Origin of the sequence: Castellaniella sp. FW104-7C03 (assembly GCF_040276085.1) — a bacterium.
In the GTDB taxonomy this organism is placed as follows: Bacteria; Pseudomonadota; Gammaproteobacteria; order Burkholderiales; family Burkholderiaceae_B; genus Castellaniella.
Genome location: NZ_JBELOK010000001.1, coordinates 286,314 through 342,760, shown reverse-complemented (window position 1 = coordinate 342,760; position 56,447 = coordinate 286,314). Strand labels below are relative to the sequence as shown.

Below are 56,447 nucleotides of genomic sequence, written 5' to 3'. Positions count from 1 at the left end.
GGCCGCCTGCCCTGGCTGCGCCCCGATGCCAAATCCCAGGTCACTTTCCGCTATCTGGATGGCAAGCCGGCCGAGGTCGATACCGTGGTGCTGTCTACGCAGCATCATCCCGACATTTCCCAGGCAGACATCCGCGATGCCGCCATCGAACACATCATCCGTCCGGTGTTTGCAGACGGCCTGCTCACGGACAAAACCAAATTCCTGATCAATCCTACGGGCAAATTCGTGATTGGCGGCCCGCAAGGTGATTGCGGCCTCACCGGCCGCAAGATCATCGTTGATACTTACGGTGGTGCTTGCCCGCACGGCGGTGGTGCGTTCTCCGGCAAAGATCCCTCCAAGGTCGACCGCTCGGCCGCCTATGCCGCGCGCTATGTGGCCAAAAACATCGTGGCTGCGGGCCTGGCGCGTCAGTGCCAGGTGCAGGTCAGCTACGCCATCGGTGTGGCCGAACCCATCAATATCACTGTGTACACCGAAGGCACGGGCGTCATCCCCGACGACCAGATCGCCCGCCTGGTGCGCGAGCACTTCGATCTGCGCCCCAAGGGCATCATCAATATGCTCGATCTGCTGCGCCCCATCTACGCAAAATCGGCCGCCTATGGCCATTTTGGCCGCAGCGAGCCCGAGTTCAGCTGGGAGGCTACCGACAAGGTGCAAACGCTTAAGGCTGCTGCCTAAGTCGGGTTTTGCCGTACAACGGGTGGGGGCTTTCTGCCCCCGCCCTTTTCAGTAATATTGGGTTTTCAATGCGTTATCTTCTTGCGATCATTCTGCCGCCAGTGGCCGTTCTGCTTTGCGGCAAGCCGGTGCAATTTCTCCTGAACATTCTTCTGACGTGTCTGTTTTGGATTCCCGGCGTGATTCATGCCATTTTGGTTGTCAACAGCCATTTGGCCGACGAGCGTACCGCGCGCCTGGAAAAAGCGATCCGCGAAAGCCGGGTGGGTGGCTAAGCCAATATGGCCTGACGCTTTTCCAGACTGTATCGGCAAGGTTATCCTCTCGTTATAATCACCACTTTCTCCTGAGGGGCGCTGCACCGGCCCGCCAGCCGACAGGCTGATATCGCGGGCCGCCAGGCTCAGGAACCTTCATTACAAACGGCGTCCATCGTTGCCCTGCGCGGGCAAGGGTGGGCAGTTCCGCCTCTCGGTTTGCGCAGGCTTAGGACAACCATGAGCACTGCACAAGACTACGTTATTGCCGACATCGCACTGGCCGATTGGGGCCGCCGCGAACTTTCCATTGCTGAAACCGAAATGCCGGGCCTGATGGCCACGCGCGAAGAATTCGCCGCATCTCAGCCGCTTAAGGGTGCGCGCATTGCAGGCAGCCTGCACATGACGATCCAGACGGCTGTCCTGATCGAAACCCTGAAGGCACTGGGGGCGGAAGTCCGCTGGGCGTCGTGCAATATTTTCTCTACCCAGGATCACGCTGCCGCTGCCATCGCTGCCGGCGGGACGCCCGTGTTTGCCGTCAAGGGAGAATCCCTCGAAGACTACTGGCAATACACGCACCGTATTTTTGATTGGCCTGGCGAGCAAGCCAACATGATTCTGGATGACGGCGGCGATGCCACGTTGCTGCTGCACCTAGGAGCACGGGCCGAGTCGGACGCTTCGGTGATTGCCAACCCCGAGAACGAAGAAGAACGTGTGCTGTATGCAGCCATCAAGGCCCGCCTGGCACAAGACGCCACCTGGTATTCCACCCGTCTGGCGCAGATTCAGGGCGTTACCGAAGAAACCACCACTGGCGTGCACCGTCTCTATCAGATGTCGCAACGTGGCGAGCTCAAGATCCCCGCCATCAACGTCAATGATTCCGTCACCAAGTCCAAGTTCGACAACCTGTACGGTTGCCGCGAATCCCTGGTGGATGGCATCAAGCGTGCCACCGATGTGATGGTCGCGGGCAAGGTCGCCATCGTGTGTGGTTTTGGCGATGTGGGCAAGGGCTGCGCACAGGCACTGGCTGCCTTGCGGGCTCAGGTATGGGTTACCGAGGTAGACCCCATCTGCGCGCTGCAGGCCTCGATGGAAGGCTATCGTGTGGTGGATCTCAACCATCCGGATGTGGTCGAGCAAGCGGATATTTTCGTAACCGCCACCGGCAACTATCACGTCATCGATCGCGAGCACCTGTATCGCATGAAAGACCAGGCCATTGTGTGCAACATTGGCCACTTCGACAGCGAAATCAATGTGGCGTCGGTAGAAGACCTGCCCTGGGAAGAAATCAAGCCCCAGGTGGATCACATCATTTTCCCGGATGGCAAGCGGGTCATCCTGCTGGCCAAGGGGCGTCTGGTCAACCTGGGCTGCGCCACGGGGCATCCTTCGTTTGTGATGTCAGCCTCGTTTACCAACCAGACCATTGCCCAGATCGAGCTCTTTACCCGTGGTGACCACTATGCCACTGGTCAAGTGTATGTGCTGCCCAAGCATCTTGATGAAAAGGTGGCCCGCCTGCACCTCAAGAAACTCGGTGTGCAGCTCAGCACCCTGTCGCAAAAACAGGCCGACTACATCAGCGTGCCTGTCCAGGGTCCCTTCAAGCCGGATCATTACCGCTACTAACCCTTTGTTTGTCCAAGGAGATCTCTTATGTTTATGCTCTTGCTCGTCTGGATCTTGAATGCCGTGGCGTTGCTGGTAGTGGCGTATCTGCTGCCGGGGATCTCCGTGGCATCCTTTGGGTCGGCTCTGATTGCTGCACTGGTGCTGGGCTTGCTCAATACCTTGGTCAAGCCCTTGCTGGTTCTGCTGACCTTGCCTCTTACGGTGGTCACGCTGGGCCTGTTTCTGCTGGTGCTCAATGCACTGGTTTTCTGGTGGGCCGGTTCCATCCTCAAGGGGTTTCAGGTAGACGGCTTTTGGTGGGCCGTCATCGGCGCCATTGTGTATAGCCTGGTCTCGGGTCTGTTGGCAGGTTTGCTGCTGCACTAAGCATTTTCAAAAATTTATGCCACTTCTCTCCAATCCGCAGGCGGCGCAGGTCAGCCTCGAGTACTTCCCCCCGCGCGATATCGCGGCCCAAGAGCGTCTGGTTCGTTCGGCCAAGCGGCTGGCGGCGCTTAACCCGTCGTATGTCAGTGTCACCTTCGGAGCAGGGGGATCTACCCGCACAGGCACGGCGGATACCGTGCAGATGCTCAGCAACCTGGGCTGTGATGTTGCGCCCCACCTGTCGTGCATCGGTGCCTCGCGCGATGACCTTCATGCCATCCTCAATGACTACCGCACCCGCGGGATCCATCGTCTGGTGGCCCTGCGCGGTGATCTCCCCTCTGGCATGGGTGGAGACACCGGTGATCTGCACTATGCCAGCGAGCTGGTGCGGTTTGTGCGTCAGCACCATGGCGATGTGTTTCACATCGAGGTTGCGGCATATCCCGAGATGCACCCGCAGGCAGAAAGCGCCGCACGCGACCTCCAGCATTTTGTAGACAAAGTGCAGGCGGGTGCCAATAGCGCCATTACCCAGTATTTTTTCAATCCCGATGCGTATTTCGATTTTGTTGATCAGGCCCGGGCCAAAGGGGTGTCGATTCCCATCACCCCCGGCATCATGCCGATTACCAACTACACGCAGCTGGCGCGGTTTTCATCCATGTGTGGCGCAGAAATCCCGCGATGGATCCGTCTGCGCCTGCAGGATTTTGGCGACGATAAAGCCTCGATCCGGGCCTTTGGCGTAGATGTCATCACGGATTTATGCGCCCGTTTGCTGCAAAACGGTGCGCCCGGCCTGCACTTCTATACGCTCAATCATGCCGATGCCGTGGTGCAGATCTGCGATAACCTCGGGGTGCCCGCCTGATTCTCACAGATTGGGTGCCGCCAGCGCCCAGCCTTTGTCGGTCAGGATGCCGTCCAGGCGCTCGTCATGCGCCGCGGGCCGGTAGGTTTCAGCGCTAAGGTCGCCGCACGCCCAGGCTACGCCGAGGCTTGCCCGGGGGCGATGGCCGGCTGCCTTCAGGGCAGCCATGGTGCGGTCGTAGTAGCCGCCGCCATAGCCAAGGCGGTCGCCCTGCCGTGTGAACCCCAGCGTGGGTACCAGCATCACGTCCGGTGGCGGGGCTTCTGGGCCCTGGGGCTCGAGGATGCCGTAGGCACCCGTTTGCATCGGGGTGTCGGGTGTCCAGAGGCGAAACGCCAGCGCTTGCCCCGGGGCGGTTACCACAGGCAAAGAAAGTGTCAATGAGTCATCCTGTGCCCATTGCCGCAGCAGGGGCTGCAAGGCTGGCTCGTCGGCCATCGACCAAAACGCGGCGATATGGCGTACGTCCGGCATGCCGGCATTTTTTAAGGACGTGCGCTGGCTGGCCAGCCAGGTAAACAGGCGGCCGCGGATCAGCAGGGCACCGCGGTCTTTGTCGGCTGCCGGCTGTGCGCTGCGTTTCTGTTTGAGTCGCGCCCGGAGGGCGACTGCGTTATCCTGTGCGTTCTGATTCATAAGCAGTATGTTGTGCGGGGTGGGCTAGATGAGCTTGGACATTCTAAGGGATACGCAAGCCAGGCGGCAGGATGTTGGTTTCAGTACCAGTGTACGGCCCGGTGTATCTGCGTCGGGGCGCAGGATGATGGGATGGGGGTTGGCCGCCGTGTTTGGCCTTAGCGGTTGTGCGGCGGCTCATGCCCCGGCGCCGCAGCAGGTTGATCAAACACCGCAGGTGGCCGCCTTAAATCCGCAACCGGCAAAAACCGTGCAAAACGCAGCCAAGATTGCTCCTCCGGCCGTCTCGCCGTGGGTGGCGCCAGTGGTGCCGGCGGCTGCGCGTCAGGCCGTCGAAGACGCCTATGATGCGGTAAAAAAACACCGCTGGTCTGATCTCGATCGCCTGGCGCCATTGGCCCAGGCAGATCCTGTCCTGGGTCAGTACCCGCGTTATTGGGCACTTCAGCATCGCTTGCAGGATCGCACCCTGCCAGTACCCAACGAGACCGTGCGGCAGTTTTTGCACGATAGTCCCGATACTTATCTCAACGAACGCATTCGCTCCGACTGGATACTGGCTTCTGTGCGGGCCGAAGACTACATCGGCGCCCTGCGCATCCAGCCGCCCCCCGATCCCTGGCCTTCTGTGCAATGTGCGTTGCTGATGGCACAGCACATGACCGGCAAGCCGGCCCATGCTGCGGCGGTGCTCGATACCTTCAAGCCCAATTCAGATTGCTGGTCCATGCTGGATCAGGTTGCTGCAGATCACGTGCTCAGCCGCAAAGAGCTTAACGGGATGTTGCGAGACACCCTCGAAGTCGGCCGTGCTTCTGATATCACCCGATTGGCCTCTGTGGTGTTTGATGATGCGGCGATGGTTCAGTTTGCGGCGCTCATGAAAGATCCGCAAAAATGGCTGTCCGGGCGTCAGAAGCCAAAGCCAGGCACAGACACCGAGCTTTTCACCATTGCCTTGTCGCGCCTGGCGCGAAGCGACGACCGCATTCAAGCGGCACAGCGTGTCCAGGATCAATGGGCCCACGCGGTGCCCAAGGCTGATATGGAATGGGTGTGGGGCCAGTTTGGGCTCGTGGCCGCGCTCAATGTCGAGCCGGACGCCGCCCGTTGGTACCGGAAGTCGGGCTTTATACCCATGACGGATTATAACCACGCCTGGCAGGTGCGCGCCGAGCTCCGTGCTTCTCCCATTCAGTGGGATCGCGTGGCGGCCGCCATTCGCAAAATGGGTAGCGCCCAGGCAGCCGAGCCCGTGTGGCGCTACTGGTATGGCCGCGCTCTGGCAGCCCAGGGCAACCGTCAGGCCGCTCAGCAATATTTTCAATCCATCACCGATGATCTCGGCTTTTATGGCCAACTGGCCAACGAAGAACTGGGCCGTACCCCTCAGTTGCCGCCGCAGCCTGCACCGCTGGACAGCGGTTGGGTGGCCCAGGCGCAGGCCAACCCGGGTTTACAGCGGGCCGTGGCCCTGTTTGATCTCGGCTGGCGCCGGGAAGCTGTTCCCGAATGGAACTTCGCGTTGCGGGGTATGAGTGATCCTCAGTTGCGCGGCGCTGCCGAATTTGCCCGCTCAGAACAAATCTACGACCGCGTGGTCAACACCTCGCTGCAAACTCGACAGGTACACGATTTCAGCCAGCGCTTTATTGCCCCCTTCGAGGGCCGTGTTGCCGCAAAAGCCCGCGAGATCAATCTTGATCCCGCCTGGGTGTATGGGCTGATTCGGCAAGAGTCACGCTTTATCACGGATGCCCGCTCGCACGTGGGTGCGTCGGGCCTGATGCAATTGATGCCGTCCACAGCACGGTATGTGGCACGCAAAATCGGCCTCAAGGATTTCAGTCTTAGCCAGGTCAACGATTTCGACACCAACACGGTATTGGGTACCCGCTACCTGGATATGGTGTTGCAGCGCCTGGGGGGCTCCGAGCTTCTGGCCACCGCTGGGTATAACGCTGGTCCGGGGCGCCCCAAACGCTGGAAATCGCAGCTGCAAGCGCCGGTCGAAGGCGCCATCTTTGCTGAAACCATCCCGTTTACTGAAACCCGCCTGTACGTTAAAAACGTGATGTCCAATTCGGTTTGGTATGCCATGCTGTTTTCCGGCAAACCGGCTTCTCTCAAGGCCCGCCTGGGGACAGTCAGCCCGCTGGATGGCACTCAAACCGCCCGGCCGTGATGCAGCCCAGGCCCACTGGCCCATCCGCCTCTGATCCCGTCGTGGACGGGCTTGAGGTATACATCGTTGGTGGCGCCGTGCGGGACGACCTGCTGGGTTTGCCTGCGGGCGACCGCGACTGGGTGGTGGTGGGTGCCAGCCCCGAAGCCCTGGCGGCGCGCGGATTTACCCCGGTGGGCGGCGATTTCCCGGTGTTTTTGCATCCACGTACCCACGAAGAATACGCATTGGCCCGAACCGAGCGCAAATCCGGGCGTGGTTATCATGGCTTTGTGTTTCACGCCGGCCTGGATGTCACGCTTGAAGAAGACCTTCAGCGTCGGGATCTTACCGTCAATGCAATTGCCCGGGCACCCGATGGCCGCTTGATCGATCCCCTGAATGGCGCCAATGACATCGCCCATCGGGTGTTGCGCCATGTGGGCCCCGCCTTTGTCGAAGACCCGGTGCGGCTCTTGCGGCTGGCGCGTTTTGCAGCCCGTTTTCATGATTTTTCCATTGCCCCCGAAACCCTGGCGCTCTGTCATGAGCTGGTGCAGGCGGGTGAGGTGGATGCCCTGGTGCCCGAACGCGTCTGGCAGGAGTTTGCCAAGGGGCTGATCACGCAACACCCTCAGCGGATGTTTGCAGTGCTGGCCCAGTGCGGGGCCTTGCCCCGGGTGGCGCCCGGCCTGGTCTGGAACCCTCTGGTGGCAGATGCCTTGGCGCGTGCGGCAGCGTGCAGCCTGGATCTGGCTCAGCGTTATGCTGTCTTGTGCTGCCGCTCTGGTGCAGATCTGCACGCCCAGTTACGGGTGCCCACGGCCTGCCGGGATCTTGCCCGTTTGCTCCCAGGCTTGTTGGCGGGTTTGCAGCCCCTCCTGGGTGCGGATCCCGATCCCGCCGCCTGCCTGGATGTGCTGGAGGCTTGCGATGCCCTGAGGCGCCCCGAGCGCTGCCTGCAGCTGCTGGAAATTGCAGCCTGCCTGGATCCCGCCGTCGACGCGGCTGCCTGGCAGCAACGCTTGCAGGCTGTGCGCCAGATTGATGCCGGGGCGGTTGCCCGTGCCGCCGGCGGTGATCCCGCCCGGATACGGGCGGATCTGCGTGCTGCCCGTATCCAGGCCCTGGCAAAGTGTCCTTTGGCTCCCTGATTCATTCAAAACAATATGGTTGACGATCTTTATCCGGCAGCAGGTGCCGGGCAGTGCGTGCTGGTGTTTGATTCCGGCATCGGCGGGCTGACGGTTTTGCGCGAGGCCCGCTTGTTGATGCCCGAGCGCACGTTTGTCTATGTGGCGGATGATGCCGCGTTTCCATACGGCAGCTGGGCCGAGGACGCATTGCGGGATCATGTGCTGCAGTTGATTGGCGCCTTGCTCGCCCAATGGCGGCCCGCCTTGTGCCTGATTGCCTGCAATACTGCATTTACCGTGGCCGGTACAGCCTTGAGAGCTCGCTATCCCGAGACCCGTTTCGTGGGTACCGTCCCCGCCATCAAGCCTGCAGCCGAGCGCACCCGCTCGGGGCTGGTATCCGTGCTGGCCACTCCGGGTACCGTGCAGCGGGATTACACCCGCGGATTGATCCGTTCATTTGCCTCGCAGTGCCAGGTTCGGCTGGTGGGCTCCACCCGCCTGGCCCAGGCAGCTGAAGCCTATGTACGCGGGCAGCCTGTGGACGATGAGGAAATCGCGGCGGAGATTGCGCCGTGCTTTGTTTGTGATGCGGGTCGGCAAACGGATATTGTGGTGCTGGGGTGCACACATTATCCGTTTCTGGCCAATGTCTTTCGGCGCCTGGCGCCTTGGCCGGTGGATTGGCTGGACCCTGCTGAAGCCATTGCCAGACAGGCACGCAGCCTGTTGCCTTGCCCGGCGAATGCAGAACATTCACCGGCGCCCGATATTGCCCTGTTGACTGCCGGCCTGCCTGATTTTGCGACGCGCCGCTTGTTTAATAGCTTTGGCCTGACGGTTGGTGCGCAGACGCCGCAGTCACAGCCGGTCGCGCCGGTCGCCGCGCAAGAAGCCCGGTAGCGGGCCGTCCAGCCCACGCCCCACCGCCAGCACTTTGAACAACTCACCCATTTCGGCTTCTGACACCAGCGTATTGATGGCCGTGTGCTGCCGGGCGTGATCAGCAGGTTCTTGCGCCAGTGTGCCGATAAGTTCGATCAGGCCGCAGTTCATCAGAAAGCGCGCCTGCGAGGTATAGCCCAACACGTCCAGCCCGCCTGCCATCGCGGCATCCGCCATCGCGGTGAAGTCGATGTGTGCGGTGATGTCCTGCAAACCGGGAAGAACCAGTGGCTGGTCGTGTGCGTGATGGCGAAAATGGCACATCAGGGTGCCCTGCAGTCGCTGGGGGTGGTAGTACTCGGCTTGTGGAAAGCCATAATCAATAAGGATGGCAGCGCCGCATCGCAGCCAGGTGCCCATTTGGCGTATCCAGGCCTCGGCCTGTCCGTTGATTTCTGACTGATAACCAGGCAAAACTGGCAGCCGTGCGGCTACAGTGGTGCGCAGATGGTCATCTGCCGGCTGCGCGGCCCAGGCAAATGGGCTGGCCGTGTTGGCCTGCGGGGCAGCCATCACACCCAAGGTTTCCAGTTGGCCGGTGTCTGTCCAGCGAAACACGGATACCGGCATGGCATCCAATACCTCGTTGGCCAGCACGCAACCGGCAAATGCATCGGGCAGCTGATCCAGCCAATGCACCTGATTGGCCCAGGGGGCCAGCCGCTGTTGCTGGCGCGCCCGAAGATCGGCCGAGAGCTCGATGATCTGATAGCGTACCGTTAAGCCGCGCGCCTGCAAGGCAGGCAGCAACGCGGCCGCCAACGCACCGGAGCCCGCGCCGAACTCCAGCACATCAAGGCTGTGGCTGGCCTGCAGCACCCAGGTCACTTGGCTGGCCAGCGCCTGGCCAAACAGCGGGCTGATTTCCGGTGCAGTGGTGAAATCACCCCCTGCGTGCAGCTTGGTACTGCCGGCGCTGTAGTAGCCCAGCCCCGGCTCGTACAGCGCGGCCTGCATCCAGGCCTCAAATGGCAGATAGCCGCCTGCTGCCTGTATTTTCTCAAGCAACATGGCCTGCACCCGCAGGCTGTGGTCGTGGGCGACGGGGTCTGGGGCAGGCAAGCCCGTGGGCATCTGGACAGAAGGCAGTTCAGTCATAGGCGCAAAGCATAGCAAAATGAGCAGGGCAAAAGAAAAGGCCTGAGTGCAGTGAGGTACTGGACTCAGGCCTTGCTGTATCAGCAGCGGGCTTTAGCAGGCAAACAGCCTGGCCTTAGGCAAAACGTGGGCGGCTGCTGGGCCGTGTGGTTTGCTCTTGGCGTGCCTGGCGTTTAAAGCCGGCCTTGGCGCCTACTTTGTCGCCACGTGGGCCACGGCTGGCGTGATCCGTATGGCCTTCTGCACGACGCGGTGCGTACTCAGGGCGGCTGTCTGCGCGCCGGGGGGCGTGCTCGGGACGGCTGTCGCTGCGGCGTGCGGCGTACTCAGGGCGGCTGTCGCTACGGTGTGCATGTGGTGCACGTGCGGATGATTCGTCGGCTGCCCAGCTGGGTGCGCCTGCGTGACGTGCACGGGGTGCGCGGGCCGGACGCGTGTCGTTGTCGGTTGGCGCGGCATCACGATGCCAGGGCTTGGTGCTTGGGCGACCACCTGGCTTGCCTTGATAACCACCCGGTTTGCCGGCATGGGCGCCTGGTTTTCCCTGGTAACCACCTGGCTTGCCTTGATGTGGGCGACCCTTCCCATTGGCGGGGCGGTCTTTCCAGGTGGGCCGTACGGCCTGCTTGGGTTCCAGGCCCGGGATGGTAGACATAGGAATCGACTGGCCGATGAATTGTTCGATGCGGCGTACTTTATGACGCTCGGAGGACACGGCCAGGGTGATGGCTTCGCCATGACGTCCGGCACGGCCGGTACGGCCAATGCGGTGGACGTAGTCTTCGGCCTGCATGGGCAGATCGTAGTTGACTGCGTGAGTGATGGTCTGGACGTCGATGCCACGGGCGGCGACGTCAGTGGCCACCAGTACGCGGACACGGCCGTTTTGCATCATCCCCAGGGTGCGGGTGCGCTGGCGCTGGTTCATGTCGCCATGCAAGGCTGCAGCCGCGAAACCTTCGCCAGAGAGGTGATCGGCCAGATCGTCGGCGCCGCGTTTGGTGGCGGTAAACACGATGGCCTGATCCAGCGAAGTGTCGCGCAGCAGGTGGTCCAGCAAACGCAGCTTGTGGGCGCGATCGTCGGCGTACAGCAGATGCTGCGTGATGTTGGTGTGTTGTTGTTGGGGTGCCGAGATCTCGATGCGCTGGGCCTCGTGCATCAGATTGGCAGCCAGGTGCGCCACTGTGCCGTCCAACGTGGCTGAGAACAGCAGGGTCTGGCGGTCGTTGGGCGTGGCGGCCACAATGGTTTCGATGTCTTCGATGAAGCCCATGTCCAGCATGCGGTCGGCTTCGTCCAGCACCAATGTCTGAACAGTAGACAGATTGACCCGTCGTGCCTGCAGGTGATCGATCAGGCGGCCCGGTGTGGCCACCAGCACGTCGACGCGTCGCGACAGCGATTTGATCTGTGCGCCATAAGGCATGCCGCCCACAACGGTGGCGATACGCAGGCCGTCCAGATTTTTGGCGTAGGCTCGGGCGGCGTCAGCCACCTGCATGGCGAGTTCTCGGGTAGGGGCCAGCACCAGCACCTGCACGCCACGGCCGCCGGCCGTGCTGCGATGGCTGAGGTGCTCGAGGGCGGGCAACATGAAGGCGGCAGTTTTGCCGCTACCGGTTTGAGAGGACACCATCAAATCGTGGCCACTCAGTGCCTGCGGGATTGCCGCAGCTTGTACGGAGGTGGGGGTGTCGATGCCCTGTTCGCTTAGGGCGGACACGAGCTTGGGGCCAAGCCCCAGAGAGTCAAAAGACATGGTTTCCTTGTGCCCGCCAATACGGGCATGGAGCGCCGGGCGTAAAAGTGCCGGCTGCCGGGTTGTTGCAGCGGATGTCTGCCGCGCAAGAGTCAGTCGCATGTGCCGACCGAATCAACCCTAAAGAAAACCAAGGTCAGGAGGTCAGAAAACAAGCAATCCGCTACTATAGCATAAGTATTTACCCGGACGTAGGGTATATGCTGCCCGGAATCACAATTCGAGGGTCAAATTTGCTGCATTGTGTGGCAAAGAAACTACGAACATTGCGTACTCGGGGGTCTCCGGTCAGGCGCCTGAGGGCCAGATCCTGATACGCCTGCATATCGGCCAGGCGTGCCACAAGGATGAAATCAGGTCCGCTGCTGACGCGATAGCACTGCTGAATGGCGGGATCCTGAATCAGATGGGCTTCGACGGCATCCAGTTGGGAGGCTGCCTGAGCATCCAGTGAGACCTCGATGATGACGGTGATGGGATTACCCAGCCGGGTGGCATCCAGCAGCGCGGTTTCGCGCACAATCAGCCCGGATTGCCTGAGCTTGCGTACGCGCCGCAAGCATGTAGGGGCGGATGCGTGCACCCGGGCGGCCAGTTGCAGGTTGCTGAGAGAAGAATCCCGCTGCAACTGATCCAGTATTCGGCGATCAAGATCGTCCAGCGTGTATGGAGAGGTGCCGGGTGTCATGGCCTGGGTAGAAGATTCCGCGGATGGCTGTGGTTCATTTTGAGCCAGAGTAGTAAATATCTGGCAGGTATGAAATTAAATTTCATACTAATTAGATATTGAAATATTATTTCATAATCGAGAAAAAATAGAAATCAAATTTCTTTGCGGGCAGGACACAATAGCGAAAACCTTCAGGTTCGGCCCTGTGATTCCCGGGCTGCGCCTTACCACTGACAGGAGTGTTGCCATGTGCGGCATCGTGGGCGCAGTTGCGCGTCATAACATTGTTCCCGTTTTGCTCGAGGGCCTGAGACGGCTTGAATACCGTGGCTACGATTCCTGCGGGGTGGCAGTGCACACCGGCACAGGCCTGCAGCGGGTGCGCAGCACCCAGCGCGTGGCCGAGCTTGCCGCCCAGGCCAAGCAGGATCGTGTGGAGGGTCTCACCGGCATTGCCCATACCCGCTGGGCCACGCATGGCGCACCGCTGACGCACAACGCTCATCCACATTTTTCAGGCCCTGAAAACGGTGCCCCTCGTGTGGCGCTGGTGCATAACGGCATCATCGAGAACCACGACGCCCTGCGCGCCGAGCTTCAAGCCGCCGGCTATGTGTTTCACAGCCAGACAGATACCGAGGTGATTGCCCATCTGGTAGACCATCTGTACGACGGTGATCTGCTGGCGGCTGTTCAGCAAGCCACCCGCCGGCTGGAAGGTGCTTACGCCATTGCAGTGTTTTGTGCCGAAGAACCTCACCGTGTGGTGGGTGCGCGCCAGGGCTCGCCGCTGGTGGTTGGCTGCAGCGATCAGGGCAACTATCTGGCTTCGGATGCCCTGGCGTTGGCCGGCACCACCGATCAGATCATCTATCTCGAAGACGGTGATGTCGTGGATCTGCAGCTGTCGCGCGTATGGGTGACCGACGCGCAGGGCCAGGCCGTAGAGCGTGCGGTGCACACGGTGCAGGCACATACGGGTGAGGCCGAACTCGGCCCCTATCGTCATTTCATGCAAAAAGAGATTTTCGAGCAGCCCCGTGCGGTGGGCGATACCCTGCAGGATATCGACGCCATCATGCCAGAGCTCTTTGGGGATGGCGCGCATGCCGTGTTTAAAGAGATCGACCGCGTACTGATTCTGGCCTGCGGCACCAGTTACTATGCGGGCCTGACGGCGCGCTACTGGATCGAATCCGTGGCGGGCATCCCGGTGAACGTTGAAATCGCCAGCGAATACCGCTATCGCACCAGTGTGCCCAACCCGCGCACCCTGGTTGTCACCATCTCGCAATCGGGTGAAACCGCCGATACTCTGGCGGCCCTGAAACACGCGCGCAGCCTGGGTATGGCGCATACCCTCACCATTTGCAATGTGGCCTCCAGTGCGATGGTGCGTGAGTGCAAGTTGGCGTTTATTACCCGCGCGGGTGTCGAGATCGGCGTCGCCTCCACCAAGGCCTTTACCACTCAGTTAACCGCGCTTTATCTGCTTACCCTGACACTGGCCCAGGCCAAAGGCCACCTGGCAGAAGACGCCGAGCGCGACGCCCTGAAAGCCTTGCGCCACCTGCCGGCCGCCATCTCTGCCGTGCTGGCGCTGGAGCCCCAGATCATCGCTTGGGCCGAGCGCTTTGCCAGCAAAGAAAACGCCTTGTTTCTGGGCCGTGGCATGCATTACCCGATTGCCCTCGAAGGCGCGCTGAAGCTGAAGGAAATCAGCTACATCCATGCAGAGGCCTATCCCGCGGGTGAGCTTAAGCATGGCCCGCTGGCTCTGGTAACCGATGCCATGCCTGTAGTGACAGTGGCGCCGCACGACGAGTTGCTGGAAAAACTGAAATCCAATATGCAGGAAGTGCGGGCACGAGGCGGCGAACTCTATGTGTTTGCGGATGCCGACACGCAGATTGTCGGCGCCACCGGCATGCACGTCATCCGCATGCCAGAGCACTATGGGCGCTTGTCTCCTATCTTGCATACTGTGCCTTTGCAGCTGCTGGCCTATCACACGGCGTGCGCCCGGGGTACGGACGTAGACAAGCCACGTAACCTGGCCAAGAGCGTGACGGTGGAGTGATTGAAGCTGGCGTGTTGAGCGGGGGTGTCGTCGGATAATAAAGTTGGTAACTTGAGAATAAAGTTGGTAATTTACGAATAAAGTTGGTAAATTCCAGGCATGACTTTGATACGAGAATGACGCTGACCATGGCCGGTTCCAACCTTGATGCCCGTACCGAGAAATGGATTAAGCAAGGGCGAGGCGCGGGTGTTGGCAAAGATTATCGGCCGTGGCTGACGGTGAGGGATCTGCCTTCTTCGGGAAGATCCCACCGCGTGTGGGGATTTCAGGCGCAGCGAACGCACCATCTGCTTTCAGACCTGGAGTTGGCGGCTTTTTTTCTGTTCGACTGGCACCCCGCCGTAACCGACATTCGAGAACAGTACCCGCTCAGGATGACCGATACGGTTGAGCTTGCCGCCAAGGCGGGTATCCGTCACCCGGAGGTGGGTGGCAAGCTTCGGGTCATGTCGACGGACTTCCTCGTGGATACCAGCATGCCGAGCCTGCCTAGAATGGCGGTTCAAGTTAAGCCCTCGTCAGACCTTCTCAAGCATAGAGTCGTTGAAAAGCTGGAGATCGAGCGTCGCTATTGGGAGATGAAAGGCGTGCCGTGGTATTTACTCACGGAAAAACAGATACCCAAGGCGGTGGCCAAGAATATCGAATGGCTGTACCCCGCTCAAACGCCGTTGGGGGACATCGAAGGCCTCCTTGATGTGGCACCCCTGTATCTGAACTATTTTTCGCAGAATCCGGCACTACGGTTATCCGAGGCCGCAATGAGGCTGGATCAGGCCTATTCGCTGGAATTGGGCGAGTCGCTGCAAAAGACCCGCACGCATCTGGCAATGAGAATGGTGCTCTTTGATATCAGAAGGCCCTGGGCGGATCTTGTGGTGGGTGACCTGCATGCCTCGTCGGATATTCACGCGTTGAGGGATCGCTGTGCTGCGAATCAATGATGTGGTGGCGCATGGAAAAGCCCGATATCGTGTTCTCCTGATCTCCGAGGGCAGGTATACGTGGATCGATATCGACTCGGGCAGCACCCTGCCTGAGCGCATACCCGTCTCGCAAGTCGAGGCGGAGATTCTCTCAGAAACCCTGAGAAAGGTCGATGATCCGTTTGCTGACTTGGCGTCGCAATTGCCCGTGCAGGGCTCGGTTTCTCAGCAGATTCGAGACCAGCGCTTCGCAGTGATTGAAGCCCTGATCAAGCATCCCGACATCGTGCGTCGACGAGGCCGGGGTGCATTGATCAAGGAGGCTGCGGACAGATCAGGCGCGGCACCGAAAACGATTTATGCTCTTTTACGCCAATACTGGCAGCGTGGCGGCACACCAAACGCGCTGTTGCCAGACTACAAGCATTGCGGCGCCAAAGGGAAAAAGCGTAAGAGTTCCAGAAAGAAGCTGGGCCGCCCCAGAAGCGTGTCGCCGGGCACGGGCGCCACGATCAACGCCGATATTGAACGGATGTTCCGGATTGTGCTCGACCGCCACTATCTGACGGATAAGGGTCGCTCTTTGCCCTATACCCACCGCCGTTTTGAGGACATGTACGAGGCGTCTTACCCCGACGTTGAGAAAACGGACTTTCCGACCGTGGCGCAGCTTCGCTTTTTTTATGAACGCGAGTACCTTCGCGCCGAGCGCATCCGGTTGAAAGCCAACAAAATTGAGTATCAGAAGGACATCCGGCCGATACATGGCACGGCCACTGCAGGCGCTCATGGACCGGGTGCCCGCTATGAGATTGATGCGACAATCGCCGACATATACCTGTTGTCCGCTGACAGGCGGAAAATCATCGGACGCCCGACACTGTATGTCGTGGTGGATGTCTACAGCAGGTTGATCGCCGGGTTTTATGTGGGGCTTGAAAACCCGTCCTACGCGACCGCCGTGTTGGCTTTGGCCAATGCCATGACCGACAAGGCGCAGTTGTGCCGCGCGTATGGGTACGAGATAGCCTCCGAGGACTGGCCCTCGGTCGGGCTGCCCGATGCGATTCTTGCCGATCGTGGCGAGCTGCTGGGCCACCAGATCGAATATCTGGAGCAAGCCTTTGGCGTCAGGATCGAAAATACGCCACCCTATCGGGGCGACGCCAAAGGCATTGTGGAGCGCCACTTTCATACGATCCAGGCAGACTTCAAGCCGTTTGCGCCGGGCGTCGTCACGGGCACCATCGTCAAAAAGCGAGGCGGCAAGGATTATCGGCTGGATGCCACCCTGACATTGAATGACTTTACGCAAATCATACTGGGATCAATTCTGCATCGAAATTTGCATGCCGTGTTGGTCAAATATGACCGCGAGCCGGATATGCCCGATACGCTTTCTAGTGTTCCCATCAACCTCTGGCGCTGGGGCATTGCGCACCGAAGCGGACGCTTGAGAACGGTTGCCGACGAGGCGTTGAAATTAGCGCTGTTGCCTCGCGTCAAGGTGACGGTATCGGACTATGGTATCCGGTGTTTTGGCGCCTTTTACTCGTGCAGGGAACTGATGGTCTCTGGCTGGCTGCACAGAACAAGACAAGAGCGGCCCAACACGATGATGGCCGCCTATGATCCGGCAAGTGCGAATACGATCTATGTTTACCCTGACTCAGCTCAGTCGGACTACTGGCGTTGCACCTTGACGGATCGCTCCAGACAGTACCGTGATCAATCCATGTGGGAGCTATGGGCAAGTCAGAAGGCACAACGGAGAACAACCGCATCGGCCCAGTTGCAGGAGCGGGAAAGCAAAAGAAATCTGGATCGCCGCATTCAGGCGACCATCGATCAGGCACAGAGGCTTCGCCCCGCGAGCTTGGGCGACTCAAAGGCGCAGGCCCTGGCGGGCATGAGCAAGAATCGGGAGCGGGCTCGTGAGATGGAGCGTAAGCATCATCGATCATCGGCGCAACCTGAGGGCGGCAAAGAGAGCAAGCCCACATCGCAGGTCATCTATTTGCAGCCCGAGCCCGAAGATGGGGCCTTTCCCGATTTCCTGGATGTTTTGTTTGAGGACGACACGTGACGCTGCCCCAAGGCATGGTTCAGGCCATGTATAGCGATACCGGCGTGAGCCAATATCAGGGAAACCCCCTGATCGAGGCCTTGCCGCCCATACTGGATAAGCGCCAGCTGCGCGACGGGCTATCGGGCCAGATTGCTTTTCGCCCCACCGATGCCTATCTGGATGGCCAGACGAGAATCCACGTCATCGCCCAGTTGCTGGATCGCTTTTTTCAGCCGTTATCGCGCCACATCGAACTGGAGTCAAAGCTTTCCATCCTGCTCAGGCAGGGCTATGTGGGCAGAAACCTGGCCACCGGAGCGCTCAACGCCCACATCCAGAATGGCTATGAGCGCATCATGCTGGGCGATCTGGGTGTTTTTCGGTTTGAACACGTGCAATCGACTGCCAAGAGCCTGGCCTTTATTGGCTGCTCGGGCTCGGGCAAGACCAGTTCGATCAACCGCATATTGGCGACCTACCCGCAGCTCATCTACCACAAGCAGCACAACTTCACCCAGATTGTATTTCTTAAAATTGACTGCCCCCATGACGGTTCGCTGAAAAGTCTATGCCACAATTTTTTCCGGGAAATTGATGCGGTGCTGGCCACGAACTACGTGCGTCGTTATGTCGAGAAGCGCCATAGCGTGGAAACGCTGATCGCCGTGATGGCGCATATTGCCAACACGCACGCCATAGGCCTGTTGGTGATCGATGAGATTCAGCATCTGAGCGTGCGAAACTCGGGCGGCGCTGAACGTATGCTCAACTTTTTCGTCACCTTGGTCAATGAGATTTCGGTGCCCGTGGTGATGGTGGGTACGCCCAAAGCCAGGCCGATCTTTGAGCTGGATCTGCGCTCGGCGCGTCGCGGCGCCGGGTTTGGCTCGATATTGTGGGAGCCAATCAGCAAGCCCGCCGCCGATGAGGATGCCTTGCGTACCGAGTGGGGCGCGTTCACTGGCCGGTTGTGGAGGTATCAATGGCTCACCAAAGCGGCCCCCGAGATGCCCGATGACATCCGCGATGTCTGGTATGACCTCTCTCAAGGCATCATGGATGTGGTCATCAAGCTGTTTGTCCTGTCTCAAATCAGAGCGGTCGTCACAGGCATTGAACGCATTACGCCGGCCCTGATGGAAAAAGTCTATCAGGATGAGCTAAAGCCGATTCATCCCATGATCGATGCGATCCGCTCGGGTGATGTGATGCGGATTGCCCGCTACTCGGATTTGACGATTCCCGATGTGGACAAGAAGATTCTGGAGTTGGGTAGTCTGTTGCACAGCAAGCAGGAGCGTCTGGATGCCACCGCCTTGTACCCGGGCAATGAGCAGGCGATTCGTTTGCACAACTTGCTGGTTGATTTGGGGTGCGCGTCGAGCTTGCTCGAACCGCTGATCAATCGGGTGTTTGAGCGTTTTCCCGGGCTGGCCATGAAGGACATGATGCCCTTGATCCTTAACTGGTATCAGGATGCTGAAAAATCCAAGCCCGCGCGGTTGGCAGCCAAACCACCGCGGGTGAAACAGACGGCTTGGCATACGCTCGCATCGAATGACTTGCGCTTTGTGCACTCCCAGTCCACTGATGAGAATGCGTTTCTGGAAGGGGTCGGTCGTGAAGAGTGCCTATTCGATACGCAAGGCTGGACGGATGCCTTCGCGTAGCAACGCTTGCTCAATTTCCCGGTTCCGTACCCAGACGAATTGCTCTACAGCGTGGTGGCAAGAGCAGGGGTGCGCCATGGACTGATCAGCCCCAAGCAGTTGCTGGGCGAGGTCTTTGGAAGTCGTGGTGTTATCGCAACGCTAGACCTGCCCAATCAGCTGTCTGCGCTATTGCGATGGTTGCCCGACGGATTCACCCTGGAGAAATTGATCTACGAGCATACGTTGTTTCCGATTTATGCCCCGTTTGTCCCCGAGGATCGGCGCAAACGCTGCATGATGCAAATGGCTGGCCGTGCACACGGCGCGGTGCATCTGGCGTTAGGGGTGGCGGCCTCTCGCATCAAGATACCGTCTTACATCCGCTATTGCCCTGGATGCCTGGCTGGCCAGCAGGCCCAACGAGGAGAATACTTTTGGCAAAGAGCGTGGCAGGTGGCTGGAGTGGATATGTGCCCGGACCACGGGATGCTGGTTGAAGCGCACATTGCCAGACCCGCCGTGCAGCGCCACCGGTTCATCGCGGCATCACCCGACTATTGTCCGGCGGTCGAGCAACCAGCGGGTGAATCCGCCTCGCTCTGGGTCGAGCGCCAAGTGCGCCAACTGCTTCGCCTGCCTGCTCGACCGTCCCCCTCACCGGATCAATGGACGGCCTACTACCGACACCTTGCTGGCCAGCTTGGCCTCTGTCGGGGCCAATCGCAAATCGATCATCGGCAGGTGAGAGCGCGGGTGATGCAGATTTGGCCGGTGGCATGGTTGGCGCGATTTCATTTTATTGGTGAGGCGTCAATAGGAAGCGAATCCGATTGGCTGGTAGCCTTATTTTGTAAGCACCGAAAGAGCTTTAGCTACCTGCAGCATATCGTCGTCAATCATGCGCTTCTTGACGGTAGCTGGCAGATCCGCGAGGTCATTGAGCGTGCGCGCCGGTATCCGGCCAACAGCGTTTCGCGGCATACCCCAAGTTGCGCCGATGACCGACAGGAAATCGATGGCGATCAGTCGCGCTGGATAAGCCTGCTCACGCAAAGCACTCCCAAACAGGCCAGGAGGCTTGATCCTGCATTGTACGCAAGGTTGTATCGAAAGCGCCATGGCTGGCTGCTTGAGGTGAATCGCCAGTATGTCGGCGCACCGCCCGCTCGGCGCACCCCGCGGGTGGATTGGCATCAGCGCGATACGCAATATTGTCTTGCACTGCAACACCTTGCCGCTGCGCTCCAGGCTGATAACCATGGGCCGCGCCGCTCCAAGTCCTACTATCTGAAGCAGCTTGGAGGTCGATCTACGATCGAGAAAAACCTGTATAAAATGCCCCTTCTGGCCACCTTCTTGTCCGACCGTGCGGAAAGCATCGCGCAGTACCAGCTCAGGCGACTGCACACTACCTATGAAGCGCTACGGAAGGAATTTTTGACACCACCCCGATGGCGACTGCTTCGTGGCGCGGGGCTTAACGAGCAGCGGCTGAAAGAACCCGCCCGGGGTTACCTGGAAAAACTGTCCATCGCGCATGAAATTCAAAGGCATTGAAAATAACAGTACTGTCAAAGAAATAGGCGCTTTGTTTCGCCGACTCGATAGCGCGGATTGGCGGATCAACGTCAAGCTGATGCCCAGCCAGGAAAGACAGTACCTCGGCATCTCGCAACTGCCTGCTCTGGCAAGGCGCCGGGTATTAAACCCTACCGCTGAGGCGCGCCCCGCAGGGTTTGAGCTGAAAGTGAGTATCGAAAGTACAAGGCAGTGGCGCGTGGCGCCCATCAAAAGTTGTCCTATCGCTGCGGTCGCCAGACAGGGCGATGCTCAAGCGCTTTGCTTCGTATTTGAGCAGCATGGCATCACCCATTATCTGCCCCAACTGGAATTGGCACGGGTGTTATTTTTTCCTCACGCTTATCTTGCCCGGCTCGCTCTGATTCATCAGGGGCTTGCCCAGGAGTTTGGCATCCAGTGGATCCAGACCGAAGAGCGCGCCAGTATCGATATCCTGCCCAATTGTACGTTGCCTCTTTTTGTTAGAAGGGAGCATGCGCTGCGGCGTGTGCTGGGCTGGATATTGCTCGACGCTGATGCCCGCCGCTCATTTGAGAGCATTGCCGTCCATCAGCTGCAAAATGGCCATGACGCCAATGGCTATCGTGTGTGGCGCTTCCAGTTTGATCCGCCCTTGTTGGAAGGTGTGAGGCTGACCTGTCGTGGCCATTTCGATCAAAAGGAAAAAGCGTTCTTTGTCTATGAAGTGCACGGCATCACCAATCTCACCTGTCACTGTCCGGCGCAGGTGGATTTTCTTGATCCGAAGTACGTCACCGCTCAAGCAGGCACAGGCCCTGTGGCACCGTCCGCATCCGCACCAGAGTCGGAGATTGAGATCGATGATGAGCAAGTGCCTGATGCGGATCGCGCTGAGGTTCGGCTCGACCCCAAAGCCGTTTCATTGATGTTTGCGAACCCGTTTCAAACGACCCGCATCGGCAAGGGGAAAGGTGCGCGAGGACACAAAGGTGAAGGCGAGAAAGCCAAGTCGCCGGAACTTGGTGGTTTGGTGGTCGTTAGTACCGATGAGGCGAGCGTTCAGGGCGTGATCCCTTCGGCAGACTATGCCGGGTTGGACGACGAGAGCGACGATGCCCACTTATACGCCGAAAGGTTTACCCTTTTTGACACCATGGTCAGGCATTTGGTGAGCATGCCGGGATGCCGCCACTTGCACCGAATGATGTATAAACTGCCCGCCGTAAAAGGCCACTCCAAGCACCTGCTGGCTGACGGTAACCCCCGTTGTATTGTCTGCCACGTTGCCCGCAAAGATTCGACGGCCTTTGTCTTGCTCGAAGTGGATACGTCGGATAGCGCCAAGGCGCTCTCCACATTGCTCCTCACACAGCATGAGCCGTTTGCTACCTGGGAGCATCTTTCGGAAGTCCAAACACAACTGATCAAGGGGTCATTGGCCTGGCCCACATCGTTTCTGGACAGTGTGTTTGAAGGTCGTTATCGACGCATTTCCCATCCTAGCGTTTCTTCGATGACAAGCGAAACGCCAGGTCATGGATATGGACGCCACTGGGCGCAGCGGGTGTATGCGAGCATCCTTGTGCAGTAGCAGTGATACCGGCGGTGAATGTCGAGTCGGCCCGGGGAGGCTCCCCGGGCCGACTCGACACAGGGCGGCCGACGAATGTGGGTATCAGCTGTGCCAGGGAGCGCCCATGTACGCTTAGGGAAACAACTGGTCGGCCAGCGCCTGCACAGTCATCCGGTTGCGGATCGCCCGCGTGGCCGTCTGGATCAGTTCGCCTGCTTCTGGGGCCACATTACAGGTCCCTGTTGACCTTTCCATTGTGAAAAGGTTTAAAGTAACAAAGTTGAGGTTAAGCTGGTTTGCCTGCAAGAACCCGGCCCCAAAGGGCTTGCCCACATGCTCATGAGAACAAGTCGTACGAAACGCCTCCTTATTGCCCTTGCGGCAATGCTGAGCCTGCTGTTCATGCAGCTGGCTTCGGCGGCGTACGGGTGTTCGCCGACGTTCATGGGTGACGCTGGGTCAACGACCAGTGTGCAGACGGCGTACGCGGACTGCACACAGATCGATGCAGCACTGCCAACCCTGTGCGCAGTACAGGTGAGCGCCAGCAGCAACGTGCCGCTTGTTCACAAACTCAAGGCCTTCCCGCACGCCGCAGGCTTGCGGAGCATTGGCCTTCTTCCTGCCTCTTCTGGCGCCTTCGCTGCAACGCTATCCGTTCAGCCTCCCCCCGGCCTGCTCAGAGCCATCTCGCCGCCGCTGTCTATCCGCGACTGTCGTTTTCTGATCTGACAATCCGCCGCAACACCTAATCGGCAAGCGGTCACCCATAGTCTGCCCCCTGCTGCACGCGTGCCGGCCTAACTGGCTGCGCCCGTCCATGCGTGGGCCGCAACCAGGGAATAGATCCCGAGGGCCTGTTTCAGCTGGCACTCCCGGACATCCAGATCACAAGAGGAACACATGATGAAAACATCTTCGACAACTATCTTCGGCACACCACAACGGTTTGCTCTCAATCACTGGGCAGTTCGCCAAAAATTCTGGCTGGGTGCCGCATCTGGCGCATTTGTCGCAGTGGGCCTGACGGCTGGCTGGGACCGGCTGGCAACCCTTGGAGCGCTCTCCACACTTCTCGCGGTGTTGCCCTGCGCACTCATGATGGGCCTGTGCATGAAGATGATGAAGCACACGGACTCGAACGGCGCATCCTGCTCTGGCGTGCCAGCACAGCGGACAGCTGAGCCTGCCAGCCCTGATCAAGCCGCTCTCCAGGCACCGCAAATAGGACTTTCGGTCCCCCTTATTTTGGAGAAGGACCATGCGTAAGCCAACGAAAGCTCCAGCTGCCCTGGATGAACCCGGAGCGAATCGATGATGGGAAGCAGCGTGACGTGCGGCGGCATGATGGGGTTCATGGGTATCGGCGGGTTACTGGTGCTCGTCCTCCTCGTCCTGTTGATCGCGGTACTCATCAAATATCTGTTCAAGAAATAGAGGGGTGCGGACGGCTGGCATACCCAGATTCTCTGCATCGTTTGATAGCAATAGGCATTGATATAGAGGTCATCATGACAACACATCACTTCATCACCCGCCGCACCTTCCTGGGCTATGCCGGCACGAGCGCTGCAGCGCTTCTCGCTGGCGTGCCATCGGCCGGAGCAGCCGCTACAGCAAACGAAGGGGGCAATGCCTTTGAACCCGATGTCGCCCTGGAACTCACCGCCAAACCGCAAGACGTTGTACTGCGTCCAGGACCCGCAACGCCGGTGTGGACCTACCAGGCTCGCGTGGTGAAAGGCGACCCGGCGAGCGTGCACGCATCCCCCGGTGGGTACCTCGGGCCCACCCTGCGCGTGCGCCGCGGCCAGAAGCTGCGCGTTGACTTCATGAACCACACCGACCAGCCCAGCATCGTCAACTGGCATGGCTTGCATGTGCCGGCCGACATGATGGGGCTGCCGCGCTACGAGGTGGGGCCTGGCGAGCACTACCGCTACGAATTCGAGGTGCGTGACCGCGCTGGCACTTACTGGTATCACGCAATGGCCGTCGGCCACACGCCCGAGCAGGTGTACTTCGGGCTTGCCGGGCTCCTGCTCGTGAGCGACGATGAAGAACAGGCTCTGGCATTGCCCCGTGGCGACTACGATGTGCCGCTCGTCATCCAGGACCGGACCTTCGGAGACAACAACCACCTGCACTACCTGCCCGGCACCGGCCCCGAGGCTGCGCCCGCGCGCGACTCCTCACCCCAAGCGCCCGGAATGGGGGGCGGCATGATGGGCGGCCAGGGCATGATGTCCGGTGGGATGAGCGCCATGATGACCCGCATGATGGGTTTTTTTGGGGACACTATCCTGGTGAACGGCCAGCCCGATGCCCAGCTCAAAGTCGCCACGCACGCCTACCGCCTGCGCGTGCTCAACGCCTCGAACGCCCGTACCTACAAACTTGGCTGGGAAGATGGTCGGCCGCTTACGGTGATAGCAACCGGCGGTGGCCTGCTGGAGCGCCCCGTACAAAAAGATTACGTGATGCTCACCCCCGGCCAGCGCATTGAGCTGTGGGCGGACTTCGGCAAGGACGCAGTGGGCACGCAACTCACGCTCATGAGCCTCGCCTTTGACGGCATGGCGGGCATGATGGAAAGCACGATGGGCGAGGACATGATGGGTGGCGGCATGATGGGTGGCGGCATGATGGGGAACATGATGAGCCGCATGATGAGTGGTTCATCCCTGGCCGACGGCGCACGCTTTCCGATTCTCAAAGTGGCCGTGACACAAAAAGCAGGCGAAGTACTTGAGCTGCCGCAGCACCTTTCCACGCTCACGCGGTTGCGGGCCGAAGATGCCGTGAATCGCGACAACCCCCGGACCTTCCGGGTCACCATGGGGCACATGCAGTGGGGCTTCAATGGCCGCAGCTTCCAGATGAACGAGGTCGCGCCCGACGAAATCGTGAAGCTCGGCACGACCGAAGTCTGGGAGTTCGTCAACAACATGATGATGGCGCACGCCATTCACCTGCACGGCCTGCAGTTCCAGGTGCTGGAACGGCGCAATAGTCCGCAGGGTGCGGGCGTGGTCGAGGGCTGTGTCGACGACGGCTGGGAAGATACCGTGCTCCTGATGCCCAACGAGCGCGTGAGGCTCCTCATGCGTTTTGCAGACTTCACCGGAAGCTATGCCTACCAGTGCCACATGCTGGAGCACGCGGCGATGGGCCTTATGCGTGATTACGAGGTCCAGCCAGCGCAAACGCCAGCGTGAGGCTCCGAAATGTCTTCCTGGCTATTCACCCAGATTCTGCTTGCCGCAGGCGCAGGGCTGCTTTTGAATCTAACGCCCTGCGTGCTACCCGCCGTCCCGCTCAAGGTTCGCGCGGTGCTGAACGCCACAGGCGACCACCTGAAGGTGCGCATCGCATCCGCCGCGCTTTTCACAGCAGGGTCGGTGCTGTTCTTTGCCGCACTGGGCACCGCCACCGCCCTGTTGCAGTGGCAATGGGGGGTGCTGTTTCAATCGCAGGCCGTACTGATTGTTCTTGGTACCGTGTTGACGGCGTTTGCTGCGATGAACTTTCTTGGACGCGGCCTACCTGTCCCAAACGCCGTCGCCACTTTACGCGGGGGAAAATTCCTTGAACCTTTTTTCTCCGGCCTCATTTCGGCGCTACTTTCGACGCCCTGCACGGGTCCCCTCTTGGGCGGCGTCCTGGTATTTGCGCTTGCTCAACCAACGGCCAATATCGTCGCCCTCTTCGTGTCGATCGGCCTCGGGCTTGCACTCCCCTATGTCGTGCTGCTCCTTCGCCCCGGCCTTCTGAAACGCCTGCCGCGTGCGGGAGCCTGGACAGAAGTCATCCGCCAGAGCTTCGGGTGGCTGCTGCTTGCTGCAGCCCTTTTCTACCTTCAAAGCGTCCTCCCGGCTTCGTGGGTGGCACCTCTCTGGACCGCCTTGTTCGCAGGGGTGCTCGCCTGGGCGGCATACCGCTTCTGGCGCGCGGCAGATCGCGGCTCACGCGCGGTGGCGCTATTCGTGAGCGTCATTGCCCTGGCCTCCGCCTACGCCGGGGCAGGCCCGGAGCGGTCCCCCGGCCACACGATCGCCTGGCAACCGCTACGGGCGGCCGATGTTTCCGCACTGCCCACGCTCGGGCGTCCCGCCATCGTGGAATTTACGGCGCAATGGTGCATCAATTGCAAGGTGCTCGAGAAAACCACCTACGAGGACAGCACCGTGGTTCAGGCCGTTGCCCGTTCAGGTGTCGTTGCATTCCAGGCAGACCTGACGCACCCCGACCTGGTGCTCGAGCACCTGCTCGCTTCCTATGGCGGCGTGGGCCTGCCATTTCTCGCTGTTCTTGATCGTGAGGGGCACAAAGTGCAGGATTTTTCCGGCCTGTTCACGAGCGCAAGCCTGGTGAAGGCATTGAAAACGGTAGGACCTCAGGAGAATACGGAATGAAACGCAGCAGCAAACGCAGGGCGGCAACTCTGGGGGTGCTCCTCATCCTTGCAACAGTGGCTGTCCTCTTCGGTTGGCGTCAGTTCTTTGCACCACCTCTCGGGTCTGCTGCTGACAATGCAATAGCAGCCAGCAGCGGTTTGATGGATTCATCGACGCATGTGACCGCCTCTCTCGCCAGGACTGGAGAAGATGGCACCGTCACCCTGCATATCGGCAAGGACTGGCACGTCAACGCCAACCCCGCCTCGCTTGAGAACCTGATCGCCTCGACGGTCATGATCGAACATAACGGCTCGCAACGTGCGGCGCAGGCAACCTACCCGCCCGGAAAGAGCAGCGGCATCACGATCGATGGTACGGATATCCTGGTCTACGAAGACGGCACGGTTATCCCCACAAAAAACCTGGGCAGTGCGCCAGGCGATCGTGTGCTGGTGCGCGTCCAGGCCTGCAACACGCAAGGCATCTGCCTCGCGCCTGCGACGATTGCCGTTTCAGGCGATCAAATTTGAAGCGCCTGGGCCACCCGATCCAACCGCAACGGGGGTTGTTCCCATGACACGCCCCTCTTTGCATCTTTACAACAACCTCTCTACAGGAGCATCACCATGCGTCACTTCAAAACATTGGCTCTCGCACTCGCCCTGGGCTTCCCGCTCTCAGCAGTGGCTGCCGGCATTCCAGTCAAAATGTACAAAAGTCCCAATTGTGGTTGCTGTGACCGATGGGCCCAACATCTTGAAGCCAACGGTTTTACGGTGGAGACCATCAATACGCCAGCCCTTGCCTCAATCAAGGAGAAGTACCACATACCGACCAACCTGGCGGGTTGTCACACCGCGCTGGTAGAGGGCTACGTGGTAGAAGGTCTCGTACCCGCCACGTACATCAAGCAGATACTGGCTGATCACCTCCCCGTAAAGGGTCTCTCCATACCGGGAATGCCTGTGGGCGCCCCTGGCATGGCGGGCACCGCTGCCGGGCCGCTGAATGTCTACGTTCTGGGCACCGGCTCGGCACCCAAGGTCTTTGCTACCTTTTGAAATCGGCGGGCAATGTACACAAACGAGTTATCGTGCAGACTGCACACACTCAGTGGAGTCACCATGAACCCCAAAAAATATGCAGCCGTCGCGTCACTTGGTCTCGCTATCACGCATTGCTGAGCATTGGCATGTCTGATGGCGTGACCATTAACCGCATTGCTGGACTGGTCGGCGAAGCCCTGATTATGACGGGCGTAGGGCTTGCCGTCGCAATTCCGGCGGTGCTGGCCTACAAGGGGTCGTCTCAGAAAATGGAAAATAAAGCACGCTAAGGCTTAGCCGAACCCGTCAGGTTTGCTCCGCCCTGTAGCGACGCGACCAGCGGACAGGAAACATTCCCCTGCCGCGCGTGGCAGGCGCATACCAGATCAGACAGTACGGCCTCCATGCGCGCCAAGTCGACCATCTTCTCGCGCACGTCCTTGAGCTTGTGCTCGGCCAGACTGCTGGCTTCCTCGCAGTGGGTGCCATCGTCGAGCCGCAGCAAATCGGCGATTTCATCCAGGCTGAAGCCCAGCCGCTGGGCCGATTTCACGAATCGCACTCGCGTCACATCCGCTGCGCCATAGCGGCGAATGCTGCCGTATGGCTTATCCGGTTCCGGCAACAGACCCTTGCGCTGATAGAACCGGATGGTCTCCACGTTGACCCCGGCCGCCTTGGCAAAGACGCCAATGGTCAGGTTCTCCAAATTGTTTTCCATATCGCTTGACTCCGTACATGAGTACGGAAGTAAGGTTACGCTATCCAATTCAAATTCGAAAGGACAAGCGCATGTCTGAACCACAAACCGGGCGCGGCGCGCTCTTCGCTGGCGGGCTGGCCGCCATCCTCGCCTCGACCTGCTGCCTCGGGCCGCTTGTCCTGGTCGCCTTGGGATTCAGCGGGGCATGGATCGGCAACCTGACCGTGCTGGAGCCGTATCGCCCGCTTTTCATCGGCGCAGCGCTTGTGGCGTTGTTCTTCGCCTGGCGGCACATCTACCGCCCTGCGCAAGCCTGTAGGCCGGGTGAGGTCTGCGCGATTCCCCAAGTGCGAGCGACCTACAAGCTCATTTTCTGGGTCGTGGCCGTGCTGGTTCTGGTCGCGCTCGGATTTCCCTATGTCATACCATTTTTCTACTGATCGGAGTTCACCATGAAGAAGCTGTTTGCCTCCTTCGCCCTCGCCGCCGTTGTTGCACCTGTGTGGGCCGCTACCCAGACCGTCACGCTGTCCGTACCGGGCATGACGTGCTCGGCATGCCCAATCACCGTCAAGAAGGCGATTTCCAAGGTCAATGGCGTCAGTAAAGTTGCCGTGACCTTCGAGACCCGCGAAGCGGTTGTCACCTTCGATGATGCCAAGACCAGCGTGCAGAAGCTGACCAAGGCAACCGGGGACGCGGGCTATCCCTCCAGCGTCAAGTAGTGAGCCACTGAACCCGACCCTGGGGCGATCATGGGACTGATCACACGCATTGCCGACAAGGCTGGCGCGCTCGGCAGCGTTGTTTCCGCGATGGGCTGCGCCGCCTGTTTTCCGGCCATCGCCAGCTTGGGCACAGCCATCGGCCTCGGCTTTTTACAGGAATACGAAGGCTTGTTCATTTCCACGCTGCTGCCGCTGTTCGCCGTCGTGGCTTTGCTGGCGAATGCACTGGGCTGGCTCAGTCATCGGCAATGGCACCGCAGCCTGCTCGGCATGATCGGGCCAGCCATCGTGTTCGCCGGGACTGTCTGGTTGCTTGGCAACTGGTGGACAGCGCGCCTCATATACACCGGCCTGGCCCTGATGATCGGCGTGTCGATCTGGGACTTGGTTTCGCCGGCAAATCGCCGCTGCGGCTCGGGCGGCTGCGAACTCCCAGCAAAACATAGCTGACGGCGTGAGCCAGCGGCCAACACAGAAAAGGAACGATGAATGATCACCCTCAAAATCACCGGCATGACTTGCGACTCGTGCGCAGTGCATGTCAAGGAAGCCCTGGAGAAAGTGCCAGGCGTGCAGTCGGCGGATGTCTCCTATACCAAGGGCAGCGCCAAGCTCGCCGTCGAGGCCGGCACATCGTCTGACGCGTGGACTACCGCCGTGGCCGGACTCGGTTATCGGGCCACGCTCGCCGACGCGCCCGTGCCTCCGGTGGGCGGCGGCTTGCTCGTCAAGATGCGCGAATGGCTAGGTAGCGGCGACAAGGCTGGTGGTGACGGTGGCGGATTGCATATTGCCGTTATCGGCAGCGGCGGCGCGGCGATGGCGGCGGCGCTGAAGGCCGTCGAGCAAGGCGTGCACGTCACCCTGATCGAGCGCGGCACTATTGGCGGCACCTGCGTCAATATCGGCTGCGTGCCGTCCAAGATCATGATCCGCGCTGCACACATCGCCCACTTGCGCCGAGAAAGCCCGTTCGATGGTGGCATGCCGCCCACACCGCCGACAATCTTGCGCGAGCGGCTGCTGGCCCAGCAGCAGGCGCGCGTCGACGAACTGCGCCACGCCAAATACGAAGGCATCCTGAATGACAATCCCGCCATCTCCGTGCTGCATGGCGAAGCCCGTTTCAAGGACGCACACAGCCTGACCGTGCAACTCAACGGTGGTGGCGAGCGCGTGGTGACTTTCGACCGTTGCCTGATTGCCACCGGCGCGAGTCCGGCCGTTCCGCCGATCCCCGGCCTGAAAGATACACCCTACTGGACTTCCACCGAGGCGCTGGTCAGCGACACCATTCCTGAGCGGCTGGCCGTGATTGGTTCGTCGGTGGTAGCGCTGGAACTGGCGCAGGCGTTCGCCCGACTGGGCAGCAAAGTAACGATCCTTGCACGCAACACCCTGTTCTTCCGGGAAGACCCGGCCATCGGTGAGGCAATCACGGCGGCGTTTCGCGCCGAAGGGATCGAGGTGCTGGAGCACACCCAGGCCAGCCAGGTCGCGCACGAGGGCGGCGAATTCGTGCTCACCACGGCGCACGGCGAGCTGCGTGCCGACAAACTGCTGGTCGCCACCGGTCGCTCGCCCAACACGCGCAGCCTGGCGCTGGACGCGGCAGGCGTCGCGCTCAACCCGCAAGGCGCTATCGTCATCGACGCCGGCATGCGGACCAGCACGCCGGACATCTACGCGGCCGGCGACTGCACGGACCAGCCTCAGTTCGTCTATGTGGCGGCGGCGGCCGGCACCCGTGCGGCGATCAACATGACGGGCGGTGACGCGGCGCTTAACCTTACCGCCATGCCTGCCGTGGTGTTCACCGATCCGCAAGTCGCCACCGTGGGCTACAGCGAGGCAGAGGCTCATCACGACGGGATCGAGACCGACAGTCGCACTTTGACCTTGGACAACGTGCCGCGTGCGCTCGCCAGCTTTGACACACGCGGCTTCATCAAGCTGGTCATCGAGGAAGGTAGCGGACGGCTCATCGGCGTACAGGCGGTGGCCCCGGAAGCGGGCGAACTGATCCAGACGGCGGTACTCGCCATCCGCAACCGGATGACCGTGCAGGAACTGGCCGACCAGTTGTTCCCCTATCTGACGATGGTCGAAGGCTTGAAGCTCGCGGCGCAGACCTTCAACAAGGATGTGAAGCAACTATCCTGCTGCGCCGGGTAAGGAAAAGGAGGTGTTCGATGAACTCCTACACGGTATCCCGGCTGGCTCTTGAGGCCGGGGGGAGCGTGCATATCGTGCGCGACTACCTGCTGCGCGGGTTGCTGCGGCTGGCATGGTCACAGAGGATGGAGTCTGAAATGGCTTTCGGAAGTTCTGACTCAAAAGGTCCGAACACCGCGATGTCCGAGCTTCAGCCTGATGTGCAGGCGTAAAGCGCCTGGGCTTTGCGAGCCAACCCTGGGGAAGATTTGCCGTCGTAGGATCCCCCTCAGAGTAGACATCAGCCAGTAGAATTTCGGAGCCTCCTTTCCATCGGAGACTCCCTTGAAGAAAAGCAGATTTACCGAAAGCCAGATTGTTGCGGTGCTCAAAGAAGGCGAAGCCGGCATCCCGGTCGTCGAGTTGTGCCGCAAGCACGGCATCAGCAGCGCCACGTACTACCAGTGGAAGAGCAAGTACTCGGGCGTGCAGGTGTCCGAGTTGCAGCGCCTGCGTGAACTTGAGGCGGAGAACGCCAAGCTCAAACGCATGTACGCGGATCTGGCCCTGGAGAACTCAGCCATCAAGGATGTGCTGAACCGAAAATCCTGACGCCGTCAGCCAGGCGCGAGGTCGTCGAGCAGTTGGTGCAATCGAAGCTCTCGATCACACGTGCCTGTCAGATTGCTGGCCTATCGCGGGCGGCGTATTACAAGAGGCCAATTCCGGCAGAGCAGCGCGATGCCGAGGTCATTGATGCGCTCAATGCCATCGTGACCCGGCATGGGCGCTGGGGATTCTGGAAGTGCTTCACACGGCTGCGGCTCGATGGCCATTGCTGGAACAAAAAGCGGGTTCACCGGGTGTACTGCGAGATGGGATTGAATTTGCCTCGACGCTGCAAGAAACGGCTGACTGACCGGCACCGTCAGCCGCTGGACCATTCCCTGGAGCCAAATCGCTGCTGGGCATTGGACTTCATGCACGATGCCTTGTATTGCGGCCGACGCTTCCGGACGTTGAACGTGATCGACGAGGCCAACCGGGAGTGCCTAGCCATCGAGGTTGGCACATCCATCCCTTCAGCGCGCCTGATCCGCGTGCTCAATCGCCTGATCAATTGCTATGGGGCTCCTGAGGCCATACGGCTGGACAACGGGCCGGAGATGGTCTCGCTGGCGTTCACCGAATGGGCTGCTGCCCGGGGCATCGCCGTGCGTTATATCCAGCCCGGAAAACCGAATCAGAATGCGTTCATCGAGCGCTTCAACAAGACGTATCGCACGGAGGTGCTCGACGCTCACCTGTTTGCCAATCTGCAGCAGGTGCAGGCCATCACCGAACAATGGCTAATCGATTACAACGAATACCGCCCACATGAATCACTGGGCGACATCCCGCCGGTGCAGTTTATGCCCCGGCTACCCCTTGCTCCGAATCTCTACCAGCCGTCGTCTACTTGACGGGGGACCCTACGCCGTTGCCTGCACCACGCCAAAAATTACCAACTTTATTTGCACGAAATCATGCCTGTTCCAGACAGACACTTCGAAAATTTACCAACTTTATTAATTCCAGACTTTTCAGTCGTAACGTATTTGCTAGGGTTCGAGACGTAAAATTTACTAACTTTATTTAGATACCACACCCGGTAGATGCGATAGACCCGTTTGTGATTCCATGTGAACCCCTTGATGTTGCGCAGGTATGCAAAGCACAGCCCAAAACCCCAGTTGCGCTGGGCCGTGGTCAAACGGATCAGCCAGTCGGCGATCACGTCATTTTCCTCGGACAGTTTGGCCTGGTAGTGGTAGCAGCTCTCGCTGATGCCCGCCGCTGCACACACAATGCGGATGCTGACTCGCCTATGCTCCAAGACCTTGCGCGCCGCCTCTTTGCGTCGAGACGGCGCTACCATTTTTTTGTGATGATCTCTCGGGCGATCTCCGCCTTCAGGCGCTCTTCGGCATACATCTTCTTGAGCTGCCGGTTCTCGGCTTCGAGCTCCTTCAGGCGCGCCATCATCGAGGTGTCCATGCCGCCGTACTTGGCGCGCCACTTGTAGAAGGTGGCGCTGCTCATGCCGTGTTCCCGGCAAAGCTGCGGCACCGGCGCGCCTGCCTCGGCTTGCTTGAGGATCGCCATGATCTGGCTGTCGGTGTAGCGTGATGTTTTCATTGCAGATTTCCTTATTGAGGAAATTCTACTCAAACTCACTGCGGTTTAAAGGGATGATTACCCCCGCCTGACTGCGCCGGCAGCGGCTCAGGCCTGCCAGAGGTTGGGCACCTGCGCGTTCGAGTAGCCCGAGACGAAGGACTTTTGCGCGCCGGTGGCCGGGTCGTAGACGCTGCGCCGGATGCGACCGATGTTGCCGCCGTAGAGGTGGATGCTGATCGAGACCTGGTCTTGATGGGCGTTGCTGACCCGGTGGACATCGCCCAGCGTGGGCGACACACAGGTGATTTCCCCGGGGTGCAGGACGCTTTCCTCGCCCTGTGCCACGAAGCGGCCCTGGGCGTCGGTGCCGAAGGGCTGCGAGAGCTCTTCGCCGCGCAGCATGCCGATCACGCCCCAGACCGTGTGGTTGTGGATGGGCGTGTGCTGGCCCGGCCCCCAGACGAAGCTCACAAGCGAGAACCGGTCCAGCGGGTCGCCGTACAGCAGGTACTGACGGTAGTGGATGGGGTCGGATTGCGCCATTTCAGGCGGCAGCCAGTCGTCGTGGGCTACCAGGTCGCGGATGACGCCGCCCGCCTGCTGCAGCACCAGCGTCTCGTCGGGCCCGGTTTGCTGGGCCAGTTGAGTGAGTTTTTGCACCGCGTCCAACAGCCTTTCCGTTGCCATGTGAGAGCCTCTTGAGTCGAAGGAGTAGACGCAGGCGCCCTCACGTACCTCTGGCTGACGACGGGCGTGCTGCGCCGGGGAATTCAGCCTCAGGACAACAGGGTTGCGTGCGTGAACTCTTCGATGTTGTCGATCAGGCGGTCCAGGCAATCGGCCGCGGCCTGCTCTTCGCCGTCGGCAATGGCCTGGGCGATGGCGGCGTGCAGCCGCGCGATTTCGGGCAGGTCGGCCGTTTGCTTATAGTGAATGTACCAGAAGCGGCGCGACAGCCCCTGCATCAGGCGCATGGCGCCCTCGGCAAATTCGTTGCGGGCGGCGATCAGGCTGAGCTCGTTGAACTCGCGGTCGGCGCGCATGAAGCGCAAGCCGTCGTCGGCCTTGGAGGCGGCCAGAAAGGTTTCGGCCACGCGCGCGAAGCCCGCGCGTTCCTCGATCGTGGCGCTGTGGGCCGCGCTGCGGCAGATCAGGCGCTCGACCTCGCGGCGCGTTTTGAGCAGCTTGAGCTGCTTGCGGGTATCGACGTGGGGAATCAGCAGGCCGCGTTGCGGCAAAATGAAGATGAGGTGTTCACGCGCCAGCCGTTGAATGGCTTCCCGGATGGGGGTGCGGCCGATGCCGGTCATGTCGCTGAGCATTTGTTCAGAGACCGCGGTGCCCGGCGCGAGCTTCAGAGTGACGATGGCCTCTTCGATTTGTGAGTAGGCTTGTTCCGTCAGGCTGGGCTTGGACTGGCGCTGCTTGGTCACGGAGGAGGGACTGGATTCTTCAGTGACGCGGGGCATGGCCTTTTTTATTTCAGTGAGGTTTGACATGGATATGGCTCCGCCGTGACGTGGTCTGGCTTCTAATATATGACTGATATATTTTTAACCATTGTATGCGATTATGGATCACTTTGAATAGTGGTGTATTTCAGTCAACTTTACTGCGCACGGCGGGCCTCGTTATACCAAAGCCCTGCTTGCGGTGTGCTTAATGAAGGCCAGGTGCGTGTGCACGGCTTCCTGGGCTTTGTCCGGGTCGTGCAGCGCGACGGCATCGAGAATGACCCGATGCTGTTCGATCAGGCTCTCGAGCGCGCCCTCGCTGCGCTGGATGGCCTGGTAGCTTTGAATGACGGTGCTGCGCAGCAGGTCGCCGATGGCGTGCACGGTGTGAATCAGCGCGACGTTATGGGTGGCCTCGGCCAGCGCCAGGTGAAATTGTGCATCCAGAGCCGCAAGCTCGTCCACTGCCTCTGTGTTCTGGTGGCGCGCAAAGGCGGCTTCCAGCGCCTCGGTGGCCTTCAGCAGCCGCTGCAGGTCGGCCTCGGTGGCGCGGGTGGCCGCCAGGCGCACCGCCATGGCTTCCAGCACTTCGCGCATCTCGAGCATGTCTTCGGCCGCCTGGGGGTGGTGCGCCATCAATTGTTCCAGCGGGTCGGCAATGCGCACCGCGCTGGCGTTGGCGATGCGGTAGCCGCCGCCCGCGCGCCCCTCGATCAGCTGGCGGGATTCCAGCTTGAGCAGCGCTTCGCGCAGCGGCGGGCGCGAGACGCCCAGCTGCTGGGCGAGCTCGCGTTCCGAGGGCAGGGCCTGGCCGGGGCGCAGCACGCCTTCGGCCACCATGCCTTCGAGCTGATCGTAGACGATGTCGGACAAACGGGTGCGTACGGGCGGGGTAACGGGAGTGAATACCATGGCAGACAATGCAGTTCCTTATGGCTATAATCATACGGTATTCTGGTGTACTGGTATACCAAGCCTGTCAGGCGGCTTGCCGGGCACCTCTCATTGACCTACCGATGGGGCTTGGCGCCCTGTCTCTTGGACCGGAGACCCTATGTCGACCGATGCCGTGTACGAGCAGAGCCCAGATGTGCAACTGCAGGAAAGCCAGGCCCCCATGGGCAAGGCGCCGGAAGATCCGCAAGCCTTGTTTCAGGCCCTGCGGGCGGTCGTGCCCGGCTGCCGGCTGCTGACCGAGCGCGAGGACCTGGCCCCGTATGAATGCGACGGGCTGGCCGCCTACCGCCAGCTGCCCCTGGCCGTGGCCCTGCCCGAAACCGAAGCACAGGTGCAGGCCATTTTGCAGTTTTGCTATGCGCGCCAGATTCCGGTGGTGCCGCGAGGCTCGGGCACGGGTCTGTCGGGCGGGGCCTTGCCGCGCACCGATGGCATCGTGCTGTCGCTGGCGCGCTTCAACCGCATTTTGAAGGTCGACCCCGTCACCCGCACGGCCACCGTGCAGCCGGGGGTGCGTAACCTGGCCGTTTCCGAGGCCGCGGCGCCCTACGGCCTGTACTACGCCCCCGACCCGTCCTCGCAAATTGCCTGCAGCATCGGCGGCAACGTGTCGGAAAATTCCGGCGGCGTGCACTGCCTGAAGTACGGGCTCACCGTCAACAACGTGTTGCGCGTGCGGGCCTTCAACGTGCAGGGCGAAATGGTCGAATTTGGCTCGCTGGCCCCCGATGCGCCGGGGCTGGACCTGCTGGGCGTGTATATCGGCAGCGAGGGCATGTTTGCCGTGGCCGTGGAAATCACCGTGAAGCTCATTCCCAGCCCGCAGCTGGCGCAGGTCATCATGGCCAGCTTCGACTCGGTGGAGAAGGGGGGCGATGCCGTGGCGGCCATCATTGCGGCTGGCATCATTCCCGCCGGGCTCGAAATGATGGACAAGCCGGCCACGCGCGCCGTCGAGGAATTCGTTCACGCCGGCTACGATCTCGATGCCGCCGCCATCCTGCTGTGCGAGTCGGACGGCACCACCGAAGAGGTGGCCGAAGAGATCGAGCACATGAGCCGCGTGCTGCGCGAGGCGGGCGCCACGCGCCTGCAGGTGTCGCGCGACGATGCCGAGCGGCTGCGGTTCTGGTCGGGGCGCAAGAACGCCTTCCCGGCGGCCGGGCGCCTGTCGCCCGACTACTACTGCATGGACGGCACCATCCCGCGCCGCCACATCGGCACGCTGCTCAAGCGCATCTCCGAGATGGAAGGGCGCTATGAGCTGCGCTGCATCAACGTGTTTCACGCGGGCGACGGCAACATGCACCCGCTCATCCTCTTCAATGGCGAAAACGTGGAGGAGTGGCATCGCGCCGAGAAATTCGGCGCCGACATTCTAGAGACCTGTGTAAGCCTGGGGGGCACCGTCACCGGCGAACACGGCGTGGGAGTGGAAAAGATCAACTCCATGTGCGTGCAGTTCAGCCCCGACGAGCGCGACGCCTTCTTTGCCGTCAAGCACGCGTTCGACCCCACGGGCCGGCTCAATCCGGGGAAGAACATTCCCACGCGGGCCCGCTGCGCCGAATACGGCAAGATGCACATTCATCGCGGCCAGCTGCCGCATCCGGAATTGCCGAGGTTCTGATGGCTGAAGACAAGATCCAGCAAGAGGGCGGCGTGGCCCGCTCCAACGCCAGCGCGATCGTGACCCAATGGCGCGAGCGGGTGACCGATGCCACGGCCCATGGCAAGCCGCTCAGGCTGCGCGGGGGCGGCACGAAAGACTGGTATGGCGAGGCGCTGGTGGGCGACCTGTTCGACACGCGGGAGTACGCCGGCATCGTGGCCTACGACCCCGCCGAGCTGGTGATCACGGCCCGTTGCGGCACGCCGCTGGCCGAGATCGAGGCCGCCCTGGCGGCCAACCAGCAAATCCTGCCCTTCGAGCCGCCGCACTTTGGCGAGGGCGCCACCTTTGGCGGCTGTGTGGCCGCCGGCCTGGCCGGTCCGCGCCGCGCCTACGTGGGCGCGCCGCGCGACTTCATGCTGGGCGCCGTGCTGCTGGAAGGCCATGGCAAGGTGTTGAACTTTGGCGGCCAGGTCATGAAGAACGTGGCGGGCTACGACGTGGCGCGCCTGATGGCCGGGTCCCTGGGTACCCTGGGCGTGGTGCTGGAAGCGTCGGTGAAGGTGCTGCCTCGCCCCACGGCGGGCTGCACGCTGCGGTTTTCCCTGGACCAGGCGCACGCCCTGAGCCAGATGGATACCTGGGCGGGGCAGGCACTGCCTCTTTCGGCCAGCGCCTGGTACGACGGCGTGCTCACGCTGCGCCTGGACGGCGCGCAGGCCGCGGTTCAGGCCGCGCAGCAGCGCCTGGGCGGTGAGCGCCTGGACGATGCGCAGGCGGCGGCCTTCTGGCAATCCCTGCGCGAGCGTAGCCACCCGTTTTTCACTACCCGCTCGGCGGCGCGCGACTTGTGGCGCGTTGCCTTGCCGGCGGCCACGCCCCCGCTGTCGTGGGCCTCGGACGAGGGCCGCGTCGATGTCGATGAAACGCTGATCGAATGGGGCGGCATGCAGCGCTGGCTGCGCGTGATGCCGGCGCGCGGCGCGGCGGTGCGCGCCGCCGCCGTGCAGGCGGGCGGCCACGCCACCCTGATGCGGCGCGGCGAAGGGGCGGGCACGGACAGTACGTTCACGCCCCTGGCTCCGGCGCTGGCGGCCATTCACCAAGGCCTGAAAAACGCCTTCGATCCCGCCCGTATCTTTAATCGCAGCAGAATGTATCCGGACTTCTAATATGCAGACGAGTCTTGCCGAATTCATCCGCCACACGCCCGATGGCGAAGAGGCCGAAGCGATTCTTCGCAAGTGCGTGCATTGCGGCTTTTGCACGGCCACCTGCCCCACGTACCAGCTCACGGGCGACGAGCTCGACGGCCCGCGCGGGCGCATCTATCTGATGAAGGAAATGCTCGAGGGCAGTCCGGTCACGCAGAAGACGCAAAGCCACCTGGACCGCTGCCTGACCTGCCGCAATTGCGAGACCACCTGTCCTTCCGGGGTCGAGTATGGCCGCCTGGTCGAGATTGGCCGCAAGGTGGTGGAAGAGCAGGTGGCCCGCCCCACGGGCCAGCGCCTGCTGCGCCGCACGCTGGCCAGCTTCCTGCCCAGCGGCAAGTGGTTTGCCAGCGCCTTCTGGCTGGGGCAGCGGGTGCGCCCGCTGCTGCCGCAAACCTTGCGCGACAAGGTGCCCGCGGCCACGCCCAAGCTGGCCTGGCCCACGCGGACCCACGCGCGCAAGATGCTGATGCTGGCCGGCTGCGTGCAGCCTTCCATGCAGCCCAACATCAATATCGCCACGGCTCGCGTCTTCGATGCGCTGGGCATACAGATCGTGATTGCGCCCAAGGCGGGGTGCTGCGGCGCCATCCGCCTGCACCTGAGCTATCACGAAGAGGCCCTGAACGATGCGCGGCGCAATATCGACGCCTGGTGGCCGTACGTGGAGCAGGGTGCCGAAGCCATCGTGATGAACGCCTCGGGTTGCGGGGTCACGGTCAAAGACTACGGCCACCTGCTGCGGCTCGACCCGGCCTATGCCGAAAAGGCCCAGCGCATCAGCGAACTGACCAAAGATGTGGCCGAGATTCTGCCGCAGTTCATCGGGCCGCTGAGCGAGCGCATCTCCAAAGAGGCCGCGCGCAAGGTCGCCTATCACCCGCCGTGCACGCTGCAGCATGGTCAGCGCCTGCGGGGCCTGGTCGAGGGGCTGCTGAAGAATCTGGGCATACCGGTGCAGCTGCCCGCCGACAGCCACTTGTGCTGCGGCTCGGCGGGTACGTATTCCATCATGCAGCCCGAGCTTTCCCATCAGCTGCGCGAGCGCAAGGTCGCTTCGCTGGAAAAGCTTGGTGCCGACATGATCGTGTCCAGCAATATCGGCTGCATCTGCCACCTGCAGTCGGGTACCCAGACGCCGGTGCGCCACTGGATCGAGCTGCTGGATCAGCTGATGGTCCAGGCGTAAACACCCCGCGCCGCGCCGGTGTTTCACCGGGCGGCGCGGGGTGTGGCGCAAGCCCTCAGGCGCGCGCCGTTTCTCCCGAGAGCACGCCCGCCCAGGCGTTGTGCACGATCGAGGTGTAGGCGCCCTTGACGTCGGCCTTGGGGAAGGCCTTGGCCAGCCGCGTGACCTGCAGGCCGTCTTCAATCAGCCGGGGCAGTTGTTCCTGCGCAATGCCGAAGTCGTGCAGCGTGGTCGGCAGATCGAGTGCGGCCACAAGGTCGCGCACCGCCACGGCCAGCAGCGATGCCGCCTTTGCCGGGGTTGCGGCCTGTATGCCGAAGATGCCGGCCACCTCGGCCAGTTCCTTTTCCCGCACGTCGCGCAGGTTGTCCAGCACGTAGGGCAGCATGACGGCGTTGGTGCTGCCGTGCGAGCGGTGGGTGAGGCCGGCCACGGCGTAGGCCAGGCCGTGCACGGCGTGCAGGCCCGAGCTGCCATAGGACAGCGCCGCGTAGTTGCTGGCGTAGGCCATGCCGCAGCGCGCCTCGGTGTCGCTGCCGTTGACGTAGGTGCGCTTCAGATACTTCGCACAGAGCGAGACGGCCTCACGCGCGAACATCATGGTCAGCGTGGAGCGCCCGCTGTAGCCAGGGTCGGGGCTGCCGGCCCGGTCGAATTCCGTGGAGTCTTGCGTGATGTAGGATTCGATGGCGTGGGTGAAGGCGTCGATGCCCGAGTCGCCGGTGACGCGCGGCGGGCAGGTATAGGTCAGTTCCGGATCGACCAGGGCGATGGCGGGCCGCAGGGAGTTGTCCATGACGGCGACCTTGGTGGCGTTTTCCGGGTCGATCATGATGGCCCCCGGCGTGGCCTCGGAGCCGGTGCCGGCCGTGGTGGGCACGGCCACCAGCGGCAGCGGGCGCACCCCTTCAGGCACGCCGGCGACGAAATCGTGTATGCGCCGGTTCGTGGGCAGCGTCAGGCACAGGCCCTTGGCCAGGTCGATGTTGCTGCCTCCGCCCAAGGCGATCAGGTGATCGGGCTGGTAGTTGCCTTCCAGCAGCGTCTTGGTCGCCGCATCGCACAGCGTGGTGGAGGGGTCGGGGGCGCCGCCATCGAAGACGCGGGTTTCGATGCCCAGGGCCTGGGCCGCGTCGATGTATTCGCGCACCCAGGGTGTGTGGGCCGTGAAGAATTTATCCGTGACGATGACGCCTTTTTTCCAGCCCAGGTGGTGTACCAGGGCGGGCAGCTGGGCGCGCGCGCCAGTGCCGATGATCAGGCGCCCTGGCGGGCAGAAATGGATCAGGTCGGATGGGTTCATTGGGTCTCCTGCGTGTGTTCGCGTTGTGCGATGAATTGGCGGATGGCCGCGGCCACTTCGGCTGTGGCTCCCGAGGGCAGGCCGTGGCCCACCCCCTCGATTGGGTGCATGCTGGCCTGCGCGATGCCGCGCGCCAGCCACAGGCCGTGCAAAAAGGGGCTGTCGGCGTCTTCCGTGCCGTGTATGACGAGCGTGGGCACGCGGATGCGCGCGAGCAGAGCGCTTTGATCGGTGTTGCAGATGGCTTGCCAAGTCCAGGCGGCGGCTTGCGGGTCGGCGGCCTCTTTCATGCCCAGCACCTGCACGCGCTGCGCCGCTTCGCTCTTCAGGGCTTCGGTGTCGTGGCCCGCGAACCAGCGGGTGCGGCACAGCCTGGGGCTGCCCGAGAGCAGGATCAGGCCGCGCGGCGGATGGATGGCGTGGCCGCTGCCGCCCAGGTATTCCAGGGCAATCGACACGCCCAGGCTCCACCCGGCCAGGTAATAGGGCTGCGTGCCAATGTGTTCGTCGATGGCGGCGGCCAGGTCTTGCGCGAAGCAGGGCAGGCGGTAGTCGTCGGCGCCCTGGCCGCGCACCGCATCGGCGCGCCCGCGCAGATTGGGCATCACGAAGTGGGCCTGGTCTTTCAGTGCGCGTGCCACCGGCAGCCACGACGCCGCCGTGCCCTGTATGCCGTGCACGGCCAGCACGGTCACGGAGCCTGTGCCCTCTTGTAGGGGTTTCATGTTCTGGTGTGCTATTAATATATTAGTTGAATAATAGCAGCTGGAAGCGGCATTGCAATAGGGAAGAGCCGCAGGGTGGGGCGCGGGCGGGGCGCCTTGAGGTGCTCGTGGGGCATGCCACCCTTGGCCGATGTTGGGTGGCCGGACGGTTTGCCTAAGGAGCTACAGATCGAGCACCAGCCGTTCGCTGTGGCAGCGCGACACGCAAGCGGTCAGATAGTGGGCGCGTTCGTCTTCGTCCAGGATGAAGTCATTGTGCTCGACCTCGCCTTCCAGATAACGGATGCGGCAGGTGCCGCACAGGCCGGACAGACACGAGGTTTCGATGGCGATGCCGGCCTTTTCCAAGGCCGTGGCAATGGACTCGTCGGCCGGCACGGCAATGAGCCTGCCGGTGCTGGCGATCTGAATCTGGAAGCTGCCCGGCGCGCGGGCCGCCGACAGTATGGGCGAGGGCTCGGGCGCCTTGAAGTGTTCGCAGTGCACGCTGCCCTTGGGCCAATGCTGGGCAGCGGCCGCGCAGGCTTGCATGAAGCCGCCGGGTCCGCAGTAGTACAGCGCGGTGCCAGGCGCCGGCGCCCGCAGCAGGCCGGCGATGTCCAGGCCGTTTTTCGGGTCGCCCCCATCGAAGTGGAAGCTGGCCTGGCCGGCCTGTTCCAGCGCCGTCATGGTGTCGCGAAACGCCAGGTGCTCCAGGTCTTTGGCGCAGTAGTGCAGCATGAAGTCGCGCCCCTGCCGCTGCAGGGTGTGGACCATGCTTTTCAAGGGGGTGATGCCGATGCCGCCTGCCAGCAGGATCACCGTGCGTGCCGTGTCGTCCAGGCGGAACTGGTTGCGTGGCTGGCTCACGGTCACGGACGAGGACACAGTGAGGGCGGCATGCAGCTGCCTGGAGCCGCCGCGCCCATGCTCGTCCCTGAGCACGGCAATGAGGTAGCGGTGGCGTTCGGCCGGGTCGTTGCATAAAGAATACTGGCGCACGAAACCGCCTGGTACGTGGACGTCGATATGGGCCCCTGCGGTGAAGGCGGGCAGGACCTGCCCCTGCGGATGCACCAGCTCGAACGAGTGAATGCCAACTCCCTCATAACGGACTTGCCGGACCATCAGTTCGAGCGTGGCCGGGGCGGTGGAAGGCGTATCTTGCATGCTTGAACTCCTGTACTTGAGGTGGCATTGGTCAGCCTTGTGGCGCCAGCGGGCCTCGCGGCCGGCGGCCTCCCCACAGGGGGGTTGCCGCCGTCGCGGGTGCCGCTGGCCTATTGCGCAAGCGCCAGCGCCTGCTCTTCCAGTTCGCGCTGCAGCTGCTGTTCCAGGGCTTCCATCTTGCCGCGCACGTAGTCGCTGCGTTCCTGCGCGGGCATGGCATCGCTTTCCGTCAGGATGTTGACCACTTGCCGGGCGAGAAGGCGGCGCCGGCGGACTTCCTGGGTCACGTCGCTGACCTCGGGCAGGTTGAACACATTGCCCGTGCAGTAGCTGTTGGGGGCCCCGCCCATGGTCTTGAACCATTCGGCAAAGCTGTGCGCCGACGCGGCCGGGTTGGACCCGCGCAAGGCATCTTTCAGCAGCTTGCGGAACATGTACACGCCGGCGTCGAACTTCGTGGGGTTCTCCAGGGCATGCACGGCGATGGGCCGCTGACTGACGATGGCCTCGTAGTCGCCCGGCGCGTACTGCGTCTCTTTGTAGTTGTGGCGCTCGCGGTGGTTCTTCGGGATGGGCGGCATGTCCTCCAGCTTGTACTTGCCGAAGCGCTCGGGGCGGCGCATGGCCACCTGACCCTCCAGGAAGTCGATGGTCTCGTAGCCCACCAGGTTCTTGTCGCCCACGCTGCGAGTGTCGATGCCTGGCCCCATGACGCGCCAGCCGATCATCTTGCTGTTTTCATCGTCCACCGGCACCGTCCAGCGAATCATGTGAAAGCGGCTGAAGAGCTTTTTCTGCTTGCCGTCTTCCGAGGTATAGGCATGCAGGCTGAGGTTGGGCAGCACTTGGTGCTGCACCCGAATGTGCATGTGCTCCTTGTCGGCCCGGCGCGCCCCGGCGCAGGCCAGCCCGCGCCCCTGGTGGATGGGGATGAACTGCATGTCGGGGGCGACCTCCATGGTAGCGGCGCCCACCTCGTCGAAGGTCGTGCCCTGGAAGTGGCCACCCGTCACGCTGATCTTGGCGTGCAAGGACATGGTGTGGAAGTTGTCAGCGGAATTGTCCTGGACCTGCAGCCAGTTGCAATGCTGGAAGTTGCTGTAGGGCACGAGCTCGTCGCCGGGCAGCACGGTGAAGTTGCCCTCCCATTCGGGGAAGGCAGGTTCTTCATCGGGCGGGCCCATATAGGCAAACACGAGGCCGTGGCGCTCGAAGGCCTTGTAGGCGCCCTGCTGGATCGAGCGGGCAAATTTTTCTGCTTCCTTTTCCTCGCCCTTGGGGAAGGGGGCCTTCAGGCAAGTGCCGTCCACGTCGAACACCATGCCGTGGTAGCAGCACTGGATGCCGTGCTCCTGGATGGCGCCGTATTCCAGCGAGGCGCCGCGATGCACACAGTGGGCGTGCAGCAGCCCCACCTTGCCCGAGCCGTCGCGAAAGGCCACGAGCTCTTCGCCCAGGATCTTCAGATAACGCGGCGTATCGGTCAGCTCCATCGACATGCACACGGGGTGCCAGAAGCGGCGCATGTATTCGCCCAGCGGCGTGCCTGGTCCGACTTGTGTGAGCTCGGGGTCGGGAGCCGGCACCTGGTTCGAGTAGTAGCCGCCAAAGGGCGTGAGTTTTTTGGGAGGGGTGGCGCCGGTGCTGCGCCGTTCGCCCGCTACGTCCATGGGACGCTTGATTTCAGTGATCATCGCGATTTTCCTTTGCGTGAATGCTGCGTCTGAGTGGCCTGTGTCTGAGCTGCCTTCGATGGTGGCAGCTTCTGTGAGTTCTGTGTTCTGAACTCTGTATACAGATAGTAAATAGATGGGAATTCGCTGTACATCAGGGTAAACACGGATTTTGGAGCCGAGGCTGGATCGCCCAAGGCTTGGAGGCCCGACGGCTGGCCGGCTTTCCTGGGATACGCGTGCAAGTTTTCTTTCCCGGCGGCAGATGGTAATGTATCTGTACTCTGAATACATAAAGTGACATCATGAAAGCCCAACTGACCAGACTCAAGGCGCGCCCGGATTATGTGGACGAGGTCTACAAGGCACTGCGCGATGCCATTTGCGAGGGAGACCTGGCGCCGGGAGCCCGCATCACGCAAGAGGAAGTGGCCGAACAGATGGCGGTGTCGCGCTCGCCGGTGTTGCAGGCCATACGGCTGCTGAAAAACGACGAATTTCTCGTGGATGCGCCGGGCCGCGGGGTGATGGTGGCGCCGCTCGATCCCCAGTGGATTGCCCATCTTTACGAGATTCGCGGGGCGCTTGACGCGCTGGCTGCGCGTCTGGCCGCGCAGCGCAAACAGGCGCTGGACCCGCGCCTGATCGAAAACGGGCGCAAGGCAGCCGCGGGAACGGTCGTCAAGGCTCTGATCGACACGGACATGGCCTTTCACAGCGCGGTGTACCAAGCCTCCGGCAATCCGCTGATCCTGCGCACGGAACGTTTTCACTGGGTGCATTTGCGCCGCGTCATGGGCGCCGTGCTGCAGTCCTCGAGCCAGCGCGCGAGCATCTGGCAGGAACACCAGGCGATTGCCGAAGCCATTGCCCAGGGGGAAGTGCAGCGTGCGGGCGAGCTGGCCGAGCAGCATACGCATCGCGCCAGCGTGGAATTGCTGCGGCGCCTGGGCGAAGTGCTGGCCGAGGCGCCGGTCGAACCGGCCTGATGATCCGGCGCCATGCCCGCGCTGCGGGGGCGGGCATGGGTGTAGAGACGGAGGTGGAGATCGCTCCAGGTGCGGGTGCGGCAGCGTTCCTGCCGCACCTGCTGGCTAGGCGCGGGTCCGCGCGCTGCTGTTGACCTGCTTGGCCGAGAGCCGGAAGGTCAGGAAGCAGCCGATGATCATGCTGGCCGCCAGGCCATACACCCCGGCCCCGGTGCTGCCCGTGTTGGTCTGCAGCCAGCCGATGAGGTAGGGGCTGATCACGCCCGATACGCTGCCCACCGAGTTGGCCAGGGCAATGCCCGCGGCAGCGGCTGCCCCGCCCAGGATGGCGGGCGGAATCGTCCAGAACTGCGAGATCGTGGTCATCACGCCCATGGTGCCCACCGTCAGGGCAATCATGGCGAACCAGGTGTTGTTGGCGTAGATGACGCTCAGGCACAGGCCCAAGGCGCCGATTGCGCCTGGCAGGGCCAGGTGCCAGCGCCGTTCACCCGTTGTGTCGGAGTGGTGGCTCACCGCGACCATGGCCAAGGTGGCGGCCGCGTAGGGGATGGCGGCCAGCAGGCCGATATGGAAGTCGCTTGTCACGCCGCTGTTCTTGATGAGCGAGGGAAGCCAGAAGCTCACGCCATACAGGCCCATGGTGAAGCAGAAGTAGATCAGGCTCATGAGCAGGATCTTGGGACTGGTCAGGCCTTCACGGATGGAGTGCAGCGCGTGCCCGCTGCGGTCATGGTCCAGGTTGCGTTCGATCAGCTGCTTCTCCGCGGGGCTCAGCCATTTGGCGTGCTCCACTTTGTCATCCAGGTAAAACCAGGCCACGATGCCGATGAGGACGGTGGGCAGGCCCTGTAGCAGGAATAGCCATTGCCAGCCCGCCAGGCTGTGGTGGTCGGCGAAGTGGTCCAGCATCCAGCCCGAAAGCGGTCCGCCGATCACTCCCGCCATGGGGATGCCGGTGAGGAAAAGGGCGGTGACCTTGCTGCGGCGTGAAGCCGGGAACCAGTAGGTGAGGTACAGCAAAATGGCGGGGATGAAGCCGGCCTCGGCCACGCCCAGCAGAAAGCGCATGACGTAGAAGCTGGTCTCGGAGGTGACGAACATCATGCCTGCCGAGACCAGGCCCCAGGTCACCATGATGCGTGCGATCCAGCGCCGGGCACCCACCTTCAGCAGCACCAGGTTGCTGGGCACTTCAAAGAGCAGATAGCCCACGAAAAAGATGCCCGCGCCAAAACCGTAGGCTGCTTCGCTCAGGCCCAGGTCGCTGAGCATTTGCAGCTTGGCGAAGCTGACGTTGATGCGATCCAGATAGGCGCAGACGTAACAGAGAAAAAGGAACGGCAGCAGGCGCCAGATCACTCGGACGTAGATTTGCTGCTCGGTGCGCATGGGGCCGCTGGCCGCCTGGTGGGCAAAGGGCGGCGCCATGGGCGTATTGAAGGGGGGCTGTGCGACACCAGCACTGTCTTGCTCTTGCATGTTTGTCTCCTTTATTTTTTTCAGAAGGGTCCCGCAACTGCAAAAAGGGGGCCTGCCTGCCCGTGGCGCGTGCGTCACGGGCAGGCAGGCCGCCGAATTTTTACTCGAACATGTCGGGCTGGGTGGCCACCAGCTCATTCCAGATCGTCTGGAAGTGCAGCCAGCCGATGTATTCGCTGCCCACGTGCTCGTGGCTGTAGCGGGCACGCTCGGGGGTGACCAGCTGCGGCGTCTGGCCGGTGGCGGCAATCATCAGCTCTTGCTGGCAGCAGCGTTCCAGCGCAATGAACCAGAAGGCGGCGGCTTCGATGCTGTGCCGGCTGGCCGTGAGCAGCCCATGATTCTGGTGGATGGCCGCCTTGACGCCGGCGAAGGCCTGCGCCACTTCGTGCCCGGCCTTCACTTCCACAGCCACCTGGCCCGCCTCTTTTTTGATGACGACGTGGTCTTCGTAGAAAGCGCAGGCGTCCTGGGTGATGGGGCGGATGGGCAGGCCCAGCGAGGCGAAGGCCGTGCCGTAGGGGGTGTGGGCGTGGCACATGGCCACGATGTCGGGATGGGCCTCGTGGACGGCGGCGTGCAGGACGAAGCCGGCGCGGTTGATCGCGTGGCGTCCTTCCACGACCTGTCCAGTGTGGTCGGCAAGGATCAGGTTCGAGACTTTCACCTGCGAGAAGTGCACGGCCATGGGGTTGGTCCAGTACAGGTTCGGGTGCTCAGGGTCGCGGATGGTCAGGTGTCCGGCAAAGCCGTAGTCGAACCCCTGCAGCGCAAAGGCGCGACACGCGCCCACCAGGCGCTCCTTCAGGTGCTGGCGTTGCTCGGCCGCGGTCTTGAACGTGGGCAGCTCGGGGAAGATGAGCCCCGTCTGCTCGGGCTGATAGATCGAGATGCGTCCGTTGCTCAAAGGCAGGCTTTGGGCGGTGTTGGGTAATGCGGCCATGAAAGATCTCCTGTGCGCGGTTGGTGCGCTGATGCAAGGCTTGGATGAAAGGTGCTTCATCTTCAGCCAGGCTTAACCCATTGACAAACGATCGTTTTTCATGAAAACATGAATTACATTCATGTTTTTGTGCCCAGGCCGTCATGCGTCGAGTCCCCAATTTTTCCCTGCTCAGGGCCTTCGAGGCCGCGGCCCGCCTGGGCAGCTTTACCCTGGCCGCTCAGGAACTGCACCTGACGCAATCGGCGATCAGCCATCAGGTGCGGAAGCTGGAAGAGCACGTGCAGCGCCCTTTGTTCTTGCGGCGCAACCGGCGCGTGCAGCTCACGCCCGAGGGCGCGCGCCTGCAAGAGAGCCTCTCGCGCGTGTTCGATGCCATCGAGGCGGCCTGCGGCGAGGTGCGCCTGGCCCCGCACGCGCACGTGCTGGCCGTGCATTGCCCGCCCAGCCTGGCGGTGAAGTGGCTCAGTCCGCGCCTGCCCGGCTTCATGCAGGCGCATCCGAACATCACCATCCGGCTGACTTCGGGGGCCGAGCCCATTCATCTCTTGCGGGCGCAAGAGGTTGATCTGGCCATCTCGTACCGCCACGCACCGGCAGCCCCCGGCATTGTGGCCTGCGCGCTGGGGACCGAGCGCAACGTTCCCTTGTGCGCCCCGTCGCTGCTGCGCGCCGGCCAGCCGCTGGCCGAGCAGATACAAACCCTGCCGCTGATTGATTCCCAGCTCAACCCGGTGAGCTGGCCCCAGTGGTTCGCCTTGAACCGCCTGCCGCTGCCGGGACGCGCCCGCTTGTCGTTTGATCGCGCCGCCCTGGCCATTTCCTCCGCCGTCGATGGCGTGGGCGTTGCCCTCGAGAGCGTGCGCCTGGCCGAGCAGGAACTGGCCAGCGGGGCGCTGGTCGAACTGGGGTGTGGCGAGTTTCAGGCCATGGACGTGGAAACGCACTTCCTGTCCTATCGTGCCAGCGAGGCCGAAGTCGAGAAGATTCACGTGTTTCGGGACTGGCTGATGGCGCAGTGCGCCGCGCCGCACGCTTAGGCCAAGCCTGCGGCTGCGCGCGGAATACCGCCGCAACAGGCGCTGTGCGCCGACTTGCCACAGAACGAGAAGAATGCGTTGACATCGGTGCGCGCCTGCCGGTATTATTGGTACTACTTGTTTGGTAGTACCAATTTTTCATATCCAGGTGTAGTGCTGGTGTTTCCACAAAGGAGAGTGCGATGGAGGCAGTGACGAGAAAGCGGCGGTTCAGCGGCTGGGGGTTTGAGGACCAGGCTCCCACGAGGGAAGAAATCAAGCATCTTGATTCGGTATGGGGAAAGTATTTCAAGGTGGATCGCTTCGATCCGACCCCCGCCCCTCAGGCTGACGAAATCACGCTGCGCGCCCCGCGAGTCGCGGTGCCTGACAAGATTGCTCATCTTTGTACTGTGGATCATCTCGAACGGCTGAACCACTGCTACGGCAAGTCGGCCCACGATTTTGCCCGCATGTTGCGCCGGGACTTTTCCAATCCGCCGGACGTCATTGCGCTGCCTCGCAATGAACAGGATGTGATCGACGTCCTGGACTGGTGCGATACCGTAGGCGCGGTGGCCATTCCCTATGGCGGCGGCTCTTCCGTGCAAGGGGGCGTGACCCCGCCGCGCGACCAGGGCGACCGTCCGGTGGTGACGATCGACCTGCGCCACTTGTCCAAGGTGCTGGAGCTGGACCCCACGTCCCAGGCGGCCCGTGTGCAGGCCGGCGTCTATGGTCCTCATCTGGAAAGCCAGCTCAAGCCCAGCGGTTTTTCCTTGCGCTTCTATCCGCAATCGTTCGAGTTCTCCACCCTGGGCGGCTGGATCGTCACGCGCGCGGCGGGGCACCATACCACCATAGATACGCAAATCGACGATCTGGTCGAGAGCTTGCGCGTGGTCACCCCCTCGGGCATCGCCGCGTCGCGGCGCATTCCGAAATCGGGGGCGGGCGTCAGTCCGGACCGCCTGTTCATCGGCTCGGAAGGCATTTTGGGCATTGTGACCGAGGCCTGGATGCGGCTGCGCCAGCGGCCCAAGTGGCGGGCCTCGGCGGCGTTTCGCTTCAAGGACTTTTATGCGGGCGCCGAAGCCGTGCGGGCCTTGTCGCAATCGGGCCTGTATCCCTCCAACTGCCGCTTGATTGATGCCAATGAGGCGTTGGTGACAGGGGCCGGCAACGGGCAAGATGCGATCCTGATCGTTGGCTTCGAATCGGCCGACCATCCGCTTGATGACTGGATGAAGCGGGCAAGCGAGCTGTGCGCCGATCATGGTGGCGTGACGGATGCGGCGGGCGAGGCGACCGACTCCCACTTGAAGGGCGCCTCCGGCCAGTGGCGCAACACCTTCATCCGCGCGCCCTTCTTCCGTGAGCACCTGACCGCTTGCGGCATCATGCGGGAGACCTTCGAGACTTCCGTGACCTGGGACAAGTTCAAGGAGTTCCACGGCAAGGTGAAAGGCGCCATCGAGACCGCGGTCCAAGAGGTGACGGGCCGGCCCGGACTGGTGACCTGCCGCTTCACGCATACGTATTCGGACGGCCCGGCGCCTTACTTCACGTACTGCGCCCTGGGAAATAAAGAAAAGCTCTCGGAGCAGCTGTGGCAGATCAAGACGGCGGCATCGAATGCGCTGATTGGCAATGGCGGTACGATTACCCACCACCATTCCATAGGCCGCGATCACCGGCAGTGGTATGACCAACAACGCCCCGAGGTCTTTGCCAAGGCGCTGCGCGCCGCCAAGCAGGCCCTGGATCCCAAAGGGACGCTCAACCCGGGCGTGCTCATTACGCCATGAGCTTCGGGTCCGCCGGCCCGGGAGGCGAGCCCGCCGGGCTCCAGGGCGGCGGGCCGATCATATACAGAGGGAACCTATGAGTAGCGGTGTTCTGCAAGGTGTACGCGTACTGGATCTGACCAGGGTGCTGGCGGGGCCGTGGGCCACGCAGATTTTTGCCGATATGGGGGCCGACGTCATCAAGGTCGAGCGTCCCGGCCGCGGCGACGATACGCGTGGCTGGGGGCCTCCGTTTCTGAAGGATGCGCAAGGGCAGGACACCGCGCTGGCCGCTTACTTCCTGGCCGCAAATCGCGGCAAGAAGTCGGTGACCATCAATATTGCAACGCCCGCGGGGGCCGATCTCGTGCGCCGCCTTGCCCAGCATTGCGACGTGGTGCTGGAAAACTACAAGGTGGGCGACATGCGGCGCTACGGGCTGGATTATGCCGCCTTGAGTGCGGTGAATCCACGCCTGGTCTATTGCTCCATTACGGGGTTCGGGCAAAGCGGGCCTTACCGGGAACGGGCGGGCTACGACTTCATCATCCAGGGCATGGGGGGCTTGATGAGCGTCACCGGCCCCAAAGAGGGGCAAGAGGGCGCGGGACCTTGCAAGGTGGGCGTCCCCATTGCCGACCTGATGACGGGCATGTACGCCAGCTCCGCCATTCTGGCCGCTTTGCTGCATCGCAACAAGACGGGTGAAGGGCAGTATATCGACATGGCCTTGCTCGACGTGCAGGTGGGTTTCCTGGCAAACCAGAATATGAATTATCTGGCCAGCGGGAAGTCGCCTCGGCGGATGGGGAATGCGCACCCGAATATCGTGCCGTATCAGACGTTCAATACGGCCGATGGCGCCATGAACCTGGGGGTGGGAAATGATGGCCAATTTGCCAAGTTCTGCAGAGTGGCAGGGCTTGAAGCGCTGGTCACGGATCCCTTGTATGCGACGCATTCGGCTCGAATTGACCATCGCGATACCCTCGTGCCCATCGTCGCGCAGCGCATGTTGGCGCACACCAGCCAGTATTGGAGCGATGCGCTGAATGCCGCCGGGGTTCCCTGTGGCAGCGTCAATACGATTGCGGAGGTCTTCCAGGACCCTCAGGTACAGTCGCGCGGGATGAAGGTTTCTCTGCCGCATCCGGTGGCCGGCCACGTCGATCTGGTGGCCAATCCGATCAAGTTTTCCAAAACGCCGATTCAGTACGAGGCGCCGCCTCCCGCGCTGGGCGAGCATACCGAGGCGGTGCTGGCGCAGCTGCTGGGGCTTGCGGACAAAGAGCTTGAGGCGCTCAAGGCGCAGGGCGTGGTCTGAGGTCCCGTCGGTTGACGCGTGACACGTAATGGGCTTCAATCAGAGTTGTTGCGGTGCGGCAATACTGCCGCATCCGCCCGGCTTGTTTGGTGGGTGGGCCAGGCGCCATGCCTGGCTTTCCGAAACTTAACAGAACAGCTTTCCTTCCAGTCTATGGCCAGAAACAATAGTCCCTCGACCGTCATCGTCGAGACTCTCTCCTATATTCGCACCCATCGCCTGGAATCGGGCGATCGCCTGCCTTCCGAGCGGCTGCTGGCCGAGAAGTTCGGGGTGGGCCGTGGCGCGGTGCGTGAAGCGCTGATGATGCTCGAGTGCATGCGCGTGGTCGAACGCAGGCCGAATTCCGGCATCTATCTGCGCGATTTGGGGGCGGACAGCAGTATCGAAGCAACCGTGCTGCAAAGCTCGCTGGGGCTGCCTTTGTCTCGGGAAGAAGTGAAAAACGCCATGGAAGTGCGCCGCATATTGGAAATCAATACCGTGCGTATTGCCTGTGAGCGGCGCTCCGAGGAAGATTTGCAGCATATTCGGTCGATCTTGCAGGAAAGCGATGCGCGCATCAAGCGCAAGGCGCCCATCGACGAACAAGACCGCGACTTTCACTTGGCCATTGTTGCCGCCACGAAAAATACGGTTTTGGTGCGGGTCGTCAATTCTTTTTATTTCTTATCGCAATCGCGCCGGAAAATTTACTTTTCCAATATTCAACGGTGTGTTCGGTCCAACGAACAGCACAAGGCCATCTTCGAGGCCATTGAGGCCCAGTCGGCGGAGCGCGCCGTGCTGCTCATGCAGAACCACCTGGGTTCGGTGGAAAACGACTGGCAGTCGGCCTTGTCCGATACCGACAAGCCGGCGGAGGGCCCCGAGGCCACCGCCAGCCTGGCCTGAGCGCTTCAGCTCTTGATGGAAACCGCCTTGGTGTTCAAGTAGGGCTCCAGGGCTTCCTGGCCGCCTTCCGAGCCGTAGCCGGAATCTTTTACGCCGCCAAACGGGAATTCGGCGGGCGCATAGGACGCCTGGTTGATCCAGAGCATGCCGGTTTCCAGTGCTCTGGACAGCAGTTCCACATTTTTATACGCGCTGGTGTAGGCATAGGCTGCAAGCCCGTACGGCAGGCGATTGGCTTCGGCAATGGCGTCCTCCAGGGTGCGAAACGGCTGAATGCCCGCGATGGGGCCAAAGGGCTCGACATTGAATAGGCTCGCCTGGCTCGTGATTTTGCCGATGACGGTGGGGGCGTAGAAATTTCCCTTGTCGCCCACGGTCGTCCCCCCGGTGAGGATGTCGGCCCCGGCGCTGCGTGCGTCCGATACGATGCTTTCCATGGCGGTGATGCGCCTGGTATTGGCCAGCGGCCCCAGCGTGGTGCCTTCCTGCAGCCCGTCGCCCAGGTGCAGCGCTTCGGCGTGGTGCACGAACAGGCGCGTGAATTCCGGGACCAGGCTGTCTTGCACCAGGAATCGGGTGGGCGAGATGCAGACCTGGCCGGCATTGCGGAACTTGGCGCCCGCCATGGTTTTGGCGGCCTGTTCCACGTCGGCGTCGCCGGCAATGATGACTGGCGCGTGTCCGCCCAGCTCCATGGTGACCCGTTTCATGTGCTGTCCGGCCAGGGCGGCCAGCATTTTGCCCACGGCGGTGGACCCCGTGAATGAGACTTTACGAATGACGGGGCTGGAGATCAGGTAATGGGAAATTTCGGCGGGATTGCCGTAGACCAGCCCCAGCACGCCGGGCGGCATGCCCGCTGCCACGAACGCGTCGAGCAGCGCGGCGGGGGCGGCGGGCGTCTCTTCGGCCGCCTTGCAGAGAAAGGAGCACCCGGCGGCCAGGGCGGCGCTGAGCTTGCGCACTACCTGGTTGATGGGAAAGTTCCAGGGGGTGAAGGCTGCCACCGGGCCGATGGGTTCTTTCAGCACCAGCTGCTGGCTGCCGATTTGCCGCGGCTGCAGGACCCGCCCCTGCACGCGCAGGCCTTCGTCGGCAAACCACTCGATGATAGCGACGGCGGCCTGTACTTCAGCCTTGGCCTCGAAGAGGGGCTTGCCCTGTTCCAGCGTGATGAGGCGCGCCGTGGCATCGGCCCGCTCTTTGAGGATTCCTGCCGCGCGCCGCATGGTGGCCGCGCGTTCGGCGGCCGGGGTATGGCGCCACGTCTGGAAGCCTGTGCTGGCCGCCGACAGCGCGCGGTCGAGATCTGCCGTGCCGGCGTGGGCAACCGCGCCAATGCGCTCTCCCGTTGCGGGGTTGACGACGTCGATCTGCTTGCCGCTTGAGGCGTCCACCCATTGGTTGTCGATGAGCAGCTGGGTGTCGGGATAGGAGTTCGCGTTCATGGTCTGTGTCTTGAGTTCCGGTTGTTTGCCAGGCCTGGGGCCGGTCACTGTCTGTCGGGGGCGTCGGCTCGTCCCCGGATGACGTCCGCCATCCGCTCCGCCATGGCCATGATAGGCAGGTTCGTGTTGCCGCCCGTGAGGGTCGGCAAGACCGAGCCGTCTATCACCCGCAGGCCCTCGATGCCGCGTACTTTCATTTCCGGGTCGACCACCGAGGCGGAATCGGACCCCATGCGGCAGGTGCCCACGGGATGATAAACGGTCTCTGAAAAATCCCTCAGCCAGTTGTCCCGGGTTTTTTTGTCCCCGAACGCGTCCTTGTCCAGCGGCTGCTTGATGTGATCGGCGAAGGGCCGGCGCCCGACGATGTCGCACAGCTCGGCGATGCCGTGGCTCAGGCTCTCGAAGTCGGAGGGTTCTTGCGCCAGCTGGGGATCAATGAGGGGCGCGCTGCCAGGGTGGGCGCTGGACAGGCGGACGGTGCCACGGCTCTTGGGCCGCAGCTGGCACACCCGGATGGCGAATCCGTGGGGAACGTGCGAGCCGGGCGGGGGGCTGCGCAGCGCCAGGATGAAGTGCGCCTGCCATTCGGGCACCGGGTCGGATTTGTTCGGCCCCCAGAAGGCCCCGGCCTCGATGCCGTGCGAGGCGGCCACTCCCTTGCCGGTGCAGAGGTATTGCGCCCCGGCCATCGCGCCGCGTATCCAGCCCAGATAGGGCGTGAGCGTGGTGGGTTCGGACGCCTCGAAGCGGATGGTGCAATCCAGGTGGTCTTGCAGGTTGCCGCCCACCTCCGGCGCATCCAGGGCTACCGGGATGCCGACCGATTCCAGGTGGCTGGCGGGCCCAATGCCCGAGAGCATCAGGAGCTGGGGCGAGCCGATGCTGCCCGCCGTGAGCAGGATCTCGCGGCTGGCTCGGACCGACTCTTCTCGTCCGTGGCGCGTGATGGCAATGGCCCTGGCCCGCTTGCCTTCGAGGATGACCCGGTTGACCTGGCAGTGGGTGTAGATCGTCAGGTTTTTTCGCGGGCCCGCACGGTCCAGGTATTTGAAGGCGCCCGAGCGTTTGCCGTCGGCAATGCTCAGTTCATAAAAACCCGCCCCGATTTGGGATGCGCCGTTGAACCCGTGGTTTTCCGGGATTCCGATGGTTGCCGCGCTTTCGACGAAGGCCTGCATGGCTTCGCGCCGCGGGCCGTAAGACAGCCGGATGGGACCGGAAAACCCCCGGTTTGGATCGCCTTTTTGCGCGACCAGGCTGGCGTCTTCCAGCTTCTTGAAGTAGGGCAGCAGCGACGAATACCCCCACTGTGGCAGGCCGTTGGCGGCCCAGGAGTCGTAGTCGTACGCATTGCCGCGGATGGCAATCATGGAGTTGATGGACGAGGAGCCCCCGACGACCCTGCCGCGCGGGATGTAGATTTTCCGATCGTGCAGCGCCGCCTGGGGCGCCGTCCAGTAACGCCAGTTGTATTTGCTGCTGTGGTACAGCACGCGTATGCCGGCGGGCATATTGACGAAAATCGAGGTGGATGAGCCCGCTTCCACGAGCAGGACGTTCACGCTGGGGTCTTCGCTCAGGCGCGAGGCCAGGACGCAGCCTGCCGAGCCCGCCCCAACGATAATGTAGTCATACTCTTTCATGACGGTGAGAATCCTTTAACAATGGGTTGAAGTCCGACGGTTTCAGAGCGCCATCTCTTTCAGTACGCTTTTCCGCACCTTGCCGTTGGGCGCCACCGGCAGTTCGTTCAAAATGACGATACGCTGCGGCACCTTGTAGTGGGCGAGCCGGCTTGCGACGAAATGCAGGGCGTCCTCGGGGCTGATGGCGGCACCTTGGGCGGGTTCGATGAAGGCGATGATGTCTTCGTTATCCGAGGTCGGCCTGCCGATGACGGCCGATACCAGGACGGCCGGGTGCGCATTGAGCACGGCCTCGATCTCCGCTGGATACACGTTGAATCCGGAATGGATGATCAGCTCCTTCGAGCGGCCTATGA

Annotated in this window: 51 protein-coding genes, 3 pseudogenes and 1 riboswitch (2 of these 55 cut by a window edge); of the genes and pseudogenes, 36 read left to right on the top strand and 18 right to left on the bottom strand. The window is 61.9% G+C overall.

What is annotated here, in order from left to right; translation table 11 throughout:
• The 5 genes from metK to metF form a co-directional block, all read left to right on the top strand.
• On the top strand, window positions 1-687 hold the 3' portion of the coding sequence (metK, locus tag ABS758_RS01540) for a methionine adenosyltransferase (RefSeq protein ID WP_350380003.1). 477 nt of this gene lie to the left of the window's left edge; only the last 687 of its 1,164 coding nucleotides appear in the window; its start codon lies beyond the left edge, outside the window; it ends in the stop codon at window positions 685-687.
• 68 nt (window positions 688-755) lie between these two features.
• The gene (locus ABS758_RS01535; RefSeq protein WP_350380001.1) at window positions 756-962 is read left to right on the top strand and encodes a YqaE/Pmp3 family membrane protein; all 207 of its coding nucleotides are present in this window, start codon (window positions 756-758) and stop codon (window positions 960-962) included.
• A gap of 67 nt (window positions 963-1,029) precedes the next feature.
• Window positions 1,030-1,125, top strand: a riboswitch (S-adenosyl-L-homocysteine riboswitch).
• Between the two features lie 59 nt (window positions 1,126-1,184).
• The gene (gene ahcY / locus ABS758_RS01530; protein ID WP_350379998.1) at window positions 1,185-2,591 is read left to right on the top strand and encodes an adenosylhomocysteinase; all 1,407 of its coding nucleotides are present in this window, start codon (window positions 1,185-1,187) and stop codon (window positions 2,589-2,591) included.
• Between the two features lie 27 nt (window positions 2,592-2,618).
• On the top strand, window positions 2,619-2,960 hold the full coding sequence (locus tag ABS758_RS01525; RefSeq protein ID WP_350379996.1) for a phage holin family protein: 342 nt from the start codon (window positions 2,619-2,621) through the stop codon (window positions 2,958-2,960).
• A gap of 16 nt (window positions 2,961-2,976) precedes the next feature.
• Window positions 2,977-3,834 (top strand): methylenetetrahydrofolate reductase [NAD(P)H], encoded by an 858-nt coding sequence (gene metF / locus ABS758_RS01520; RefSeq protein WP_350379994.1) that lies wholly within the window; start codon window positions 2,977-2,979, stop codon window positions 3,832-3,834.
• Between the two features lie 3 nt (window positions 3,835-3,837).
• On the opposite strand, the gene ABS758_RS01515 is transcribed toward metF, so the two are convergent.
• Window positions 3,838-4,470 carry a 5-formyltetrahydrofolate cyclo-ligase gene (locus ABS758_RS01515; RefSeq protein ID WP_350379991.1) on the bottom strand — a complete coding sequence of 211 codons (633 nt, stop codon included), beginning with the start codon at window positions 4,468-4,470 and terminating at the stop codon, window positions 3,838-3,840.
• 28 nt (window positions 4,471-4,498) lie between these two features.
• Between ABS758_RS01515 and ABS758_RS01510 the strand changes: the two genes are divergently transcribed.
• Genes ABS758_RS01510 through murI form a run of 3 tightly spaced genes read left to right on the top strand, consistent with a single transcriptional unit; the run spans window position 4,499 to window position 8,673 of the window.
• Window positions 4,499-6,655 (top strand): lytic transglycosylase domain-containing protein, encoded by a 2,157-nt coding sequence (locus ABS758_RS01510; RefSeq protein WP_350379989.1) that lies wholly within the window; start codon window positions 4,499-4,501, stop codon window positions 6,653-6,655.
• Window positions 6,655-7,788 (top strand): tRNA nucleotidyltransferase/poly(A) polymerase-related protein, encoded by a 1,134-nt coding sequence (locus ABS758_RS01505; protein ID WP_350380238.1) that lies wholly within the window; start codon window positions 6,655-6,657, stop codon window positions 7,786-7,788. Before ABS758_RS01510 ends, ABS758_RS01505 begins: the two co-directional genes overlap by 1 nt.
• Window positions 7,789-7,803: 15 nt before the next feature.
• Entirely contained in the window at window positions 7,804-8,673 is an 870-nt protein-coding gene (murI, locus tag ABS758_RS01500) for a glutamate racemase (protein ID WP_350379988.1), read from the top strand.
• On the opposite strand, the gene ABS758_RS01495 is transcribed toward murI, so the two are convergent.
• The 3 genes from ABS758_RS01495 to ABS758_RS01485 all read right to left on the bottom strand — a co-directional run bounded on the left by ABS758_RS01495 (window position 8,632) and on the right by ABS758_RS01485 (window position 12,263).
• Window positions 8,632-9,813 carry a class I SAM-dependent methyltransferase gene (locus tag ABS758_RS01495; RefSeq protein WP_350379987.1) on the bottom strand — a complete coding sequence of 394 codons (1,182 nt, stop codon included), beginning with the start codon at window positions 9,811-9,813 and terminating at the stop codon, window positions 8,632-8,634. The genes murI and ABS758_RS01495 overlap by 42 nt on opposite strands.
• A 115-nt stretch (window positions 9,814-9,928) precedes the next feature.
• A complete protein-coding gene (locus ABS758_RS01490) occupies window positions 9,929-11,575 on the bottom strand; it encodes a DEAD/DEAH box helicase (RefSeq protein WP_350379984.1) in 1,647 nt (548 codons plus the stop codon).
• A 181-nt stretch (window positions 11,576-11,756) separates the two neighbouring features.
• On the bottom strand, window positions 11,757-12,263 hold the full coding sequence (locus ABS758_RS01485) for an Lrp/AsnC family transcriptional regulator (protein ID WP_350379981.1): 507 nt from the start codon (window positions 12,261-12,263) through the stop codon (window positions 11,757-11,759).
• A 229-nt stretch (window positions 12,264-12,492) separates the two neighbouring features.
• Between ABS758_RS01485 and glmS the strand changes: the two genes are divergently transcribed.
• The 14 genes and pseudogenes from glmS to ABS758_RS01415 all read left to right on the top strand — a co-directional run.
• The gene (glmS, locus tag ABS758_RS01480; RefSeq protein ID WP_350379978.1) at window positions 12,493-14,325 is read left to right on the top strand and encodes a glutamine--fructose-6-phosphate transaminase (isomerizing); all 1,833 of its coding nucleotides are present in this window, start codon (window positions 12,493-12,495) and stop codon (window positions 14,323-14,325) included.
• 116 nt (window positions 14,326-14,441) lie between these two features.
• Complete coding sequence (locus ABS758_RS01475; RefSeq protein ID WP_350389042.1) at window positions 14,442-15,272, top strand: TnsA endonuclease N-terminal domain-containing protein; 831 nt, start codon at window positions 14,442-14,444, stop codon at window positions 15,270-15,272.
• Window positions 15,256-17,340 carry a TnsB C-terminal domain-containing protein gene (locus ABS758_RS01470; RefSeq protein WP_298016068.1) on the top strand — a complete coding sequence of 695 codons (2,085 nt, stop codon included), beginning with the start codon at window positions 15,256-15,258 and terminating at the stop codon, window positions 17,338-17,340. Before ABS758_RS01475 ends, ABS758_RS01470 begins: the two co-directional genes overlap by 17 nt.
• The gene (locus ABS758_RS01465) at window positions 17,337-18,992 is read left to right on the top strand and encodes an AAA family ATPase (RefSeq protein WP_350379905.1); all 1,656 of its coding nucleotides are present in this window, start codon (window positions 17,337-17,339) and stop codon (window positions 18,990-18,992) included. Before ABS758_RS01470 ends, ABS758_RS01465 begins: the two co-directional genes overlap by 4 nt.
• Window positions 18,993-18,998: 6 nt before the next feature.
• Window positions 18,999-20,531, top strand: a complete 1,533-nt coding sequence (locus tag ABS758_RS01460; RefSeq protein ID WP_350379902.1) for a TnsD family Tn7-like transposition protein — start codon at window positions 18,999-19,001, stop codon at window positions 20,529-20,531.
• Window positions 20,512-22,107, top strand: coding sequence for a Tn7-like element transposition protein TnsE (locus ABS758_RS01455; protein ID WP_350379900.1), 1,596 nt, complete (start codon window positions 20,512-20,514; stop codon window positions 22,105-22,107). The genes ABS758_RS01460 and ABS758_RS01455 overlap by 20 nt, the downstream gene beginning before the upstream one ends.
• A 366-nt stretch (window positions 22,108-22,473) precedes the next feature.
• Window positions 22,474-22,821, top strand: a complete 348-nt coding sequence (locus tag ABS758_RS01450) for a hypothetical protein (protein WP_350379897.1) — start codon at window positions 22,474-22,476, stop codon at window positions 22,819-22,821.
• Between the two features lie 171 nt (window positions 22,822-22,992).
• Window positions 22,993-23,358 carry a hypothetical protein gene (locus tag ABS758_RS01445; protein WP_350379895.1) on the top strand — a complete coding sequence of 122 codons (366 nt, stop codon included), beginning with the start codon at window positions 22,993-22,995 and terminating at the stop codon, window positions 23,356-23,358.
• A gap of 45 nt (window positions 23,359-23,403) precedes the next feature.
• The gene (locus ABS758_RS01440; RefSeq protein WP_350379893.1) at window positions 23,404-23,526 is read left to right on the top strand and encodes an archaellin/type IV pilin N-terminal domain-containing protein; all 123 of its coding nucleotides are present in this window, start codon (window positions 23,404-23,406) and stop codon (window positions 23,524-23,526) included.
• Window positions 23,527-23,600: 74 nt separating this feature from the next.
• Window positions 23,601-25,307: a multicopper oxidase family protein gene (locus tag ABS758_RS01435; protein WP_350379891.1), complete on the top strand. Its 1,707-nt coding sequence runs from the start codon at window positions 23,601-23,603 to the stop codon at window positions 25,305-25,307.
• Window positions 25,308-25,316: 9 nt separating this feature from the next.
• Complete coding sequence (locus ABS758_RS01430; RefSeq protein ID WP_350379889.1) at window positions 25,317-26,504, top strand: protein-disulfide reductase DsbD family protein; 1,188 nt, start codon at window positions 25,317-25,319, stop codon at window positions 26,502-26,504.
• Window positions 26,501-27,019 (top strand): protein-disulfide reductase DsbD domain-containing protein, encoded by a 519-nt coding sequence (locus tag ABS758_RS01425; protein WP_350379886.1) that lies wholly within the window; start codon window positions 26,501-26,503, stop codon window positions 27,017-27,019. The genes ABS758_RS01430 and ABS758_RS01425 overlap by 4 nt, the downstream gene beginning before the upstream one ends.
• A gap of 96 nt (window positions 27,020-27,115) precedes the next feature.
• Window positions 27,116-27,550 (top strand): DUF411 domain-containing protein, encoded by a 435-nt coding sequence (locus ABS758_RS01420; protein ID WP_350379884.1) that lies wholly within the window; start codon window positions 27,116-27,118, stop codon window positions 27,548-27,550.
• Between the two features lie 98 nt (window positions 27,551-27,648).
• Window positions 27,649-27,825: pseudogene (locus ABS758_RS01415) on the top strand (MotA/TolQ/ExbB proton channel family protein); the annotation flags it as partial.
• Here ABS758_RS01415 and merR read toward each other — a convergent pair.
• A complete protein-coding gene (merR, locus tag ABS758_RS01410; protein ID WP_298016066.1) occupies window positions 27,822-28,256 on the bottom strand; it encodes a mercury resistance transcriptional regulator MerR in 435 nt (144 codons plus the stop codon). The pseudogene ABS758_RS01415 and the gene merR overlap by 4 nt on opposite strands.
• Before the next feature lie 71 nt (window positions 28,257-28,327).
• Here merR and merT point away from each other — a divergent pair, with 71 nt between their 5' ends.
• The 6 genes and pseudogenes from merT to ABS758_RS01380 all read left to right on the top strand — a co-directional run bounded on the left by merT (window position 28,328) and on the right by ABS758_RS01380 (window position 32,583).
• Window positions 28,328-28,678, top strand: coding sequence for a mercuric ion transporter MerT (merT, locus tag ABS758_RS01405; RefSeq protein WP_298016063.1), 351 nt, complete (start codon window positions 28,328-28,330; stop codon window positions 28,676-28,678).
• Between the two features lie 12 nt (window positions 28,679-28,690).
• Complete coding sequence (merP, locus tag ABS758_RS01400; protein ID WP_298016061.1) at window positions 28,691-28,963, top strand: mercury resistance system periplasmic binding protein MerP; 273 nt, start codon at window positions 28,691-28,693, stop codon at window positions 28,961-28,963.
• 30 nt (window positions 28,964-28,993) lie between these two features.
• Window positions 28,994-29,416 (top strand): organomercurial transporter MerC, encoded by a 423-nt coding sequence (gene merC, locus ABS758_RS01395; protein WP_298016059.1) that lies wholly within the window; start codon window positions 28,994-28,996, stop codon window positions 29,414-29,416.
• 39 nt (window positions 29,417-29,455) lie between these two features.
• Complete coding sequence (gene merA, locus ABS758_RS01390) at window positions 29,456-31,141, top strand: mercury(II) reductase (protein ID WP_298016057.1); 1,686 nt, start codon at window positions 29,456-29,458, stop codon at window positions 31,139-31,141.
• Window positions 31,142-31,158: 17 nt separating this feature from the next.
• Window positions 31,159-31,248, top strand: a pseudogene (locus tag ABS758_RS01385) (transcriptional regulator MerD); the annotation flags it as partial.
• Window positions 31,249-31,465: 217 nt separating this feature from the next.
• Window positions 31,466-32,583, top strand: a protein-coding gene (locus ABS758_RS01380) for an IS3 family transposase (RefSeq protein WP_350379879.1) whose coding sequence is annotated in 2 segments (ribosomal slippage) — window positions 31,466-31,727 and window positions 31,727-32,583 — 1,119 coding nt in all. Because the reading frame shifts where the segments join, the coding sequence is not laid out codon by codon here.
• A 170-nt stretch (window positions 32,584-32,753) separates the two neighbouring features.
• Here ABS758_RS01380 and ABS758_RS01375 read toward each other — a convergent pair.
• The 4 genes and pseudogenes from ABS758_RS01375 to ABS758_RS01360 all read right to left on the bottom strand — a co-directional run.
• Window positions 32,754-33,298: pseudogene (locus ABS758_RS01375) on the bottom strand (transposase); the annotation flags it as partial.
• Between the two features lie 87 nt (window positions 33,299-33,385).
• Window positions 33,386-33,967: a cysteine dioxygenase family protein gene (locus ABS758_RS01370; protein ID WP_350379975.1), complete on the bottom strand. Its 582-nt coding sequence runs from the start codon at window positions 33,965-33,967 to the stop codon at window positions 33,386-33,388.
• A gap of 89 nt (window positions 33,968-34,056) precedes the next feature.
• Complete coding sequence (locus ABS758_RS01365) at window positions 34,057-34,779, bottom strand: GntR family transcriptional regulator (RefSeq protein WP_350379973.1); 723 nt, start codon at window positions 34,777-34,779, stop codon at window positions 34,057-34,059.
• A 132-nt stretch (window positions 34,780-34,911) separates the two neighbouring features.
• Entirely contained in the window at window positions 34,912-35,646 is a 735-nt protein-coding gene (locus ABS758_RS01360; protein WP_350379972.1) for an FCD domain-containing protein, read from the bottom strand.
• Between the two features lie 205 nt (window positions 35,647-35,851).
• Here ABS758_RS01360 and ABS758_RS01355 point away from each other — a divergent pair, with 205 nt between their 5' ends.
• From ABS758_RS01355 to glcF, 3 genes are read left to right on the top strand one after another with little or no spacing between them, the layout of a single operon-like run.
• Window positions 35,852-37,321 (top strand): FAD-linked oxidase C-terminal domain-containing protein, encoded by a 1,470-nt coding sequence (locus ABS758_RS01355; RefSeq protein WP_350380235.1) that lies wholly within the window; start codon window positions 35,852-35,854, stop codon window positions 37,319-37,321.
• Window positions 37,321-38,475, top strand: coding sequence for a glycolate oxidase subunit GlcE (gene glcE / locus ABS758_RS01350; RefSeq protein ID WP_350379970.1), 1,155 nt, complete (start codon window positions 37,321-37,323; stop codon window positions 38,473-38,475). The genes ABS758_RS01355 and glcE overlap by 1 nt, the downstream gene beginning before the upstream one ends.
• Window position 38,476: 1 nt before the next feature.
• Window positions 38,477-39,706, top strand: coding sequence for a glycolate oxidase subunit GlcF (gene glcF, locus ABS758_RS01345; protein ID WP_350379968.1), 1,230 nt, complete (start codon window positions 38,477-38,479; stop codon window positions 39,704-39,706).
• 55 nt (window positions 39,707-39,761) lie between these two features.
• Here glcF and ABS758_RS01340 read toward each other — a convergent pair whose 3' ends face one another.
• The 4 genes from ABS758_RS01340 to ABS758_RS01325 all read right to left on the bottom strand — a co-directional run bounded on the left by ABS758_RS01340 (window position 39,762) and on the right by ABS758_RS01325 (window position 44,553).
• Window positions 39,762-41,009 carry an iron-containing alcohol dehydrogenase gene (locus ABS758_RS01340; RefSeq protein ID WP_350379966.1) on the bottom strand — a complete coding sequence of 416 codons (1,248 nt, stop codon included), beginning with the start codon at window positions 41,007-41,009 and terminating at the stop codon, window positions 39,762-39,764.
• Window positions 41,006-41,734: an alpha/beta fold hydrolase gene (locus tag ABS758_RS01335; protein WP_350379965.1), complete on the bottom strand. Its 729-nt coding sequence runs from the start codon at window positions 41,732-41,734 to the stop codon at window positions 41,006-41,008. The genes ABS758_RS01340 and ABS758_RS01335 overlap by 4 nt, the downstream gene beginning before the upstream one ends.
• A gap of 162 nt (window positions 41,735-41,896) precedes the next feature.
• On the bottom strand, window positions 41,897-42,841 hold the full coding sequence (locus ABS758_RS01330; RefSeq protein WP_350379962.1) for a PDR/VanB family oxidoreductase: 945 nt from the start codon (window positions 42,839-42,841) through the stop codon (window positions 41,897-41,899).
• A 152-nt stretch (window positions 42,842-42,993) separates the two neighbouring features.
• Window positions 42,994-44,553 (bottom strand): Rieske 2Fe-2S domain-containing protein, encoded by a 1,560-nt coding sequence (locus ABS758_RS01325; RefSeq protein ID WP_350380233.1) that lies wholly within the window; start codon window positions 44,551-44,553, stop codon window positions 42,994-42,996.
• Between the two features lie 308 nt (window positions 44,554-44,861).
• On the opposite strand from ABS758_RS01325, the gene ABS758_RS01320 reads away from it, so the two are divergent.
• Complete coding sequence (locus tag ABS758_RS01320; RefSeq protein ID WP_350379961.1) at window positions 44,862-45,545, top strand: GntR family transcriptional regulator; 684 nt, start codon at window positions 44,862-44,864, stop codon at window positions 45,543-45,545.
• Between the two features lie 105 nt (window positions 45,546-45,650).
• Here the strand turns inward: ABS758_RS01320 and ABS758_RS01315 are convergent, their stop codons facing one another.
• A complete protein-coding gene (locus tag ABS758_RS01315; protein WP_350380231.1) occupies window positions 45,651-46,937 on the bottom strand; it encodes an MFS transporter in 1,287 nt (428 codons plus the stop codon).
• Window positions 46,938-47,127: 190 nt separating this feature from the next.
• Complete coding sequence (locus ABS758_RS01310; RefSeq protein WP_350379958.1) at window positions 47,128-47,970, bottom strand: class II aldolase/adducin family protein; 843 nt, start codon at window positions 47,968-47,970, stop codon at window positions 47,128-47,130.
• Between the two features lie 143 nt (window positions 47,971-48,113).
• Between ABS758_RS01310 and ABS758_RS01305 the strand changes: the two genes are divergently transcribed.
• The 4 genes from ABS758_RS01305 to ABS758_RS01290 all read left to right on the top strand — a co-directional run bounded on the left by ABS758_RS01305 (window position 48,114) and on the right by ABS758_RS01290 (window position 52,994).
• A complete protein-coding gene (locus ABS758_RS01305; RefSeq protein ID WP_350379956.1) occupies window positions 48,114-49,010 on the top strand; it encodes a LysR substrate-binding domain-containing protein in 897 nt (298 codons plus the stop codon).
• A 182-nt stretch (window positions 49,011-49,192) separates the two neighbouring features.
• Window positions 49,193-50,797 carry an FAD-binding oxidoreductase gene (locus tag ABS758_RS01300; RefSeq protein WP_350379954.1) on the top strand — a complete coding sequence of 535 codons (1,605 nt, stop codon included), beginning with the start codon at window positions 49,193-49,195 and terminating at the stop codon, window positions 50,795-50,797.
• A 76-nt stretch (window positions 50,798-50,873) separates the two neighbouring features.
• Window positions 50,874-52,100 (top strand): CaiB/BaiF CoA transferase family protein, encoded by a 1,227-nt coding sequence (locus ABS758_RS01295; RefSeq protein ID WP_350379952.1) that lies wholly within the window; start codon window positions 50,874-50,876, stop codon window positions 52,098-52,100.
• A gap of 153 nt (window positions 52,101-52,253) precedes the next feature.
• Complete coding sequence (locus ABS758_RS01290) at window positions 52,254-52,994, top strand: FadR/GntR family transcriptional regulator (protein ID WP_350379949.1); 741 nt, start codon at window positions 52,254-52,256, stop codon at window positions 52,992-52,994.
• Window positions 52,995-52,999: 5 nt separating this feature from the next.
• Here ABS758_RS01290 and ABS758_RS01285 read toward each other — a convergent pair whose 3' ends face one another.
• The 3 genes in view from ABS758_RS01285 to ABS758_RS01275 are tightly spaced (at most 44 nt apart) and all read right to left on the bottom strand, a layout consistent with a single transcriptional unit that may run on beyond the window.
• Window positions 53,000-54,442: an NAD-dependent succinate-semialdehyde dehydrogenase gene (locus ABS758_RS01285; protein WP_350379946.1), complete on the bottom strand. Its 1,443-nt coding sequence runs from the start codon at window positions 54,440-54,442 to the stop codon at window positions 53,000-53,002.
• Window positions 54,443-54,486: 44 nt separating this feature from the next.
• Entirely contained in the window at window positions 54,487-56,088 is a 1,602-nt protein-coding gene (locus tag ABS758_RS01280; RefSeq protein WP_350379943.1) for a GMC family oxidoreductase, read from the bottom strand.
• A gap of 42 nt (window positions 56,089-56,130) precedes the next feature.
• On the bottom strand, window positions 56,131-56,447 hold the 3' portion of the coding sequence (locus ABS758_RS01275; protein ID WP_350379941.1) for a class I adenylate-forming enzyme family protein. Its footprint extends 1,204 nt past the window's final position; 317 of the gene's 1,521 nt are visible here — the last part of the coding sequence; its start codon lies beyond the right edge, outside the window; its stop codon occupies window positions 56,131-56,133.

Coding starts and splice junctions, on each gene's coding strand:
- ABS758_RS01535 (WP_350380001.1), top strand. CDS start 756: ATGCGTTATCTTCTTGCGATCATTCTGCCGCCAGTGGCCGTTCTGCTT.
- ahcY (WP_350379998.1), top strand. CDS start 1,185: ATGAGCACTGCACAAGACTACGTTATTGCCGACATCGCACTGGCCGAT.
- ABS758_RS01525 (WP_350379996.1), top strand. CDS start 2,619: ATGTTTATGCTCTTGCTCGTCTGGATCTTGAATGCCGTGGCGTTGCTG.
- metF (WP_350379994.1), top strand. CDS start 2,977: ATGCCACTTCTCTCCAATCCGCAGGCGGCGCAGGTCAGCCTCGAGTAC.
- ABS758_RS01515 (WP_350379991.1), bottom strand. CDS start 4,470: ATGAATCAGAACGCACAGGATAACGCAGTCGCCCTCCGGGCGCGACTC.
- ABS758_RS01510 (WP_350379989.1), top strand. CDS start 4,499: ATGAGCTTGGACATTCTAAGGGATACGCAAGCCAGGCGGCAGGATGTT.
- ABS758_RS01505 (WP_350380238.1), top strand. CDS start 6,655: ATGCAGCCCAGGCCCACTGGCCCATCCGCCTCTGATCCCGTCGTGGAC.
- murI (WP_350379988.1), top strand. CDS start 7,804: ATGGTTGACGATCTTTATCCGGCAGCAGGTGCCGGGCAGTGCGTGCTG.
- ABS758_RS01495 (WP_350379987.1), bottom strand. CDS start 9,813: ATGACTGAACTGCCTTCTGTCCAGATGCCCACGGGCTTGCCTGCCCCA.
- ABS758_RS01490 (WP_350379984.1), bottom strand. CDS start 11,575: ATGTCTTTTGACTCTCTGGGGCTTGGCCCCAAGCTCGTGTCCGCCCTA.
- ABS758_RS01485 (WP_350379981.1), bottom strand. CDS start 12,263: ATGACACCCGGCACCTCTCCATACACGCTGGACGATCTTGATCGCCGA.
- glmS (WP_350379978.1), top strand. CDS start 12,493: ATGTGCGGCATCGTGGGCGCAGTTGCGCGTCATAACATTGTTCCCGTT.
- ABS758_RS01475 (WP_350389042.1), top strand. CDS start 14,442: ATGACGCTGACCATGGCCGGTTCCAACCTTGATGCCCGTACCGAGAAA.
- ABS758_RS01455 (WP_350379900.1), top strand. CDS start 20,512: ATGAAATTCAAAGGCATTGAAAATAACAGTACTGTCAAAGAAATAGGC.
- ABS758_RS01450 (WP_350379897.1), top strand. CDS start 22,474: ATGCTGAGCCTGCTGTTCATGCAGCTGGCTTCGGCGGCGTACGGGTGT.
- ABS758_RS01445 (WP_350379895.1), top strand. CDS start 22,993: ATGATGAAAACATCTTCGACAACTATCTTCGGCACACCACAACGGTTT.
- ABS758_RS01440 (WP_350379893.1), top strand. CDS start 23,404: ATGATGGGAAGCAGCGTGACGTGCGGCGGCATGATGGGGTTCATGGGT.
- ABS758_RS01435 (WP_350379891.1), top strand. CDS start 23,601: ATGACAACACATCACTTCATCACCCGCCGCACCTTCCTGGGCTATGCC.
- ABS758_RS01430 (WP_350379889.1), top strand. CDS start 25,317: ATGTCTTCCTGGCTATTCACCCAGATTCTGCTTGCCGCAGGCGCAGGG.
- ABS758_RS01425 (WP_350379886.1), top strand. CDS start 26,501: ATGAAACGCAGCAGCAAACGCAGGGCGGCAACTCTGGGGGTGCTCCTC.
- ABS758_RS01420 (WP_350379884.1), top strand. CDS start 27,116: ATGCGTCACTTCAAAACATTGGCTCTCGCACTCGCCCTGGGCTTCCCG.
- merR (WP_298016066.1), bottom strand. CDS start 28,256: ATGGAAAACAATTTGGAGAACCTGACCATTGGCGTCTTTGCCAAGGCG.
- merT (WP_298016063.1), top strand. CDS start 28,328: ATGTCTGAACCACAAACCGGGCGCGGCGCGCTCTTCGCTGGCGGGCTG.
- merP (WP_298016061.1), top strand. CDS start 28,691: ATGAAGAAGCTGTTTGCCTCCTTCGCCCTCGCCGCCGTTGTTGCACCT.
- merC (WP_298016059.1), top strand. CDS start 28,994: ATGGGACTGATCACACGCATTGCCGACAAGGCTGGCGCGCTCGGCAGC.
- merA (WP_298016057.1), top strand. CDS start 29,456: ATGATCACCCTCAAAATCACCGGCATGACTTGCGACTCGTGCGCAGTG.
- ABS758_RS01370 (WP_350379975.1), bottom strand. CDS start 33,967: ATGGCAACGGAAAGGCTGTTGGACGCGGTGCAAAAACTCACTCAACTG.
- ABS758_RS01365 (WP_350379973.1), bottom strand. CDS start 34,779: ATGTCAAACCTCACTGAAATAAAAAAGGCCATGCCCCGCGTCACTGAA.
- ABS758_RS01360 (WP_350379972.1), bottom strand. CDS start 35,646: ATGGTATTCACTCCCGTTACCCCGCCCGTACGCACCCGTTTGTCCGAC.
- ABS758_RS01355 (WP_350380235.1), top strand. CDS start 35,852: ATGGGCAAGGCGCCGGAAGATCCGCAAGCCTTGTTTCAGGCCCTGCGG.
- glcE (WP_350379970.1), top strand. CDS start 37,321: ATGGCTGAAGACAAGATCCAGCAAGAGGGCGGCGTGGCCCGCTCCAAC.
- glcF (WP_350379968.1), top strand. CDS start 38,477: ATGCAGACGAGTCTTGCCGAATTCATCCGCCACACGCCCGATGGCGAA.
- ABS758_RS01340 (WP_350379966.1), bottom strand. CDS start 41,009: ATGAACCCATCCGACCTGATCCATTTCTGCCCGCCAGGGCGCCTGATC.
- ABS758_RS01335 (WP_350379965.1), bottom strand. CDS start 41,734: ATGAAACCCCTACAAGAGGGCACAGGCTCCGTGACCGTGCTGGCCGTG.
- ABS758_RS01330 (WP_350379962.1), bottom strand. CDS start 42,841: ATGGTCCGGCAAGTCCGTTATGAGGGAGTTGGCATTCACTCGTTCGAG.
- ABS758_RS01325 (WP_350380233.1), bottom strand. CDS start 44,553: ATGGACGTAGCGGGCGAACGGCGCAGCACCGGCGCCACCCCTCCCAAA.
- ABS758_RS01320 (WP_350379961.1), top strand. CDS start 44,862: ATGAAAGCCCAACTGACCAGACTCAAGGCGCGCCCGGATTATGTGGAC.
- ABS758_RS01315 (WP_350380231.1), bottom strand. CDS start 46,937: ATGCGCACCGAGCAGCAAATCTACGTCCGAGTGATCTGGCGCCTGCTG.
- ABS758_RS01310 (WP_350379958.1), bottom strand. CDS start 47,970: ATGGCCGCATTACCCAACACCGCCCAAAGCCTGCCTTTGAGCAACGGA.
- ABS758_RS01305 (WP_350379956.1), top strand. CDS start 48,114: ATGCGTCGAGTCCCCAATTTTTCCCTGCTCAGGGCCTTCGAGGCCGCG.
- ABS758_RS01300 (WP_350379954.1), top strand. CDS start 49,193: ATGGAGGCAGTGACGAGAAAGCGGCGGTTCAGCGGCTGGGGGTTTGAG.
- ABS758_RS01295 (WP_350379952.1), top strand. CDS start 50,874: ATGAGTAGCGGTGTTCTGCAAGGTGTACGCGTACTGGATCTGACCAGG.
- ABS758_RS01290 (WP_350379949.1), top strand. CDS start 52,254: ATGGCCAGAAACAATAGTCCCTCGACCGTCATCGTCGAGACTCTCTCC.
- ABS758_RS01285 (WP_350379946.1), bottom strand. CDS start 54,442: ATGAACGCGAACTCCTATCCCGACACCCAGCTGCTCATCGACAACCAA.
- ABS758_RS01280 (WP_350379943.1), bottom strand. CDS start 56,088: ATGAAAGAGTATGACTACATTATCGTTGGGGCGGGCTCGGCAGGCTGC.